This window comes from Thiocapsa marina 5811 (assembly GCF_000223985.1).
In the GTDB taxonomy this organism is placed as follows: Bacteria; Pseudomonadota; Gammaproteobacteria; order Chromatiales; family Chromatiaceae; genus Thiocapsa; species Thiocapsa marina.
This window is the reverse complement of the sequence record NZ_AFWV01000015.1, coordinates 1-56,467: the sequence shown is the minus strand read 5'-3', so window position 1 is coordinate 56,467 and position 56,467 is coordinate 1. Positions and strand designations below refer to the sequence as shown.

At 64.8% G+C, this 56,467-nt stretch carries 51 protein-coding genes and 1 tRNA gene (1 of these 52 cut by a window edge); 21 read left to right on the top strand and 31 right to left on the bottom strand.

Annotation, left to right across the window (positions count from 1 at the left end; all coding sequences use genetic code 11):
- A protein-coding gene (locus THIMADRAFT_RS24980; RefSeq protein WP_007194909.1) for a transposase crosses the window boundary here: on the top strand, positions 1-1,403 show its 3' portion. Its footprint begins 76 nt before the window's first position; only the last 1,403 of its 1,479 coding nucleotides appear in the window; the start codon falls outside the window, past its left edge; the stop codon is at positions 1,401-1,403.
- Positions 1,404-2,489: 1,086 nt separating this feature from the next.
- Complete coding sequence (locus tag THIMADRAFT_RS24975) at positions 2,490-5,315, top strand: PKD domain-containing protein (RefSeq protein WP_050799641.1); 2,826 nt, start codon at positions 2,490-2,492, stop codon at positions 5,313-5,315.
- 239 nt (positions 5,316-5,554) lie between these two features.
- Here the strand turns inward: THIMADRAFT_RS24975 and THIMADRAFT_RS25895 are convergent, their stop codons facing one another.
- From THIMADRAFT_RS25895 to THIMADRAFT_RS19890, 10 genes are all read right to left on the bottom strand, one after another.
- Positions 5,555-5,749: a DUF2256 domain-containing protein gene (locus THIMADRAFT_RS25895; RefSeq protein ID WP_007194906.1), complete on the bottom strand. Its 195-nt coding sequence runs from the start codon at positions 5,747-5,749 to the stop codon at positions 5,555-5,557.
- Positions 5,746-7,323 (bottom strand): FAD-binding domain-containing protein, encoded by a 1,578-nt coding sequence (locus tag THIMADRAFT_RS19930; protein WP_007194905.1) that lies wholly within the window; start codon positions 7,321-7,323, stop codon positions 5,746-5,748. The genes THIMADRAFT_RS25895 and THIMADRAFT_RS19930 overlap by 4 nt, the downstream gene beginning before the upstream one ends.
- Before the next feature lie 5 nt (positions 7,324-7,328).
- Positions 7,329-8,606: an FAD-binding domain-containing protein gene (locus THIMADRAFT_RS19925; RefSeq protein ID WP_007194904.1), complete on the bottom strand. Its 1,278-nt coding sequence runs from the start codon at positions 8,604-8,606 to the stop codon at positions 7,329-7,331.
- Between the two features lie 84 nt (positions 8,607-8,690).
- Entirely contained in the window at positions 8,691-9,233 is a 543-nt protein-coding gene (locus tag THIMADRAFT_RS19920; protein WP_007194903.1) for an Hsp20/alpha crystallin family protein, read from the bottom strand.
- A gap of 133 nt (positions 9,234-9,366) precedes the next feature.
- Positions 9,367-9,762 carry an Hsp20/alpha crystallin family protein gene (locus THIMADRAFT_RS19915; RefSeq protein WP_007194902.1) on the bottom strand — a complete coding sequence of 132 codons (396 nt, stop codon included), beginning with the start codon at positions 9,760-9,762 and terminating at the stop codon, positions 9,367-9,369.
- Between the two features lie 71 nt (positions 9,763-9,833).
- The gene (locus THIMADRAFT_RS24970) at positions 9,834-11,222 is read right to left on the bottom strand and encodes a sigma 54-interacting transcriptional regulator (protein ID WP_007194901.1); all 1,389 of its coding nucleotides are present in this window, start codon (positions 11,220-11,222) and stop codon (positions 9,834-9,836) included.
- A gap of 246 nt (positions 11,223-11,468) precedes the next feature.
- Entirely contained in the window at positions 11,469-12,128 is a 660-nt protein-coding gene (locus tag THIMADRAFT_RS19905; RefSeq protein ID WP_233490305.1) for a carbonic anhydrase family protein, read from the bottom strand.
- A 632-nt stretch (positions 12,129-12,760) separates the two neighbouring features.
- Complete coding sequence (groL, locus tag THIMADRAFT_RS19900; protein WP_007194899.1) at positions 12,761-14,410, bottom strand: chaperonin GroEL; 1,650 nt, start codon at positions 14,408-14,410, stop codon at positions 12,761-12,763.
- 128 nt (positions 14,411-14,538) lie between these two features.
- On the bottom strand, positions 14,539-14,829 hold the full coding sequence (groES, locus tag THIMADRAFT_RS19895) for a co-chaperone GroES (protein ID WP_007194898.1): 291 nt from the start codon (positions 14,827-14,829) through the stop codon (positions 14,539-14,541).
- A 144-nt stretch (positions 14,830-14,973) separates the two neighbouring features.
- On the bottom strand, positions 14,974-15,399 hold the full coding sequence (locus THIMADRAFT_RS19890) for an FxsA family protein (protein WP_007194897.1): 426 nt from the start codon (positions 15,397-15,399) through the stop codon (positions 14,974-14,976).
- 143 nt (positions 15,400-15,542) lie between these two features.
- Between THIMADRAFT_RS19890 and cutA the strand changes: the two genes are divergently transcribed.
- From cutA to purD, 12 genes are all read left to right on the top strand, one after another.
- A complete protein-coding gene (gene cutA, locus THIMADRAFT_RS19885) occupies positions 15,543-15,872 on the top strand; it encodes a divalent-cation tolerance protein CutA (RefSeq protein ID WP_007194896.1) in 330 nt (109 codons plus the stop codon).
- Complete coding sequence (gene dsbD, locus THIMADRAFT_RS19880) at positions 15,851-18,319, top strand: protein-disulfide reductase DsbD (RefSeq protein ID WP_007194895.1); 2,469 nt, start codon at positions 15,851-15,853, stop codon at positions 18,317-18,319. Before cutA ends, dsbD begins: the two co-directional genes overlap by 22 nt.
- Entirely contained in the window at positions 18,316-18,903 is a 588-nt protein-coding gene (locus THIMADRAFT_RS19875) for a TlpA family protein disulfide reductase (RefSeq protein ID WP_007194894.1), read from the top strand. Before dsbD ends, THIMADRAFT_RS19875 begins: the two co-directional genes overlap by 4 nt.
- 107 nt (positions 18,904-19,010) lie before the next feature.
- Positions 19,011-19,472: a type II 3-dehydroquinate dehydratase gene (gene aroQ / locus THIMADRAFT_RS19870; protein WP_007194893.1), complete on the top strand. Its 462-nt coding sequence runs from the start codon at positions 19,011-19,013 to the stop codon at positions 19,470-19,472.
- 2 nt (positions 19,473-19,474) lie between these two features.
- On the top strand, positions 19,475-19,936 hold the full coding sequence (accB, locus tag THIMADRAFT_RS19865; protein WP_007194892.1) for an acetyl-CoA carboxylase biotin carboxyl carrier protein: 462 nt from the start codon (positions 19,475-19,477) through the stop codon (positions 19,934-19,936).
- A 92-nt stretch (positions 19,937-20,028) separates the two neighbouring features.
- On the top strand, positions 20,029-21,369 hold the full coding sequence (gene accC / locus THIMADRAFT_RS19860; protein ID WP_007194891.1) for an acetyl-CoA carboxylase biotin carboxylase subunit: 1,341 nt from the start codon (positions 20,029-20,031) through the stop codon (positions 21,367-21,369).
- Positions 21,370-21,655: 286 nt separating this feature from the next.
- The gene (prmA, locus tag THIMADRAFT_RS19855; protein ID WP_007194890.1) at positions 21,656-22,558 is read left to right on the top strand and encodes a 50S ribosomal protein L11 methyltransferase; all 903 of its coding nucleotides are present in this window, start codon (positions 21,656-21,658) and stop codon (positions 22,556-22,558) included.
- A 183-nt stretch (positions 22,559-22,741) separates the two neighbouring features.
- A complete protein-coding gene (gene dusB, locus THIMADRAFT_RS19850; protein WP_007194889.1) occupies positions 22,742-23,740 on the top strand; it encodes a tRNA dihydrouridine synthase DusB in 999 nt (332 codons plus the stop codon).
- Positions 23,737-24,045 (top strand): helix-turn-helix domain-containing protein, encoded by a 309-nt coding sequence (locus tag THIMADRAFT_RS19845; RefSeq protein ID WP_007194888.1) that lies wholly within the window; start codon positions 23,737-23,739, stop codon positions 24,043-24,045. Before dusB ends, THIMADRAFT_RS19845 begins: the two co-directional genes overlap by 4 nt.
- 61 nt (positions 24,046-24,106) lie before the next feature.
- Positions 24,107-25,666: a bifunctional phosphoribosylaminoimidazolecarboxamide formyltransferase/IMP cyclohydrolase gene (purH, locus tag THIMADRAFT_RS19840; RefSeq protein ID WP_007194887.1), complete on the top strand. Its 1,560-nt coding sequence runs from the start codon at positions 24,107-24,109 to the stop codon at positions 25,664-25,666.
- 161 nt (positions 25,667-25,827) lie between these two features.
- Positions 25,828-26,601, top strand: a complete 774-nt coding sequence (gene lpxA / locus THIMADRAFT_RS19835) for an acyl-ACP--UDP-N-acetylglucosamine O-acyltransferase (RefSeq protein ID WP_007194886.1) — start codon at positions 25,828-25,830, stop codon at positions 26,599-26,601.
- A 201-nt stretch (positions 26,602-26,802) separates the two neighbouring features.
- Positions 26,803-28,092 (top strand): phosphoribosylamine--glycine ligase, encoded by a 1,290-nt coding sequence (gene purD / locus THIMADRAFT_RS19830; protein WP_007194885.1) that lies wholly within the window; start codon positions 26,803-26,805, stop codon positions 28,090-28,092.
- 19 nt (positions 28,093-28,111) lie between these two features.
- Here purD and THIMADRAFT_RS19825 read toward each other — a convergent pair whose 3' ends face one another.
- From THIMADRAFT_RS19825 to THIMADRAFT_RS19800, 6 genes are all read right to left on the bottom strand, one after another.
- Entirely contained in the window at positions 28,112-28,303 is a 192-nt protein-coding gene (locus THIMADRAFT_RS19825; RefSeq protein WP_007194884.1) for a hypothetical protein, read from the bottom strand.
- A gap of 87 nt (positions 28,304-28,390) precedes the next feature.
- A complete protein-coding gene (locus THIMADRAFT_RS19820) occupies positions 28,391-28,894 on the bottom strand; it encodes a DUF29 domain-containing protein (RefSeq protein WP_040732972.1) in 504 nt (167 codons plus the stop codon).
- A gap of 478 nt (positions 28,895-29,372) precedes the next feature.
- Complete coding sequence (gene phbB, locus THIMADRAFT_RS19815; protein WP_007194881.1) at positions 29,373-30,113, bottom strand: acetoacetyl-CoA reductase; 741 nt, start codon at positions 30,111-30,113, stop codon at positions 29,373-29,375.
- Between the two features lie 179 nt (positions 30,114-30,292).
- A complete protein-coding gene (locus THIMADRAFT_RS19810) occupies positions 30,293-30,661 on the bottom strand; it encodes a phasin family protein (RefSeq protein WP_007194880.1) in 369 nt (122 codons plus the stop codon).
- A gap of 131 nt (positions 30,662-30,792) precedes the next feature.
- Positions 30,793-31,320: a polyhydroxyalkanoate synthesis repressor PhaR gene (phaR, locus tag THIMADRAFT_RS19805; protein WP_050799639.1), complete on the bottom strand. Its 528-nt coding sequence runs from the start codon at positions 31,318-31,320 to the stop codon at positions 30,793-30,795.
- Between the two features lie 114 nt (positions 31,321-31,434).
- Positions 31,435-32,619 carry an acetyl-CoA C-acetyltransferase gene (locus tag THIMADRAFT_RS19800; RefSeq protein ID WP_007194878.1) on the bottom strand — a complete coding sequence of 395 codons (1,185 nt, stop codon included), beginning with the start codon at positions 32,617-32,619 and terminating at the stop codon, positions 31,435-31,437.
- A 194-nt stretch (positions 32,620-32,813) separates the two neighbouring features.
- Here THIMADRAFT_RS19800 and phaE point away from each other — a divergent pair, with 194 nt between their 5' ends.
- Together phaE and THIMADRAFT_RS19790 are read left to right on the top strand one after the other, a co-directional pair.
- Positions 32,814-33,887, top strand: a complete 1,074-nt coding sequence (phaE, locus tag THIMADRAFT_RS19795) for a class III poly(R)-hydroxyalkanoic acid synthase subunit PhaE (RefSeq protein WP_007194877.1) — start codon at positions 32,814-32,816, stop codon at positions 33,885-33,887.
- A gap of 98 nt (positions 33,888-33,985) precedes the next feature.
- A complete protein-coding gene (locus THIMADRAFT_RS19790) occupies positions 33,986-35,056 on the top strand; it encodes a class III poly(R)-hydroxyalkanoic acid synthase subunit PhaC (protein ID WP_007194876.1) in 1,071 nt (356 codons plus the stop codon).
- A gap of 48 nt (positions 35,057-35,104) precedes the next feature.
- On the opposite strand, the gene THIMADRAFT_RS19785 is transcribed toward THIMADRAFT_RS19790, so the two are convergent.
- Positions 35,105-36,835 carry a B12-binding domain-containing radical SAM protein gene (locus THIMADRAFT_RS19785; protein ID WP_007194875.1) on the bottom strand — a complete coding sequence of 577 codons (1,731 nt, stop codon included), beginning with the start codon at positions 36,833-36,835 and terminating at the stop codon, positions 35,105-35,107.
- Positions 36,836-37,294: 459 nt separating this feature from the next.
- On the opposite strand from THIMADRAFT_RS19785, the gene THIMADRAFT_RS19780 reads away from it, so the two are divergent.
- The 5 genes from THIMADRAFT_RS19780 to THIMADRAFT_RS19760 all read left to right on the top strand — a co-directional run bounded on the left by THIMADRAFT_RS19780 (position 37,295) and on the right by THIMADRAFT_RS19760 (position 44,179).
- The gene (locus THIMADRAFT_RS19780) at positions 37,295-39,454 is read left to right on the top strand and encodes a transglutaminase family protein (protein ID WP_007194874.1); all 2,160 of its coding nucleotides are present in this window, start codon (positions 37,295-37,297) and stop codon (positions 39,452-39,454) included.
- Entirely contained in the window at positions 39,451-40,422 is a 972-nt protein-coding gene (locus THIMADRAFT_RS19775; RefSeq protein WP_007194873.1) for an AAA family ATPase, read from the top strand. The genes THIMADRAFT_RS19780 and THIMADRAFT_RS19775 overlap by 4 nt, the downstream gene beginning before the upstream one ends.
- Before the next feature lie 278 nt (positions 40,423-40,700).
- Positions 40,701-41,987 carry a DUF58 domain-containing protein gene (locus THIMADRAFT_RS19770; protein WP_040732947.1) on the top strand — a complete coding sequence of 429 codons (1,287 nt, stop codon included), beginning with the start codon at positions 40,701-40,703 and terminating at the stop codon, positions 41,985-41,987.
- A 142-nt stretch (positions 41,988-42,129) separates the two neighbouring features.
- Positions 42,130-43,638 (top strand): hypothetical protein, encoded by a 1,509-nt coding sequence (locus THIMADRAFT_RS19765; protein WP_007194871.1) that lies wholly within the window; start codon positions 42,130-42,132, stop codon positions 43,636-43,638.
- A 16-nt stretch (positions 43,639-43,654) separates the two neighbouring features.
- Complete coding sequence (locus THIMADRAFT_RS19760; RefSeq protein WP_007194870.1) at positions 43,655-44,179, top strand: hypothetical protein; 525 nt, start codon at positions 43,655-43,657, stop codon at positions 44,177-44,179.
- 238 nt (positions 44,180-44,417) lie between these two features.
- Here the strand turns inward: THIMADRAFT_RS19760 and lipB are convergent, their stop codons facing one another.
- The 14 genes from lipB to THIMADRAFT_RS19690 all read right to left on the bottom strand — a co-directional run bounded on the left by lipB (position 44,418) and on the right by THIMADRAFT_RS19690 (position 56,276).
- Positions 44,418-45,077, bottom strand: a complete 660-nt coding sequence (gene lipB / locus THIMADRAFT_RS19755) for a lipoyl(octanoyl) transferase LipB (RefSeq protein WP_007194869.1) — start codon at positions 45,075-45,077, stop codon at positions 44,418-44,420.
- Positions 45,074-45,349: a YbeD family protein gene (locus THIMADRAFT_RS19750; protein WP_007194868.1), complete on the bottom strand. Its 276-nt coding sequence runs from the start codon at positions 45,347-45,349 to the stop codon at positions 45,074-45,076. The genes lipB and THIMADRAFT_RS19750 overlap by 4 nt, the downstream gene beginning before the upstream one ends.
- 116 nt (positions 45,350-45,465) lie before the next feature.
- A complete protein-coding gene (locus THIMADRAFT_RS19745; protein ID WP_007194867.1) occupies positions 45,466-46,605 on the bottom strand; it encodes a D-alanyl-D-alanine carboxypeptidase family protein in 1,140 nt (379 codons plus the stop codon).
- A gap of 118 nt (positions 46,606-46,723) precedes the next feature.
- Complete coding sequence (gene mltB / locus THIMADRAFT_RS19740; RefSeq protein WP_139052924.1) at positions 46,724-47,725, bottom strand: lytic murein transglycosylase B; 1,002 nt, start codon at positions 47,723-47,725, stop codon at positions 46,724-46,726.
- A 183-nt stretch (positions 47,726-47,908) separates the two neighbouring features.
- Positions 47,909-49,051, bottom strand: a complete 1,143-nt coding sequence (gene rodA / locus THIMADRAFT_RS19735) for a rod shape-determining protein RodA (RefSeq protein ID WP_007194865.1) — start codon at positions 49,049-49,051, stop codon at positions 47,909-47,911.
- Entirely contained in the window at positions 49,041-50,915 is a 1,875-nt protein-coding gene (mrdA, locus tag THIMADRAFT_RS19730; RefSeq protein ID WP_007194864.1) for a penicillin-binding protein 2, read from the bottom strand. Before mrdA ends, rodA begins: the two co-directional genes overlap by 11 nt.
- A gap of 196 nt (positions 50,916-51,111) precedes the next feature.
- Complete coding sequence (mreD, locus tag THIMADRAFT_RS19725; RefSeq protein WP_007194863.1) at positions 51,112-51,600, bottom strand: rod shape-determining protein MreD; 489 nt, start codon at positions 51,598-51,600, stop codon at positions 51,112-51,114.
- Complete coding sequence (gene mreC / locus THIMADRAFT_RS19720) at positions 51,597-52,514, bottom strand: rod shape-determining protein MreC (protein ID WP_007194862.1); 918 nt, start codon at positions 52,512-52,514, stop codon at positions 51,597-51,599. Before mreC ends, mreD begins: the two co-directional genes overlap by 4 nt.
- Entirely contained in the window at positions 52,480-53,526 is a 1,047-nt protein-coding gene (locus tag THIMADRAFT_RS19715) for a rod shape-determining protein (RefSeq protein WP_007194861.1), read from the bottom strand. The genes mreC and THIMADRAFT_RS19715 overlap by 35 nt, the downstream gene beginning before the upstream one ends.
- A 195-nt stretch (positions 53,527-53,721) precedes the next feature.
- Complete coding sequence (locus THIMADRAFT_RS19710) at positions 53,722-53,994, bottom strand: oxidative damage protection protein (RefSeq protein ID WP_007194860.1); 273 nt, start codon at positions 53,992-53,994, stop codon at positions 53,722-53,724.
- The gene (gene mutY, locus THIMADRAFT_RS19705; protein WP_007194859.1) at positions 53,991-55,097 is read right to left on the bottom strand and encodes an A/G-specific adenine glycosylase; all 1,107 of its coding nucleotides are present in this window, start codon (positions 55,095-55,097) and stop codon (positions 53,991-53,993) included. Before mutY ends, THIMADRAFT_RS19710 begins: the two co-directional genes overlap by 4 nt.
- Before the next feature lie 43 nt (positions 55,098-55,140).
- Positions 55,141-55,467 (bottom strand): putative signal transducing protein, encoded by a 327-nt coding sequence (locus THIMADRAFT_RS19700; protein ID WP_007194858.1) that lies wholly within the window; start codon positions 55,465-55,467, stop codon positions 55,141-55,143.
- Positions 55,468-55,525: 58 nt separating this feature from the next.
- Positions 55,526-55,599, bottom strand: a tRNA-Gly gene (locus THIMADRAFT_RS19695).
- Between the two features lie 257 nt (positions 55,600-55,856).
- Positions 55,857-56,276, bottom strand: coding sequence for a hypothetical protein (locus THIMADRAFT_RS19690; protein WP_007194857.1), 420 nt, complete (start codon positions 56,274-56,276; stop codon positions 55,857-55,859).
- Positions 56,277-56,467: the final 191 nt, after the last annotated feature.

Sequence of the window (56,467 nt, the reverse complement as noted above, 5' to 3'; positions counted from 1 at the left end):
TGACCAGCCCGAACGCCCCGAGCACGCGCGACGTTCTGGGTACCGCCATCCTGGCGGTGCTGTCCGGGCATCAGCGCTATGCCCACATCAGTGCCCTGCGCGGCGACGCCATCAATGCCTCGCTGCTGGGCATGGAGGCGGTGGTCAGCGAGGACTCGGTGCGCCGCAACCTCGGCAAGCTCGATGAAGCCGACGGGGTCGCCTGGCTGCGGAACCATCTGGACGCCTGCGTGGCCCCGGTGCTGGGCGTGCCCTGGATTCTCAATACCGACGTGACGGTCAAGCCGCTCTACGGGCATCAAGAGGGTGCGGTCAAGGGCTACAACCCGCACAAGCCGGGGCGCCCTTCGCACACCTACCATACCTATTTCATCGCCGGTCTGCGTCTGATCCTGGACGTGGAGGTGCTGGCCGGCAATCAAACCGCGTCCAAGCACAGCGCGCCGGGGCTGTGGGAGTTGCTCGCGCGCCTGCCGCGCACGCACTGGCCGCGGTGCATTCGCGGCGACCGCGACTGGGGCACCCAAGCCAACATGGCGCGTGCCGAGCAGGAGGGGATCCCCTATCTGTTCAAGCTGCGCATGACCTCCAAGGTCAAGCACACCGTCGAGCGCCTGATGCGCGATGCCGAGTGTCGCGAGGCCGGTCAAGGCCGGCAAGGGGCCGAGACGACCCTGCGCCTGTCGGGCTGGAGCCGCGCACGGCGCGCCGTCGTGCTGCGCCGGCGTATCAAGGGCGACCTGGCTGTCCTCGACCACGGCGATCCCGAGCAGCTGCGCCTGAGCTTCCCCGCACTCACCGACGAGACCGTCGTCTACGAGTATGCCGTGCTGGTGACCTCGTTGCCCCACGAGATCCTGAGCGTGGCACAACTCTATCGCGACCGCGCCGACGCGGAGAATCCCTTCGACGAGCTCAAGAACCATTGGGGCCGGGGCGACTTCACCACCCGCGACATCAAGCGCTGCCGCTTCATGGCGCGCATCACCGCCCTGACCTACAACTGGTGGAACCTTTTCGTGCGCCTGGCCGATCCGCACCGGCACACCGAGGCCATCACCAGCCGCCCGCTGCTGCTCAGCGCACCGGCGCACCTGACCCGTCACGGCGGGCAGACGCGCCTGATCCATCAGCCATCCCCATGCCGAAGCGGCATGGGTAGAGGCGACCTGCCGCGAGATCGCGGGATTCTTCGGTACCCTGCGCCGAACTGCGGAGCAGTTCAGTCTCCTGCAACGCTGGTACCGGATGCTCTCGCGTGCGCCGGTGCAGTACCTCGACGGCCGCCAACTGCAACCGCCGGCCGCGCTGCCGGCCCCGGCGCAGCCGCCGAACCAGCCGCTATGTGTACTTCCCCATACTCCTCCGCAGGCCGGAAACGGCCTGCGACGGGCGTCGACTGATCTTTTTAGGGTAAAGCGTTCCGAAGCACGAACGAAAGCACATTCGGGTCGCGATCGGAACTCCACTCCGAGTCATGAGGATCTCCGCGCAACTCGCCTAAAGCACGCTCGCCTTTCCGAAAATGTTCCGGAGACGCCGGACCTCCGCACGCGGAGAACGACGGACGACATGATCGTCGGCCGTCCCTCGTAGCCCGCGCGCCCGCTCGCGAGCAAACCTGCGCGAAGGCGAAGCAGATGACGGGGTGGATAAAGCCGACACCCTTCCTCTCTAGCGCCTTTCTCATTGCATCCGGTACTGCGGTTCGAGCCGGAGCCTGCGCCAGTGTGCTCGGTGGATTTGCGGCAGCTGTTCCGCCCGCGTTCCGCGTCGGGGCGTGGGGAGACGGGTGACGGACCGGCCGCAGGGCCGTAAGCGGGTTCATCCCGACCTCCACGCGGCAAATGCTTCGCACAGCGGACCGATCGAATCCGCGCGTACATAGGGTCTGGTGTGCGGACCGCCCGCAGTGGATGCACCTATTCTCAACGCCCGCAGCCTCATACATTGCTTTCGTTCTGAAACATCCTCGCTCCGCCTTCTCCCGCTCTCATTTTGTAAACCGGGTCACAGATTCGTCACACATGTCGGCAGCTCAGTTCGAAATACCCTTATCGATTTCCTTTTCAATTCCGTTCGGAAATGTGAGCTGATTCACATTTCCGCACTTGACTGCACCGGAAAACGAAGCATCCGACCGTGATGGGAATGGCGTCACGGAATGGATCGCCTTGCGTCACTAGAGTCACAGCGTACGCAAAAAGAACGCTCGCTCGGATTTCTCAATACGGGGCGTTTCGGCTTTCTCAGGTAGACAACGGCAGCAGCAAGGCCACTCGAGAGCGAGAACGCAGTCGAGATCTTCAAGATTCGGAATGCCGCCCAGCCGTGACACCTGCATTCGCCGACAACGTCGGACTCAAGGTGACGCAATGAACAGTCAGCATACAGCACGCGTAGGTACCCTCGCTCGGCCGACCCAACTTCAATTCGGGTTCAGCCTTTGGGCCGCACTTCTTATTCTGGTTTCCTTCCTCACGATCTCAATGAACGCGACAGCGGAGGATCTCACCGTCGCTTGGAACTCGGTGTCGGATTCCCGTGTCGCCGGCTATGAAGTCAATTACGGAGAGGCCAGTCGAGACTATTCGAACGCGACTCAATCGACTACCAATAGCGCAACGGTAAGCGGGCTGGAAGCAGGCAAGACCTATTACTTCGCAGTCAAGGCATTCAACGCCGACCGCTCGCTCGAAAGCGACTTCTCGAACGAGGTCAGCACCACGATTCCCTATCCGGCACCGGAAGCCGGATTCACCATGAGTACGAATGCTGGCGTGGCGCCATTGACCGTGGCCTTCAACGACACCTCGACCGGCAAGGTCGACGCCTGGCAGTGGAGCTTCGACAACGGCGCCACCAGCAGCCAAGCCTCCCCGAGCTACACCTTTACGGTCCCGGGCACCTACACCGTCAGCCTGATGGTGAGCGGACCCGGCGGCGCGGCGGCACAGCCTGCCCAAGCCGTGATCAGGGTTGCCACACCTCCCCCGATCGCCGCCTTTGCGGTGAACGCCGACAGCGGGCACGCCCCCTTCAACGTCCAGTTCAGCGATCAATCCAGCGGCACCATCGACAGCTGGCAGTGGGACTTCGGTGACGGCACCACCAGTACCGAACGGTCTCCCAGCCACCTTTACCTTACGGCGGGAAGCTACGTCGCCAAGCTGCGCGTGACGGGACCCGGTGGCGTCTCGGCGCAAGCCGCGCAGTCGTCGATCACGGTCACGATCGCCCCGCCGTCGGCCGCCTTTACCGCCAACGCCACGAGCGGTGTCGCCCCTATGGTCGTCGTGTTCAACGATGCCTCAAGCGGCGACGTCTCCGCATGTGAATGGAACTTCGGCGACGGTGGGACGAGCACCGGCGCCAGTGCGGCATGGACCTATCGCAATCCGGGCACCTATTCGGTCGTTTTGAAGGTCACGGGTGCCGGCGGGTCGGATACCGTCACAAAGACCAACCTCATCACCGTCGACGGTCCCGCGCCAGTGGCCGACTTCGCCGCGGCGGGCCGCACCGGCAACGGGCCGCTGAGCGTGTCCTTCCAAGACCTCTCGACCAACGAGATCACGGACGTGCGTTGGGACTTCGGCGACGGCTCGAGCAGCACCGAACGGGCGCCGACCCACGTCTATGAAGAGGCCGGCACGTACGACGTCAGCCTCACGGTCACCGGCCCCTACGGCACCGACACGGAGTCCAAGATCGCCTTCGTTGAGGTCACTCCCGAAGACAACGCCATGCCGATCGAAGTCGGCGAAGTGTCGGTAAATCAAGACTGGCAGTGGGTCGCCTTCGAGCGTTCCTTCACCGACCCGGTCGTGGTGGCCAACCCGGCAAGCCTCAACGGTGGTCAGGCCGCAACGGTGCGCATCTCCGGTGTGGACGCCAATGGCTTCTGGATCCGCGTCCAAGAGTGGGATTACCTCGACGGTCGGCACGCCTTCGAGACGGTGACCTACGTGGCGATGGAGAAGGGAGCGCACACGCTGCCGAACGGCGAACGCATCGAGGTAGGCACCTTCACGCACCGCGGTCGTTGGGACAAGATCATCGGCTTCGGTGAAGCCTTCCCGACAGCCCCGGTGGTGTTCGCGGCGGTGACCAGTGCCGACGACCCGACAGCGGTAACGACGCGGGTCCGTGAAGTCACGGCCGTGGGGTTCCGGGTGCGCATGAACGAGCAAGAGTCCCTAACCGATGGTCACGGTACGGAGACGATCAGCTACATCGCCTGGCAGCCTTCGGAAGGCACGCTCGAGGGGTTGCAGTTCGCGGTCGGCGTGACGGGCAGCAGCTTCACCGATCAGCCTTCGACTCTGAGCTTCGCCGCCGCCGGCTTCACCGAAACCCCGGCGTTCTTGGCCCACATGCAGACCATGAACAGCCGCGACACGGCAGTGCTGCGCTATCGCAACCTCGATGCAAGCGGTGTGGAGCTGCTGGCGCAAGAGGAACAGTCCTATGACGAGGAGACCGTGCACGAAGCCGAGAGCGTCGGCTGGGCGATCTTCCAAAATGTGGACGAGACCCCGAGGATCCTGGAAGTTGGCGAGTTGTCAGTAAATCACGAGTGGCAGTGGGTCACCTTCGGACGCGCCTTCACCGACCCGATCGTGGTGGCCAACCCCGCGAGCACCAACGACGCCGAGGCTGCGACGGTGCGCATCTCGGGCGTGGAAGCCAATGGCTTCTGGATCCGGATCCAAGAGTGGGACTACCTGGACGGCAAGCACGCCTTCGAGACGGTGACCTACGTGGCGATGGAGAAGGGCACGCATGAGCTGCCGAGCGGCGAGCGCATCGAGGCGGGGACCATCATGCAGTCCGCGTCGACGACGGCGATCGGGTTCGCGGAGACCTTCCCGACCACGCCGGTGGTGTTCGCCACGGTCGCGAGCATCGATGATACGCGGGCGGTAACGACGCGGATCAGCAACGTCAACGGCGATGGATTCAGCATGCGCATGGATCAGCAGGAAAACGACAAGGCTGGCCACGGTTCGGAGACGATCACCTACATCGCCTGGCAGCCCTCCCAAGGCTCGCTCGACGGGGTGCAGTTCGCGATCGGCGTAACGGGCAACAGCTTCAGGGATCAGCCGTCGACCCTGAGCTTCGCCGCCGGCTTCACCGAGACCCCGGTGTTCCTGGCCCACATGCAGACGGCCAACGGCGGCGATACGGCAGCCCTGCGCTATCGCAACCTGACCTCCACCGATGTCGAGGTCCAGGTGCAGGAAGAGCAGTCCAGGGACGCCGAGACCGCACATGCCGCCGAGTCCGTCGGCTGGGCGATCTTCCAATAAGCATGCGGTGAACGAGCGGGAGGGACCCGGCTTCCTGAGTCACCCCGACACGAAGACTTCCGACGAGCTTGAGCCGCTGCTCGACGACCGCATACCGGTCGCCGACAGCGGTTTTTTTTGAAGGGATTCCGTGACTGCCAGATCATACGGCGCATGAGATAGGCCGCTCTCGACGTTTTCCGTCCTTCCTGCTCAAGGGATTCTTCGGAATTCCGATGCACGACAGTTTCGCCCCCCGGTTAAGGATCCGGATGCTCCGACGAGCCTTCCCTGATCCTCGTTGCCTTGACGCTGGACACGCGACGGCGACTGCGGCACGCCTCAGAGCAATAGCGGACCGACTCCCAACAGGCCGCCCAGCGTTTGCGCCAGGTGAAGGGCCGGACGCAGGTCGCGCAGATCTTGGTCGGGAGATTCGGCTTCTTATGGCTCATGAGGTCGACTCGGGGCTCGGGGGCCGTTTTCGTCTACCGCCTGTCTCGGCGGTGCTCATGCTCGTGCGCGCCCGGCTCGCGCCACCACTGCGACGACGGCTGCCGTGCGTCTCGAAGATGGTCCGACTTTCGGTGCGGGATTCGGCACTGCGACGGATCGCGCCCATGCGGCGTCGGGCCTCGCGGGCGGCGGCTTCGTGGTCGAGGATCGGGGCCGGGTAATCGCGACCGATCAGGCATCCGCAGGCGTCTTGCTCGGCACGGGACATCTGCCATGGCGTATGGATCCGGGCGTCCGGGACATCGGCCAGCTCGGGCACCCAGCGACGGATGAAGAGGCCATCGGGATCCTGATCTCGCGACTGCTTGACCGGGTTGTAGATTCGCAGCGTGTTGATGCCGGTCGTACCGGATTGCATCTGGACCTGGGACCAGTGGATGCCGGGCTCGTAGTCGGTGAAGACGCGCGCCAAGTGCAGGCCCGGCTCGCGCCAATGCAGCCAGAGATGGTAAGCGCTGAAGGACACCAGCATGGCGCGCATCCGAAAATTGATCCAGCCGGTCTGGATCAAGGCACGCATGCAGGCGTCGACGAAGGGGAAGCCGGTTTGGCCTTGGCACCAGGCGTCGAGCCGATGCGGATCCGGTGTCGGATCGCGCAGACCGTCACAGGCGCGGTGCATGTTCTCGAATTCGATACGCGGCTCACTCTCCAGCTTCTGGATGAAATGGCAGTGCCAGTGGAGCCGGCCCTCGAAGGCCGAGAGTGCTTTGGGCCAGGTGCCGCGTTGTCCGCTGCCTTGGGCTAGCGCCGCCACCTCCTCCCGGCGATGACGCGTCGCCTGGGCCAGCTCGCGGATCGAGAGCGTTCCACAGGCGAGATGGGTGCTCAGGCGCGAGCAGGCGCCGTACGCGGTCAAGGGGCTCGACATCTCGCGGTGATAGGCTTCGCCGCGCTCGCGCAAGAAGCCTTCGAGTGTCATGACGCCGGCGCGCCGACCGCCGGGTTGGCGTTGCGGGCAGGGGTCGTCGGCAATTCCCAGCTCCCGTCCATCCGGGATGTCGCCGAGCCCGCCGATCTCGGACAGCGCCCCCAAGGGCCCCAGGAGGGGCGGCGGCTCCAATGGGGTACGCATCCGCTGCTCCCAGATCTTCGACCAGAGGTTGCGTGTTTCGAGGCGGCGGACCACGCCGTTTTGGGGCAGCTCATGCCAGGGGATGCCGCGGCTGCGCAGCAGTTCGCCGACCGCGATGTCCCGCGCGTAGGTCCAGCCGTTGCCGGTCTCCTCGTGCGACCAGACGGTCTGGATGGGCAGACGATTCAGCAGCTCGATCAGGACCGGGATGGCCTCGCCGACGCGAATCACCAAGGGTTGGCCGAGCGCGGCGAGATCCGTTCGCAGCTCGCCGAGACACTCGGCGATGAAGGCCCAATGCCGACCGGAGGCATCCGGTTGGGACCAGTATTCGGGCTCGGCGACATAGAGCGGCAGGACCGGGCCGCGCCGTGCGGCCTCGGCGAGTGCAGCATGATCGTAGACCCGGAGGTCTCGCTTGAACCAGACAAGTTGCATGTGTTTTATCCCGGTTGCGACGGCGCGATGCGCGTCAGACCATCGAGTCGGCCTTGGCGGCGGGCGTGCTCGTTGAAGGGGAAGAAGCCGCGGGTCGCTCCGGGCCAAAGACTGCTGTCCCAGATCCGGCGCACCCGGACGAGCGCGATGCCGTGCCGGGCGAGCTGCGCGTCGAGCTGCTCGAGGCGCTCGCGCCATCGGCCGACCGGTGTTTCGAGCGTGACGACTTGGCGCAGCGCAAGGCTGAGAGCCCATTCCTCGGCCGCGGCCAGCCAATCGCCCTCGTCGAGGACGTATGACGGGACTGCCAAATGCATCTCGGCCCGAGACAGGGCATCGGCGATCGCGACCCGCGAGAAGTCGACGACCGCAGTGGCCAGGTTGAGGCTGTCCCCGACCGCCTCGTCCCACCCCCCGGCCACGCCTCGAAACCGGAGCTTCCACAGGCGCGAGACCTCCGGGGAGAGATCCTCCGGCGTGAGAAGCAGTCCGCTCGGAAGGTCCGTGTCCACCTCGATCGAAGCCGGGAGCGGACTGGGCGTAAGATCGAGTGGCGGCTCGTTCAGGGGCAACGCCTGCTCGTCGAGCTCTCCTTTGGGGTCGAAGCGCCCGTCGGTATAGCGGACGATGTTCTCCGCACGGGCCAGGTAGTGCTTGCCGCGCGTGTGCAACCCCGCGACCCAGCGCCAGGAGAGTGTGTTCGAGGCTGGATCACCGTCCAAAAGGTGCCGCAGAAAGAAGGCCGCGCCGAGTGTCCAGGGCAAACGCAGGGTGAAGATCCAGATGCTCGCGAACCACATGCGGGCATGGTTATGCAGATAGCCGGTCTCGATCAGCTCGTGCGCCCAGGCATCGAGGCAGGCGATGCCGCTCCGGCCCGCGATCGCATCCGCATAGCGGGTTGACGCCGTCCCCGCGAGCCCGTCCCGGTCGCGTCGACGCTGCTCGAGATAGGCGTCCCAGACCCGGGGGCGAAGCTCGAGCCAACCTTTCCAGTACGTGCGCCACAGCACCTCGGAAACGAACTTGTCGACGGTATCCCGCGGATGGACGTCCCAAACCGCGGCGATCGCCTCGCGCTCCAGGATCAGACGACGCCGCAGGTAGGGAGAGAGCCGCGAGACTCGATCATGCGGCGGGACAACGCGACTGCGCTCGCGCGCATAGGCCGCAGCATGGGGAACGAAGGAGGCCAGACGCGCGAGGCCGTCGGCCCGACTCGGCGTCTCGGCCTGCACGCCGTCGCCGGGTAAGTCGGGTTCCTGCGTACCCGGTCGTCGCATCGCTCTCTCCGTCTTGGTCGGAGAGCACGACATGGATGACGCCGGGCGCTTTTCAAGCCGGAACCGATTCACCCGGCGCGGGTATCAATGCACGGTCACCTTGATCGGCTCTCGCCGTCTTGCCTTGTCCTTGGGCAGCTCGACACGCAGGACACCCTGCTTGTAGCTCGCCTTGGCCTTGTCGCTTTCCACCTCGTCGGGCAAGGGAATCGCGCGCTCGAAGTGGCCGTAGGCGCATTCGGTGACGTGGTAGCGGCCTTTGGACTCTTTGCGCTCGACGCGCTTTTCGCCGCGGACAACCAGGTAGCCGTCCATCACCTGAAGCTCGAAGTCGTCCTTGGCCATGCCCGGGGCTTCGAGCCGCACGACGATCTTGTCCTCGTCATCGGAAACCTCCGCGGCCAGGACGCCCCAACCGCCGCTCGGCAGGGTCGTACCCCACGCCGGAGCGCGCAGGCCACCCCAAAGGTCGAGACTCCGCCCGCCGTGCTCGCGGGTCGGTCTCGCACCTTTGTGGGTAAAGCGCGTCACGGCCCCGGCGGCTTGATCGTAGAGTCGCTCCCAGCCGTCGCGGACATGATCCCATGCCCGTGTGATGTCGTGTCTGATCTGTTGAAGTGTCGACATAGATCCCTCCGGAAATCCGGACCCCGGCGCTCGCGAACCCATCACGTCTCCGTCGCATGGATCGAACATCGGCCGCGGGCGCCGGGATTGTCGGGCGCGCGGCAACTCGCCCCGCGCCCCTCGTTTGGTCGCATCAACCCACGTTGACCTGGATCTTACGGGGCTGAAGCTCGGCGCGTTTCGGCACCTTCAGGGTCAGAACGCCGTCCTGCATCTGTGCTTCGATCTGGTCTGCCTGAAGCTCTCGGCTCAGCGTGAAGCTGCGCCGGAACCGGGTGGTGCGCAGGTCAGCGTAGAGTGCCTCCATCTCGCTCGGCATCTCGATCGCCGCCTCGCCCTCGATCAGGAGGGTGTCCTTGTCGACCTGGACGCAGAGACGCTCGCGCGAAACGCCCGGCAGATCGGCCACCAGGGTGATCCCGGCGGCGTCTTCGTAGATGTCCACCGGCGGCAGCAACGCCACCTCTTCGGCACGCGCGGCCTGCATCTCGCTCGGCTCTCGTGCCTGCATGCCTGTGTTCTCGCTCATGGTGAAAGTCCTCGCTGGTGTCGATTCGTTTGCGCTGTGACCCGGACCGGAGCAAGCCCGGCCGGTGCGGCCTACTTGATGACCGGTTCAGAGCCCCAAAAGCGGCCAGAATGGCCGGGGTCGGACGGCGGGTTTGTCGGGGCGGAGCCACACTTGGGCTCAACGATGCGGATGACATGGAGGACGGGGCACCCCCCGTTGAGCTTGCGGCGCAGGGCCCGCTCGCCGATGCCGAGGACCTTGGCGGCACGCGCTCGGTTGTGTCCGTTGTCCATGAGTGCGGCTTCGATCAGAAGCCATTCGGCATCGGCCAGTCGGGTACCCTTGGGAACGAACACCCCGTCGCCGGGCGGACGGGAATCGACCGCGGAACGCGGAAGCACGGGTTGGAGCAGCTTCGGGCCGATCTCGCGCACGCCCGGCGGGAGCCGCACGGCCAGGCGCGCCATCAGGTTGCGAAGCTCGCGAACGTTGCCCGGCCAGTGGTAGTGCTCCAGCAAGGACAGAGCCTCCGGATCCAGCATGGGTGCAGCCCCCGTCCAGCCCATGTCGCGCAGTCCGTTGGCGAGGAAACGCTCGGCCAGCAGACCGATGTCCTTCGCGCGCTCGCGCAGTGTCGGCAGGCGCAGCGGGAGGACGTTGAGTCGATAGAGGAGATCCTGACGGAATAGGCCGGACTCGACCCGATCCTCGAGCGGTCGGTGGGTCGCCGCGACCACTCGGACATCGACGGCGATGTCGCGCTCTCCGCCGAGACGTTGGACGGAGCCTGTCTCGAGGACCCGCAACAGGCTGACCTGGGAGGCGGGGGGCATCTCGCCGATCTCGTCGAGGAAGAGCGTCCCCGCGCGGGCCTGCTCGAACCGGCCGCGGTGCAGACGCGTCGCGCCCGTGAAGGCGCCCTTCTCGTGACCGAACAGCTCCGCCTCGAGCATGGTCTCCGGGATGGCTCCGCAGTTGACCGCGACGAACGGGCCTTGGGCGCGCGGGCCCAGTCCATGCAGCGCCCGCGCCACCAGCTCCTTCCCCGTGCCGGTACGACCCTCGATGAGCCCGTTCCCGCCGACCTTGGTCGTAAAGAAAGGCACGAAGACACGTGTCAGGTCATTCGGCTCGATGCCGCGCCCTCGTTCCTCGACCCGAATCCGCAGACCCTCGCGAGTGGCCGCAGCCTCGACCCGGATGACCCCGGACCCTTGGCCGCTTTGGGCCGCATTGACGAGCAGATTCAACAGGGCATCGCGAATCGCCCCGCTCTGAAGCGATGGACGCGGAAGACCTTCGGCGATTGCCAGCTCGATCCCCAGACCGTGACGCTTGACGACCGGCTCGGCGAGCCGAGCCGCATCGCGGATCAAGGCAGCGAGATCCGTGGGCCCGTAATGCTCGTCGCGGTGCCGGGTCAGATCCAGAAAGCCCGAGAGCTTTTGGTTCAGAGCGACGATGTCCCGATCGAGCACCGAAACGTCGTTGGCAGCCGTTGGATTTTATTATCCTTCAATACTTCATCCGCCGGCCGACGCGCCGAACGGTCCGGTCGAACGACCGCTCCGGCGGCATGCCGCGCGGGCTTCGGCCGGGCAAGTGCGCCCCCTACCGGGTGCTCAGCCTCGACGGCTCGGGCCGGGCCGTGTCGAGCGACGTCTTCACGCTCGCGCCCGCATCACCGCCCGGCTCGACACATCGCCTGCCGAGCCCCCCATGCGTTAGAGAAATTGGACTTCGCCGGTTCTGAGGTTGTGGATTGCCGGCACCACTTTGATGTGCCCCTCATCGACCAATGCCTTGATGATCGGACTCTGACGCAGGATCTCGGCGACCTGTAGCTTGGCATTGGCCTCGGTGACGGCCTCGACGAACTCCGCATTGCCCGCATTGCGCTGCGCATCGGCGGCGACCGGCGTTGCGTCCACGGCAGGCGTGATCTTGGCCAACAATCCGGTCAGATGGCCCAGCTCGACGCCGTCGCAGGCACCCATCACGGCGCCGCATGCGCTGTGCCCCATCACCACGATCAATTTGGAGCCCGAGACCTGCGTCGCAAACTCGAAGCTGCCGAGCATATCGTCGCTGATCACGTTGCCCGCCACGCGAGCGACGAAGAGATCGCCGACGCCCTGGTCGAAGACGATCTCCGGCGCGGAACGCGAGTCGAGGCAAGAAAGGACTACCGCAAATGGATACTGACCGGACGCCGTGCGCTGTGCCTGCGCCGAAAGGTCGCGGTTGTGCATGTTTCCTTCAACGAATCGTCGATTACCCGCCTTGAGTTTTTCGATCGCCATATCCGGCGTCATCGCATCCTGCTTCGCCTCATCAAAGGTCACATACGGTCGATCAGGCGGCAGACCCGCCGCGAGGGCCATCCCTGCAACCAAAAACAAAAGGGCCAGCGAAGTCGAAAGCAATCTGTGTGTCATCAGCAGACCTCCGAGACGATCGAGGGGAAACGCGACGCGTTGTCGAGCCGAGAGATCGATCTATACAGCACCGCGACGCGCTTCACAAACCCAATCCGAGATGACCCTGGACGGCCTGGCGATCGGCGCAAACAACGAACTGATCCCGATCGGTGCCACGCTCGACGGGGAATCATCCTAGATCCGGCAGTTGAACGCCCCCTGGAGTGCGTCCCGCGCGGTGTCCGGCAAGGCGCAACGAGGCGGCGTAGTGGTTCTACGCCAACGAGTTGCAACGCAGCCGGGCGCCGCGCGGGGCGTGCTCCAGGGGGCGTAGCGGCCGTCACCCGGCGGGTGAGCTCTCGGACGACCACGATCTTCAAGGCAGTCAAAGCCTTGCATGAAGCACGAAGCGGTCAACTGCCGGATCTAGGATCATTGGTCGGCAGCGACTGGGTGCGCGTCGTCGACGTCGTGCCGCGGAGGCGCTGATGGGTTGTTGATCGGCCCGACAAGTCGGCAAGCCCCAAAAAAAAGCCCCGCCCCGGTATCTCACCGAGGCGGGGCTTTCATCTGCGGCTAAACGCAGACGACCGGGCTTACATCATGCCCATGCCGCCCATGTCGCCCATTCCACCCATGCCGCCGCCGCCCGGCATCGGGGCGTCGTCCTTCGGCTCTTCGGCGACCATCGCCTCGGTGGTGATCATGAGGCCGGCAACCGACGCGGCGTTCTGAAGCGCCGAGCGGGTGACCTTGGTCGGATCCAGGATGCCCATGTCGACCATGTCGCCGTACTCGCCGTTGGCGGCGTTGTAACCGAAGTTACCCGAGCCTTCGACGACCTTGTGCAGGATGACGGACGGCTCGCAGCCGGCGTTGGCAACGATCTGACGCAGCGGCTCTTCCATGGCGCGACGCGCGATGGTGATACCGACGTCTTGGTCGTGGTTCGCACCGGTCAGCCCCTTGACCGCGGTCTGGGCACGGACGAGCGCAACACCGCCGCCGGGGACGATACCTTCCTCGACCGCAGCGCGGGTGGCGTGCAGCGCATCCTCGACGCGCGCCTTCTTTTCCTTCATCTCCATCTCGGTGGCGGCACCGACCTTGATGACAGCCACGCCGCCGGCCAGCTTGGCCAGACGCTCTTGGAGCTTCTCGCGGTCGTAGTCGGAGCTGGTCTCTTCGACCTGCGCGCGGATCTGCTCGCATCGCGCCTTGATGTCCATCTCCGAGCCAGCGCCGTCGATGAGGGTCGTCTCGTCCTTAGCGACCTGCACGCGCTTGGCGGTACCCAGATCGTTCAGGGTCGCCTTCTCGAGCGACAGACCGACCTCTTCGGAGATCACGGTCGCGCCGGTGAGGATGGCGATGTCCTGCAGCATGGCCTTGCGACGATCACCGAAGCCCGGGGCCTTGACCGCACAGACCTTGACGATACCGCGTAGGGTGTTGACCACCAGGGTGGCCAGCGCCTCGCCTTCGACGTCTTCGGCGACGATCAGCAGCGGACGGCCGGCCTTGGCGACCGCTTCGAGCACGGGCAGAAGCTCGCGGATGTTCGAAATCTTCTTGTCGTGCAGCAGGATGAAGGGGTCTTCCAGCTCGGCGCTCTGGCTCTGCTGATTGTTGATGAAGTAGGGCGAGAGGTAGCCACGGTCGAACTGCATGCCTTCCACGACATCCAGCTCGTTGTGCAGCGAGGTGCCGTCTTCGACGGTGATGACGCCTTCCTTACCGACCTTTTCCATCGCCTCGGCGATGATCTGGCCGATCGACTCGTCCGAGTTGGCCGAGATGGTGCCGACCTGGGCGATCGCCTTGGACTCGGTGCAGGGCTTGGAGAGGTTCTTGAGCTCTTCCACCGCAGCCTCGACCGCCTTGTCCATGCCGCGCTTCAGGTCCATCGGGTTCATGCCGGCAGCGACGGCCTTCAGACCTTCGCGGACCATGGCCTGCGCCAGAACGGTTGCGGTGGTGGTGCCGTCGCCGGCAATGTCGGAGGTGTGGGAAGCGACTTCCTTCACCATCTGAGCGCCCATGTTCTCGAACTTGTCGCTCAGCTCGATTTCCTTCGCCACGGACACGCCGTCCTTGGTGACGGTCGGGGCACCGAAGGATTTCTCGAGGACGACGTTGCGGCCCTTGGGACCCAGCGTGACCTTCACGGCGTTCGCGAGGATGTTGACACCCTCCATCATACGGGCACGGGCTTCACCGCCGAACTTGACGTCTTTTGCACTCATAGTGTTGATCCTTGATCCGATTCTTTGGGATTCGATGCTATAGGGGATGCGGATCGAGCCTGCGCGGCTCGCTCGCTGGGCTTACGGCTGGCGTGGATGCGGGCTTCCCGGAGGGGAAGCGCTCGGCATCAGCCTTCGACGACGCCCATGATGTCTTCTTCGCGCATGACCAGGAAATCGTCGCCGTCGAGCTTGACCTCGGTGCCGGAATACTTGCCGAACAGGACGCGGTCGCCGACCTTCACATCCAGCGGACGGCTCTCACCGTTGTCGAGGATCTTGCCCTTGCCCACGGCGATGATCTCGCCCTGGATCGGCTTCTCGGTGGCGGAGTCCGGGATCACGATGCCGCCGGCGGTCGTGCGCTCTTCTTCCATGCGACGGACAACGACGCGGTCGTGCAGGGGACGAATCTTCATTCTAGTGGTCTCCTCGTGCGGTTGACGGGTTCGGAGCGCGTGTGAGCAGTCCGTTTCGGTCCGCTCTGTTAGCACTCATCTCAAACGAGTGCTAATAGTAGAGCCTTCTCCTCGTCTGTCAAGCGTCGGAGGGTTCGACCTGCCTCAATCTTCGCGACGGTAGTCGCCCTCGATGACCCTCGGACCCGCGCCGCCTCCGGGGGGCGTGCCGGTCCGGACCGGGATCACGCGGACATAGCGCCCGACGATCCACTGCCGCAGGGGCGGGACAAGCAACAAAAACCCGATCGTGTCGGTCAGAAAGCCCGGAAGGAGCAGAAAGAGTCCGGCGACGAGGAGCAGCGCGCCATCCAAGACCTCCAAGGCCGGGACCTCGCCGCGGTCGGTGATCTCGCGCACCCGCGCGAGCAGACCGAAGCCTTGGTGGCGCACCAGCCAGATCCCGACGATGGCGGTGAAGATCGCCAGAGCGATGGTCGGAAACGCCCCGATCTCGGAGCCGACCTGGATCATGATGTAGATTTCGATCATCGGAATTCCGATGACGATCAGCAGAAACAAAAAAGGCACGATAATAGTCTCCTGAAGCGGCCGGTCTGTCCGAGGTCGGTCGACCGAGGGCCCTTATACCGACAAACATTGTGGTAGAAGAAGGCTCATCCGTTGCAGGATAGTGGAACCCCGAACCTTATGAAACGGCGCCGAGCCATCGCATGACGGCAGACTATCGCTTGATCTTCTGCACCTGCCCCGACGAAGCGACCGCCGGGCACATCGCCGAGTCATTGGTCGATGAGCGACTTGCCGCTTGTGCCAATCTGCTTGCGGGCATCACCTCGATTTATCGCTGGAAGGGTCAGATCCAGCGCGATCCCGAGGTCTTGCTCTTGATCAAGACGACGACCGAGCGTGTCGCCGCGCTGACCGAGCGCTTGCGCGCATTGCATCCCTACGAGATTCCGGAAATCATCGCGGTCCCCGTCACCGAGGGACTCCCCGACTATCTGAGCTGGATAACGACATGCACCGACCACAACGACTGAGCTCCTGGATCGGGACCGCTGTCGAGCGGCGCCAAGCCGTAATCGACGCCGCCGCCGAACAGCAGGGACCGAACCATCGGCCGCTGCCCGGAAGATTCGCCGCGGGACGGCTCTTGGCCGTCGCCTTGACCTGGCTGCTGGTCGCCGCGGCGGCGCCGAACGCGCTGGCGGAGGACGACTTCCTGATGCCCGATCAGGCCTTCCGCATCTCGGGCGAGGCGGACGGGCCCGACGCGGTCCGGGTGCGCTGGGAGATCGCCGACGGTTATTACATGTATCAGAGCAAGTTCGGATTCCAGACGGATACCGTCGGGATCTCGACCGGCGGACCGCAGATGCCCGCCGCGCAGACCAAGGAGGACGAGTTCTTCGGGAAGGTCCAGGTCTATCGCGACAGCGTCGAGATCCGAGTGCCGGTCACGCGTTCGACCGGCGCCGGCAACTTCCTGACCCTCGAGGCCACCTCCCAAGGCTGCGCCGATGCCGGACTCTGCTACCCGCCGCACCGCCAGCGTCTGCTGCTCGAGCTGCCGGAGATGGCTGCCGCGACGCCTGTCGCAGCCGAGACCCCATCCCCGGCCGCCCCCGAGAGGCAGTCGCCGATTCAGGGCGAGCAATCGGCGAAGGCATTGGCGGGCTTCGGCCAATCGCTTGGCTTGGGCGCGGACGACGACATCCTCCCCGCCGAGGAGGCGTTCCTCTTCTCGGCCGAGGTCGCAGGCCCGGACCGGCTGCAACTGACCTGGGACGTCGCCGAGGGGACGTATCTCTACAGCCACATGCTCGAGCTCACGCTCGAGGACGGCAGCGAGGTTGCCATCGGGCCGTTCGAACGGCCCGCCGGCGACATCAAGAAGGACTCGATCCTCCCCGACGGCAGCGTCGGCGACGTCGAGGTCTATCACGACCGGGTCGATCTGACCCTCCCCCTGCTGCGCGGGTCGAGCGAGCCGACCGAGGTGACCCTGATCGCCAAGTATCAGGGCTGCGCCGAGATCGGCATCTGCTATCCGCCCCAGACGCAACAGGTGACCCTGAGCCTGCCGGAGGCGCTGGTGACGGCAGCCCTGCCGACGGCCGCGGCTGCGGCTACGACGGCCGACGCGCCGCCGGCAAGTGCGCCATCGGATGCGGACGACACGGTCTCGGAGCAGGACCGGATTGCCTCAGTCCTTGCCAACAGCGGCGTCTGGGTGGTGATCGCGGCCTTCTTCGGGTTCGGCCTCCTGCTCGCCTTCACGCCCTGCGTCTTCCCTATGATCCCGATCCTCTCGGGCATCATCGCCGGACAGGGCCCGAACATCACCACACGCAAGGCATTCACGCTGTCGCTGGTCTATGTCCTGGCCATGGCCTTGACCTACACGGTCGTCGGCGTGCTGGCGGGGCTCTTCGGCGCGAATCTCCAGGCGGCCTTCCAGAACCCCTGGGTCTTGACCTCCTTCGCGCTCATCTTCGTGCTGCTCGCGCTGTCCATGTTCGGCTTCTATGACCTGCAGCTGCCGTCGAGCTTCCAGTCCAAGCTCGCAGAGATCAGCAACAAGCAGGAGGGCGGCACGTTGCTGGGCGTGGCCATCATGGGCCTGCTCTCGGCGCTGATCGTCGGACCCTGCGTCGCCCCGCCGCTCTTCGGGGCGCTCATCTACATCAGTCAGACCGGAGACGCGGTGCTCGGCGGTATCGCACTGTTCGCCCTGAGTATGGGCATGGGCGCGCCTCTGATCGCCATCGGCACCTCGGCCGGCAAGCTGCTGCCGCGCGCCGGCGGTTGGATGGATGCGGTCAAGGCGGTATTCGGCGTCGCCCTGCTCGGCGTGGCCATCTTCATGCTGGAGCGGATCCTGCCGGCGGCCGTCGCGATGCTGCTGTGGGGGCTATTGCTGATCTGCTCGGCGGTCTACATGGGCGCACTGACCCAGCTGCCGCAGGGCGCAAGCGGTTGGAGCAAACTCTGGAAGGGCCTGGGTGTCTTCCTGCTCATCTACGGCGCGCTCATGCTGCTCGGCGCCGCGGCCGGCGGCAAGGATACGATCCAGCCGCTGCGCGGGCTCGCCGTGGGTGGCGGCGGTGGCGCCGCAGCGGAGGCGGTCTTTACACCCGTGAAGACGCTCGAGGATCTCGAGCGCGAGGTCGGAAAGGCGGGCGCGCTCGGCAAACCGGTCATGCTGGACTTCTACGCCGACTGGTGCGTGACCTGCAAGGAGCTGGAACGCTATACCTTCAGCGACCCGGCCGTGATCGCGGAGATGGGCCGCTTCGTCCTGCTCAAAGCGGATGTCACGGCCAACGACGCGGACGATCAGGCCCTGATGAAGCACTTCGGGATCATCGGGCCGCCCGCCATTCTTTACTTCGACACCGCGGGGCAAGAGCTCAAGAACTATCGCTTGGTCGGCTTCAAGCCCGCCGACGCCTTCGTCGAGCACCTGCGTCGGGCCGCGCCATGAGTGCCATTCGCACGGGGATGGTCATTCTGCTCGCGGGCGGGATCAGCGTCGGGGTCGCCGTCGTGAGCCAACGCTGGATCGAAGCGCCGAAACCGAAAACGGGCTTGGCGATCCGTCAATCCGCACCGCTTCAGACCTTGCCCGACTTCGGCCTGACCGACCTCGCCGGAGCGAAGATCAGCAGCGATGCCTGGGCGGGCAAGGTCGTGGTCGTCAACTACTGGGCGAGCTGGTGCCCTCCCTGCGTTCGCGAGATGCCGCTCTTTATCGAAACGCAGCAGGCACTCGGCGAAGCCGGCGTGCAGGTGGTGGGCATCGCCGTGGATCGCCTCGAAGACGTCGAGGCGTTCGTCGCACAGTACCCGGTCAACTACCCCATCCTGATGGCCAACCCGGAGGCTGTCGCCCTCTCGAAACGACTCGGAAACCGGGTCGAAGGTCTGCCCTTCACGGTGATCTTCGACCGCAGCGGACGCCGTGTCTTCAGCCGTACCGGCGAGGTCGCCGCGGCCGAGCTCAAGGCCGAGCTCGGCGCCTTGGTCGGGACGGAGCATCCTGCAGGAGCCGACAAGGACGCGTCTTAGCTGGACAACATCGCGTAAAATCCGCACAATTCGCGCCGATTTCCCGCCGATCCAAAGCAGACCGGCGGGTACACTGAGACTCGGACGCGTTGGAGCACATTGACCGGATGGCCGCGATCTTGGTCCTGAATGGACCGAACCTCAACCTGCTCGGAACCCGCGAGCCTGAGCATTACGGCCGCGCCACGCTGGCGCAGATCCACCAGGGCTTGGAGGATGCGGCACGGGCTGAAGGCTTCACGCTGGAGTGCATCCAGAGCAACGCCGAGCATGTCCTGATCGAGGCGGTCCATCGTGCCGGACTCGAGGGGGTTCGCTTTATCATCCTGAATCCCGCCGCCTTCACCCACACCAGCGTCGCCCTGCGCGATGCGCTGCTCGGGGTCGGGATTCCCTTTATCGAGGTGCACCTGTCCAACGTGCACGCCCGGGAGCCGTTTCGGGCCCACTCCTATTTCTCCGACATCGCCGTCGGCGTCATCAGCGGGCTCGGGGCCGAGGGCTACTTTTCAGCATTGCGCGCCGCGGCCGGGCGCCTCGCGCCTGACCTTTCCAACGAGAACCACTGACCATGGATATCCGCAAGGTAAAGAAGCTGATCGAGCTGTTGGAGCAATCCGACGTCGCGGAGATCGAGATCCACGAGGGCGAGGAATCGGTCCGCATCAGCCGACACGGCAGCGGCGCAATGCCGATGTACATGCCTCAGCCCATGCCGATGACCACAGGCGCGGTCGCGGCCAGCCCAGCACAAGCCGGCAGGGACGAAGACGGCGAGGACGATTTCGGCGAGATGGAAGGCGAGGTCGTACGCTCGCCCATGGTCGGAACCTTTTATCGCGCCCCCTCGCCGGGCTCCAAGCCGTTCGTGGAGGAAGGCCAGAGCGTGAAGGCAGGCGAGACGCTCTGCATCATCGAGGCGATGAAGATCCTCAACCAGATCGAGTGCGAGCAAGGCGGTAAGATCAGACGTATCCTGGTCGAGAACGGTCAGCCGGTCGAGTACAACCAGCCGCTGTTCGTCATCGAATAAGGGCGGAGGGTAAAGCCCCCGTCGTCAAGCGCCGGCGCCCTCCCCCGACGCGCCTCGCCTCATCCAGCAAAGACATCGCCACCATGCCTGCAATGATCGAGAAGGTCCTGATCGCCAACCGGGGCGAGATCGCGCTCCGGATCCTGCGCGCCTGTCGCGAGCTGGGCATCAAGACGGTCGCGGTGCATTCCGAAGCGGACCGCGACCTCAAGCACGTCCTCTTGGCCGACGAGTCGGTCTGCATCGGCCCGGCCGCCTCGCTGCACAGCTATCTCAACGTGCCGGCGATCATCAGCGCAGCCGAGGTGACCGACACGGTCGCCATCCACCCGGGCTACGGCTTTTTGTCCGAGAATGCCGATTTCGCCGAGCGCGTGGAGCGCTCCGGATTCATCTTCATCGGTCCGCGGCCCGAGACCATTCGCCTGATGGGCGACAAGGTCTCGGCGATCGCCGCCATGAACAAGGCCGGCGTGCCGTGCGTACCCGGCTCCGATGGCCCGCTCGACGACGACAAAAAACGCACGTTGGAGATCGCCCGTCAGATTGGCTACCCGGTGATCATCAAGGCGTCCGGCGGCGGCGGCGGACGCGGGATGCGGGTGGTGCATTCCGAGGCGACCTTGTTGAACGCCATTTCCCTGACCAAGGCGGAGGCCGCCGCGGCCTTCAACAACGACATGGTCTACATGGAGAAGTACCTGGAGAACCCGCGTCACATCGAGTTCCAGGTGCTCTCGGACCAGCACGGCAACGCGATCCACCTCGGCGAGCGCGACTGCTCCATGCAACGCCGCCACCAGAAGGTGGTCGAGGAGGCGCCCGCGCCCGGCATCACCGAGGCGCAACGCAGAGAGATCGGCGAGCGCTGTGCGGAGGCCTGCCGCACCATCGGCTATCGCGGCGCCGGCACTTTCGAATTCCTTTTCGAGAACGGCTGCTTCTATTTCATCGAGATGAACACGCGCGTGCAGGTCGAGCACCCGGTCACCGAGATGGTCACGGGCGTGGACATCGTCAAAGAGCAGATCCTGATCGCCGCCGGCGAGCCGCTGCGCTATACGCAGGACGACATCGTAATCCGCGGCCATGCCGTGGAGTGCCGTCTCAACGCCGAGGACTCCGAGACCTTCATGCCGAGTCCCGGCAAGATCACCGAATTCCATGCCCCCGGCGGTCCGGGCGTGCGACTCGAAACGCACATCTATACCGGCTACACGGTGCCGCGCTATTACGACTCCATGATCGGCAAGCTGATCACCCACGGGGAAGACCGCGAGGCCGCGATCGCGCGGATGTGCAATGCGCTGCGCGAGACGGTGATCGACGGCATCAACACCAATATCAAGCTGCAGCGATCGATCCTCAGGGACGGGGCATTCCTGGCGGGCGGGGCGAACATCCACTATCTGGAAAAGAAGCTCGGCATGTGATGCTGAACCGCGTTTCGAGCGACATGAAACGTTCGAGAGGGCGTCGATGTCGGCGCGATTGGATGACTCGGCGCGACGCGGTTCAGGACGTTAAGACTAACGAATGACTCGGACCGGCTTCGAGGCAGGTAGGCACTCGGGGCTGGATCGGACTCGCCGATGCCCTCGCGCAACGCAATCAATCCGATCTTTTAGTCACTTAAATCGCGTCGACTCCGGCGCTTACGAACCGCTGCGAGATCGAGACCGCATGAACACTGCGCATATTGTGCCGGACGCGATTTAAATGGGTTGGCTGCAGCTTTCGATCGAGGTGCCGAAACCGGACGCCGAGGGAATCGCCGCCGTCCTGGAAGACGCCGGCGCACTCTCCGTAACGCTCGCCGATGCCGCCGACGAACCCCAGCTCGAGCCGGGCCCGGGCGAGACGCCGCTCTGGTCGCAGGTCAAGGTCTCGGCACTGTTCGATGCGGATCCCGAGGGCGAGGCAGTGGTCGGCCGTTTGGTCGATCAACTGGTGCGCGAGCCGCGCTCCGCAGGTGCTTGCGGGCCTCGCGTCGAACGGATCGAGGATCAGGTCTGGGAGCGGGTCTGGCTCGACACCTTCAAGCCGACCCGCTTCGGTCGGCGTCTTTGGGTCTGTCCGCACGGGCAGGATCCGGATGATCCGGAGTCCGTCGCCGAGGCCGTGGTCGTCGCGCTTGATCCGGGGCTGGCCTTCGGGACCGGGCATCATCCGACCACCGCGCTCTGTTTGGAGTGGCTCGACGGTACCGCGCTCGACGGCAAAACGGTTCTGGATTACGGCTGCGGCTCGGGGATCTTGGCGATCGCGGCGCTGCGCTTGGGCGCTGCACGAGCGATCGCCGTCGACCATGATCCCCAAGCCTTAGAAGCAACGCGGGACAACGCCCTTGCAAACGGGATCGCAGACCGGCTCGAGATCTACGGGCCTGACGAGATGCCCGAGCTGAAGGTCGATGTCACCATCGCCAACATCCTCGCCGGGCCGCTGATCTCGCTGGCCCCTCGGCTTGTCCGGTCGCTGCGACCGGGCGGCGCGCTGGCCGTCTCGGGCGTGCTTGCCGAGCAGGTCGCGACAGTCCGCGCGGCCTATGACGAGCGGATCGAGCTCGCACCGACACGCCTGCGCGAGGATTGGGCACTCATCTGCGGGACGCGCCGGTAGGGTGGACAAGCGTAGCGCAGTCCACCGGCGCCGGATCAGGGATCGGTGGACTGCACTCTCGCATGTCCGCCCGATCCTACATGTCGACCCGACCGCTCCGATCGGCGACGTGGCCGGGCGGGCGAGTCAGGCTCGTTTCGAAACATGATTGCTTCAATCGCGCCTACTGTATCGAGTCCGTCCATGAATCGCTCATTCGCCATCGGCCCCCACCGCTTCGAAAACAATCTCATCCTTGCCCCGATGGCCGGGGTGAGCGATCGTCCGTTCCGTGCGCTTTGTCGGCGTCTGGGTGCAGGGCTCGCGGTTGCCGAGATGGTCTCCTCGAACACCGCGCTTTGGGGCACTCGCAAATCGGTGCGACGTCTGGACTACGCGGGCGAGGCCGGTCCGGTGTCGGCGCAGATCGTCGGCGCGGATCCGCTCGACATGGCCGAAGCGGCCCGGATCAATGTCGACCTGGGCGCCGACATCGTCGACATCAATATGGGCTGTCCCGCAAAGAAGGTCTGCAAACGCGCGGCGGGCTCTGCGCTGCTGCGCGACGAGGTCCTGGTCGGGCGCATCCTCGAGTCCGTGGTGGCTGCGGTCGCGGTCCCGGTCACCTTGAAGATCCGCACAGGCTGGTCGCCCGAGACCCGCAATGCCGTGCGGGTTGCGCAGATCGCGCAGGAGTCCGGGATCGCCGCCTTGACCGTCCACGGGCGTACGCGTGCCTGCAGCTACGGCGTACCCGCCGAATACGACACGCTCCGTGCCGTCCGCGCGGCCGTGACGATACCGCTTATCGCCAACGGCGACATCACGAGCCCCGAACGCGCGAAACAGGTTCTGGACTGCACCGGCGCCGATGCTATCATGATCGGACGCGCGGCCCGGGGGCGTCCCTGGATCTTCCGCGACGTCGCGGCTTACCTGACCTCGGGCACCCTGCCGGTCGAGCCGCCCGGGCACTGGATCCATGCGCTCCTGCGCGAGCATCTCGATGCCCTGTATCGCTTTTACGGCGCCCATGCCGGCGTGCGGATCGCACGCAAACACATCTCCTGGTACTGCCGTTACTTACCGGGTGCAGCGGCCTTCAGAGACATCGTCAACGGGACAGAAACCCCGGCGGAGCAGTTGTCGCGGGTCGCCGCGTTCTTCGAGCAATGCCCCGAAACGGAGAATCAAGCAGCATGAATTCAGTCGCCTTGGACAGTGTATCCGAACCGACATCGACGGGGCTGCAGGTGGTGGAGGCGGATCGCACCGACCCCTTGAGCAAATGCGTGCAGGATGCGCTGCGCTTCTACCTGGAGAACATGGCGGGACACGACGTGGCCAACCTCTACGCCCTGGTGCTCGAGGAAGTCGAGCGCCCCATGTTCGACACCGTTCTGGACCACACCAACGGCAACCTGAGCCACGCCGCGAAGATCCTCGGCTTGACGCGCGCCACCCTGCGCAAGCGCCTCGCCGCGTACGGGATCGAGCGCGCGCGCTGACCCCGAATCCCCGGCCGCACCGCGCGCCCTCATTCAGATCATCAGACCCGGATCGACCTCCATGCACTCCATTCATCGCGCCCTGATCAGCGTGTCCGACAAGACCGGCTTGGCCGCCTTCGCCCGCGAGCTTGCCGCCAAAGGCGTGGAGATCCTCTCCACCGGCGGGACTGCCCGGCTCCTCACCGAGCAGGGCATCCCGGTGACGGAGGTCTCCGACTACACCGGCTTCCCCGAGATGATGGACGGTCGGGTCAAAACCCTGCACCCGCGCATCCACGGCGGGATCCTCGGCCGTCGCGGCGTGGACGACCGGGTCATGCGGGAGAACGAGATCAAGCCGATCGACCTGGTCGTCGTGAATCTCTACCCCTTCGAGCAGACCGTGGCCGATCCGGCCTGCGATCTGGCCACGGCCATCGAGAACATCGATATCGGCGGACCGACCCTGCTGCGCGCCGCGGCCAAGAACCACGCGTCCGTTTCCGTGGTCGTCGACTCGGCCGACTACCCCCGTATCACCGCGGAGATCGCCGCCCACGGCGGGGTGAGCGAGGCCACGCGCTTCGATCTGGCGGTCAAGGCCTTCGAGCATACCGCCCGCTACGACGGCGCCATCGCCAATTATCTCGGCGCAAGGCTCGCGACCGACACCCCCGGCGCCTTCCCGCGCACACTGAGCCTGCAGCTCGCTCGCAAGCAATCCATGCGCTATGGCGAGAATCCGCATCAGAACGCGGCCTTCTACATCGAGCACGGCGCCCTGGAAACCAGCATCGCCACGGCAAACCAGATCCAAGGCAAGGAGCTGTCCTACAACAACATCGCCGATACCGATGCGGCGCTCGAGTGCGTGAAGCAGTTTTCCGAGGGCCCCGCTTGCGTCATCGTCAAGCACGCCAACCCCTGCGGTGTCGCCCTGGGCGCCAACCTGTTGGATGCCTACGAGCGCGCCTACAGCACCGACCCGGAATCGGCCTTCGGCGGCATCATCGCCTTCAACGGCGAGCTCGACGGCGAGACGGCCCGAACCATCGTCGAGCGTCAGTTCGTCGAGGTCATCATCGCGCCTCGAGTGACCGCCGAGGCAAGCGAGGCGGTCGCCGCCAAAAAGAACGTCCGGTTGCTCGAATGCGGCGAGTGGGACAGCGAGCTGGTCCACCGGCTCGACTACAAGCGCGTGAACGGCGGTCTGCTGGTCCAGGATGCCGACTTGCGCCTGACCGAGTCGCTGAAGACCGTCACCGAGCGCGCGCCGAGCGAGCAGGAGCTTGCCGACCTGCTCTTCGCCTGGCGGGTGGCCAAGTTCGTCAAATCCAACGCCATCGTCTACGGCCGCGACGCCATGACGATCGGTGTGGGCGCCGGCCAGATGAGCCGAGTGAACTCCGCACGCATCGCCTCCATCAAGGCCGAGCAGGCGGGCCTCGTGGTCGCCGGTGCCGTCATGGCCTCGGACGCCTTCTTCCCGTTCCGCGACGGGATCGACCAGGCCGCGGCGGCAGGCATCACGGCCGTCATCCAGCCCGGCGGCTCCATGCGCGACGAGGAGACCATCGCCGCCGCGAACGAGCACGGAATCGCGATGATCTTCACGGGCATGCGTCATTTCAGGCATTAAATCGCGTCCGGTCCGACAGGCACTGTTTTCGTTTCGGCGTGGCCTTGGAGCCACCAACCACGCCGGAGTCAACGCGATTTAAGTTTATATTTTCAATTATTTGAAGCGCGCCGACCTCGATCGACGCCATCACCTCCTTGACTCACACAGGACGCGGTTCAATGGGCATCCACCCGACGGCCATCATCGAAGACGGCGCCGACCTGCATCCCTCGGTCAGTGTCGGCCCCTATTCGATCATCGAGTCCGGGGCCGTCCTCGGCGAAGGCTGTCGGATCGAGTCCTGCGTGCGCATCTTCGGCTCGACCCGGATGGGCGCGCACAACCGGGTCTGTCACGGGGCGACGCTCGGCTCGGAGCCTCAGGACCTCGGCTTCAAGCCTGAGCTGGCGCGGCCGCTGGTGATCGGCGATCACAACCACTTCAAGGAAGGGGTGAACATCAGCTGCGGCATCAAGTCCGAGGCGGGCACCCGCATCGGCAGTCACAATTATTGGATGGCCTTCTCGCATGCGGGCCATGACTGCATCGTCGGCGACCACAACATCTTCGCCAACACGGCCACGCTCGCCGGTCATTGCGAGGTGGCGGATCGGACCTTCCTCTCGGGGCAGGTCGCCGTGCATCAGTTCTGTCGGATCGGCGCCTATGCGATGGTCGCCGGGGTCACGGGTGTCGCGCAGGACGTGCCGCCGTTCGCCTTGGTCGACGGTCATCGGGCGCGCATCGTGGGGCTCAACGTGGTCGGCTTGCGCCGCGGCGGTTTCTCGCAGGAGCAGCGCACGCGCATCAAGGCCGTCTATCGGCTGGTCTTCCGCTCCGGCCTGCGCTCGGGCGAGGCACTCGCCCGAGCCGAGCAGGAGTATCCGGGCCCGGAGACTCGATCCATCGTCGAATTCATTCAGTCAAGCCGGCGCGGCGTCGTCTCGTTTTGAACCGCGTCCGGAGCGAAATGCTGATTCGTGAGTGAGATCGACGTTGGCTGCATCCACGACCCTTAGCCGGGACGCGGTTTAAAATAATCTATTTTTTAATCGTTTAAACCGCGCCGGCTCCAGCGCTCGTCAAATCTGCCGGAGCCGATCCCATCCCAAAACATCGCATACCGCGCTGAGCGCGGTTTAAAGGTGACAGGTATGAAGATCCTGATCGTCGGCAATGGCGGGCGCGAGCACGCCCTTGCGTGGAAGGCCGCACAATCGCCGCTGGCCGAGCGCGTTTACGTTGCGCCCGGCAACGGCGGCACCGCGCATGAGCCCAAGGTGGAGAATCTGCCGATCACGGCGGACGACATTCCCGCACTGGTGCGTTTTGCCACCGAGCAGTCAATCGACCTGACGATCATCGGCCCGGAGGCACCCCTGGTCGCGGGCGTCGTCGATGCCTTCAAGGCGGCCGGTCTGCGCTGTTTCGGACCGACCCGCGACGCCGCGCAGCTCGAGGGCTCGAAGGCCTTCACCAAGGATTTCCTCGCGCACCATCGCATCCCGACGGCGGCCTACGGCGTCTTTACCGAGACCGAGCCTGCGCTCGCCTATCTGCGTCGCGTCGGCGCACCCATCGTCATCAAGGCCGACGGTCTCGCCGCGGGCAAGGGTGTCATCCTGGCCGAGGATCTCGCGACCGCCGAGGCGGCGGTGCAGGACATGCTCGGCGCCGGGCGCTTCGGCAGTGCGGGCAATCGCGTGGTCATCGAGGAATTTCTGACCGGCGAGGAGGCGAGCTTCATCGTCATGGTCGACGGTGCGCACATCCTGCCGCTTGCCACCTCGCAGGATCACAAAGCCCGCGACGACGGCGACCGCGGACCCAACACCGGCGGCATGGGCGCCTATTCCCCCGCCCCGATCGTCACCCCGGAGATCCACGATCGCGTCATGCGCGAGGTGATCGAGCCGACCGTCGCCGGGCTCGCCGCCGAGGGTATCCATTATGTCGGTTTCCTTTACGCCGGCCTCATGATCGCCGCCGACGGGACACCCAAGGTGCTCGAGTACAACTGCCGGCTCGGCGATCCGGAGACCCAGCCGCTGCTGATGCGTCTGGAATCCGACCTGGTCGAGCTGTGCCTGGCCGCGATCGAAGGTCGTCTCGATCAGGTCAGAGCCGCCTGGGATCCGCGGCCCGCACTGGGGGTGGTCATGGCGGCCGGCGGTTATCCGGACAGCTACGAGACCGGCCACCCGATCAGCGGGTTGAACGCCGGGTTGCCCTCGGACGTCAAGGTCTTCCAGGCCGGCACAACGGCGGATGGAACGGCGATTCGGACCAACGGCGGACGTGTCCTCTGCGTCACCGCACTCGGAAACAGCGTTTCCGAGGCCCAGTCCCGGGCCTACCAAGCCATCGAGAATATTCGGTGGGAAGGCTGCCAGTTCCGACGCGATATCGGTTATCGGGCGATCGCCCGCGAGCGGTCGAGCTGAAGGTTGCCGAGGGTAGGCATCAGGAAAAGACCTTCCAGAGAATCGCCATCGTGAAGGCGAGATTGAACCCGACCATCCATTTCAACAGAGCCAGGTTCGATCTCAGTTCCGAAATATCGCGGTTGTATTCGGCGATTGCCTTCGCCGCCGCGCGAGCCTTCTCGTCATCGGCCCCCGCGCTCAGAAGGGCGTCATACACCTCTGCAATCATCGTGGTTATCAACGGGCCTCGTTCTCGGTCGTGTTGAATTCGGGGCTTGCCTGGTCGCGAGGCGTTGTTCCGGTACTTGCCGACCGATCAGGGTTCAGCGTGTCCCGCCTCGGCCTGACCCTCGGGCTGCGCCGGGTAGAAGGTCTTATCAAACAGTTGCTCGGCGCTGTAGGGGCATCGGTCCGGAAAGGTGCTCGACGGCAGACCGCTTTCATCGCTGGCCAACCCGACTGCGTCGGTATACGCCTCGCCGATGGTTGAAGGCAATCGCGCCTTGAGACCAGGGGCCTGTTTGAGCAATTTGTCCAACCGGTTGCGCTGCTCGATGAGGGTCGCGCGCCAGCTGTCGCCTTTGAATTCACGCCAGCGCTCGGACAGGGTGCGATACTGATACTCCCACTTCAGCAGATGAGCCAGCAGGACGGTCAATCTGTTTTCGAGCTCGCGCTGCTCGCTCTTGCCCATGTCGCTCAGTTCTTCCACGAGATGCTCGACGTCCAGCTCCGAGTAGCGCCCGGCACGCAGCAATTGGACGTGGCGCTCCGCCCAAGCCGAATAATCAATCTTATAGAGTGTTGCGAGGTCGGTCATATCCTGGTCCAGCGCCTGCCGAGTCTGCATCGAGAGTCGGTGAAGTCGCGAGTCGTCTGCACTCGGAACTGCCCATGCCCATGCCCATGCCCATGCCCATGCCCATGCCCATGCCCATGCCCATGCCCATGCGTATGCGTATGCGTATGCGTATGCGTATGCGTATGCCGACAGGGTAGCGGATTTAGACGGATTTTTTCCAGAGCCGATCCGGGCAGAGCTTCCCGAGGGCAAAAAAAAGCCCGGCGGGGAGCCGGGCTGGAAACGTCTCATGATGAGAGAGACGAGGAGGACACTGGTATCGATCTTTAAGGTCTCGGGCTCCGCCGGTCGCCGACAGGCCCGAGACATCGATGTTCTGATTTCCGATCTTCGATCTCTAAACCGCGTCTTGCCGAGATGGTTGTCTGCAGCGAGGCCGATCTCACCTCGTACCGATTTTAACGATAACGGACGCGGTTTAGATGTGACGAGCCCCTCAGTGCATGAACAGACCGCCGTTGACCGGCAGGTTCGCGCCGGTGATGTAGGCGCTCTCGTCGCCGGCCAGGAAGGCGATCGCCGCGGCGATCTCCGCCGGCTGTGCCATCCGACGCATCGGGACACCCGAGATAATGCTGTTGCGCACGGTGTCGTCCATCGCCAGGGTCATGGCGGTCTCGACATAACCGGGCGAGACGGTGTTGACGGTGACGCCCTTGGATGCGCCCTCTTGGGCCAAGGCCATCGTGAAGCCGTGCATACCGGCCTTGGCAGCCGAATAGTTGGCTTGACCGAACTGACCGCGCTGTCCGTTGACCGAAGAGATGTTGATGATCCGACCGAAGCCGCGCTCGAGCATCCCTTCCCAGACATTGCGCGTCACGTTGAAGACGCTGTCCAGGTTGACCCGCATCACCGCATCCCACTGCGCGTGTTCCATCTTTTTGAAGGTCTTGTCGCGGGTGATACCGGCACAGTTGATGAGGACGTCGACCGGCCCGTGCTTCTCGGTGATCTCCTTGATCATGCGCGCGCTGTCTTCGAAGGAGGACACGTCGGCGGCGATGGTGTCGATGGCGAAGCCCTCGGCCTCGCGATCTTTCTTCCAGGTTTCCGCAACAGCGGCCTCGGAAGGATGATGATTGGCGATGACCGTGCAGCCGTCCTTCGCCAGACGGGTGCAAATCGAGGTGCCGATTCCGCCGATGCCGCCGGTCACGAGTGCGATACGAGCCATGTCTCTTTCCTCCGGGATTTTATTGGTGTCTTTCGTTCATCAAGGTCCGGAGCGATCAACACGCGATCCGCTCACGGAGGCCCGGGATCTTCCGATCACGAACCATTCGCAAGCCCCCGCGCAGGGCGCTTGCGAATGGCGGCCCATCCTTGGGCTGCCGAGTCTAACCAACTGCCGAATTAAGCAGCCGGAACACTCTTGCGCAGGTCGGCGGACACGTCGGCCATGCTCTTCTCGATCCAGCTGCGATAGTCGTCACGGACTTCGGTAACGGCCTGCATGCTGGTCTTGCCTTCGGCCAGAACGCGCTCGCTCAGCTCCTTGGTGGCCTCGACCTGGCCCTTGAAGAACTCATTGTAGCCCTTGGACTCGGTCGCGAGCTTCATCACACGCATGGCGTGCTCCATGTAGAGGCTCATGGCATCCATCTGGCGTGCAGACATCTTCTCGAACATGCGGACGTTCAGCTCGCCGAGGCTGGACATGCGCTCGACGGTCTTGGTGGTGAGCTCGTTGACGGTGTTCAGGGTGTCGTTGGTGTTGGTCATGAGTTGTTGCTCCGATGTGTTGTGCAGTGCAGCAATTGTTGCAGTGCACAATAGTCGTCTGATCAGCCTCTGTCAACACCGTTTCCTTCAATCCAAAGCATTCAGGATGCAGCACCCCGATCCTCTTACGCCTAGGCAGATGCGTCACCGCCGTCGTCTTTGTCTTTGCCTTCGGCGGGCGATGGTGTCTTGCGATCGGTCTTGCTCCGACGATCGCCGCCGAGATCAAAACCCGCCGCGCGCATCAGCTCGCCTTGAATCTCCGACCACAGCTCGACATTTTTTTGGGTCATCCGGGTCATGGCATCGAACGGGGTCTCGCCCAAGGAGCGGACCAGCTCGTGATGTTGTTTGGAGAAGAGATCGAGCGAGCCTTCGAGATAGCGCGCGAACATGCCTTGGAGGGTGCCGCCGTAGAAGCGGATGATTTGAGACAACATGGTCGCGCTGAACAGCGGCTCTCCGCCGCTTTCCTCCTCGAGCATGATCTGCAGCAGGATGGAACGCGTAATGTCGTTGTCATTCGCCGTGTCGACCACCTTGAAGGCGGTGCAGTGCATGACGAGGTCACGCACGTCGGCGAGCGTGATGTAGCGACTGACTTCGGTGTCGTAGAGCCGCCGATTCGGGTACTTCTTGATAATGCGCTCGTCGTTCATTGGCATCTAGGCCGTGTCGTCCTTCAATCCGAAGAAGTGTACCCCAGTCGAGACGGGGTACGACCTGCAGGGCCCGGCGATCCCTCGCCGGGGGACTCCCCGCCCGTGTTCGGATCAGACCCGCTCGACGGCCAGCGCCACACCTTGCCCGCCGCCGATGCAAAGGGTCGCGAGACCCTTCTTGGCATCGCGCTTCTGCATCTCGTAGAGCAGGGTCACCAGCACGCGAGCACCGGACGCGCCGATCGGGTGACCGATGGAGATGGCGCCGCCGTTGACGTTGACCTTACTCAGATCCCAGCCCATCTCGTGATTGACCGACATCGCCTGCGCGGCGAAGGCCTCGTTGGCCTCGATCAGGTCGAGGTCCTTGGGTGTCCAGCCGGCCTTTTCCAGGCACTTGGTCGAAGCCGGGATCGGGCCGGTGCCCATGATAGCAGGATCCACACCGGCGCTCGCGAAGGCGACCAGTCGGGCCATTGGCTTCAGACCGAGCTCCTTGGCCTTGGACTCCTTCATGACCACGACCATCGCCGCACCGTCATTGATGCCCGAGGCGTTGCCGGCGGTAACCGTGCCGGCCTTGTCGAAGGCCGGACGCAGCTTGCCGAGCGTCTCGGCCGTGGTGCCGGGGCGCGGAAACTCGTCCGTGGCGAAGACGACTGGGTCGCCTTTGCGCTGCGGAATGCTGACCGGAACGATCTCGTCGGCGAAGCGGCCCGACTTGATCGCCGCCTCGGCCTTCTGCTGCGACGCGGCCGCAAACGCGTCCTGGGCGTCGCGGGTGAACGCGTATTTCTTGGCGATGTTCTCTGCCGTCACGCCCATGTGATACTGATTGAAGGCGTCCCAAAGGCCATCGACGATCATGGTGTCCTTCATCGACCAATCGCCCATGCGCTGGCCTTCGCGCGAGCGCGGCAGGACATGCGCGGATTGACTCATGCTCTCTTGGCCGCCGGCGATCACGATGTCGGCGTCGCCGCAGGCCACCGCCTGCATCGCCAGATGAACCGCCTTCAGCCCGCTGCCGCAGACCTTGTTGATGGTCATGGCCGGTACGGAGTGCGGGAGCCCCGCGTTCAGCGTCGTCTGACGCGCCGGATTCTGGCCTACGCCGGCGGTGAGGACCTGGCCGAGGATGACCTCGTCGACCTGATCCGGAGAGATCCCGGTGCGCTCCATCAACGCCTTGAGCACGGCGGCCCCGATGTCGGTTGCCGGGAGTGAAGAGAGGCTGCCGCCGAAGGTGCCGACTGCGGTACGGCCCGCATCGACGATGACGATGTTGTCGCTCATGGTGTGAATGCCTTATGAATTTTGGAGTGGACGTCTATTCGGAGATGGCGGGTCGTCACGCGAGGACCCGGCCGCGGGATCTAAAATGCCCCGCTCGCGCCGATAGAGCAACCCCGATCTTACGCCGCTTTGTTGCAGTGCACAAATCGACGTGCTAACGTGTGCTGCAAAGTGACCCAAAGGAGGGCAAAACCATGAGTAACGAAACCTTTTTCAACGACAGCTGGCTGGATCTGCAACGTAAGTACTGGGACAGCTGGACCGAGATGAGCCGCAAGGCGATGGGCACGCAGGGCGGCATGGGCGAGCTCACCAACCCGTGGGAAAGTGCGCTCGACAATTGGTGGAAGGCGATCGCGCCGGCCGCACCGGATGCCTCCAAGGCGTTCATGGAAAAGATGATGGAGCAGGGCAAGGTCTTCTTCCGCTTCGGCGAGACATTTGCCTCCGGGAAGCCGGGCGACGCGTCCTCTCCGGCCGACGGCATGGCGTTCTGGACCAAGGCGCTGGAAGACATCCAGAAGAGCTTCAGCGGTTCGATGGACGACGGCGGCAACGTCATGCAGCGCATGATGTCCTTCTGGGAAATGCCTCTGGACAACTGGCAGCGCATGATGTCCTCGATGTCGCCGATGCCCGGCGATGCCCTGCGCTACATGCCGCATGACCAGGTCAAGGACGGCCTCAACCGCGTGCTGTCCGCGCCCGGGCTGGGCTACACCCGCGAGGAGCAGGGCCAGTATCAAGAGTTGATCCGCGCCTCCATGGACTATCAGAAGGCGCTGCAGGAATACAACGGCTTCTATGCCCAGCTCGGCGTTAAATCCGTCCAGCGGATGGGTGGCTACATCCAAGAGGTCATCGACAGCGGCAAGAGCATCGATTCGGCCCGCGCCCTCTACGATCACTGGGTCATGTCCTGCGAGTCCGTTTACGCCGAAGAGGTCGCGACGCCGGAATACGCTCAGATCCATGGCCATCTCGTCAACGCCCAGATGGCGCTGAAGAAGCGCATGGCAGTGTTGGTCGACGAGAACCTCGGCGCCATGAACATGCCCAGCCGCAACGAGCTGCGCACCCTTCAGGATCGTCTGCAGGAGACCCGGCGCGAGAACAAGAAGCTCAGCCAGAGCCTGCGCGCACTCGAACGCCAAGTTGCGGCCCTTGCCGGCACCCCGATCGAGTCGCCCGCGACGGCCATCAAGTCCGTCGCGCCCGCCGCCAAGGCGCCGGTGCGTAAGAAGGCCGTAACCAAGAGTACCGACTAAGTCGGGCCGTCACCACAGACTTCACGCGCCCTGCGGCCCCCGACACACCGGGCACCGCGGACGCGTATCCAACGATTACCGCGAGGAACCGAACCGTGATGCTCCCGATCGATATCCGGCCCGACAAGCTCACCCAAGAAATGCTGGACTATTCCCGCAAGCTCGGCCAAGGCATGGAAAACCTGCTCAACGCCGAGAAGATCGACACCGGCGTGAGCCCGAAGCAAGCGGTCTACACCGAAGACAAGCTGGTGCTCTACCGCTACGACACGCCCGAAGGCGTGACCCCCGATCCGGTCCCGCTGCTGATCGTCTACGCCTTGGTGAATCGGCCCTACATGACCGACATCCAGGAAGACCGTTCGACGATCAAGGGTCTCTTGGCGACCGGGCAGGACGTCTATCTGATCGACTGGGGTTACCCGGACCAGGCCGACCGCGCCATCACGCTCGACGACTACATCAACGGCTACATCGACCGCTGCGTCGACCATATCCGCGAGGCGCACGGGGTCGAGAAGATCAACATCCTCGGCATCTGTCAGGGCGGTGCCTTCAGTCTGATGTACACCTCGATGCATCAAGACAAGGTCAACAGCCTCGTGACCATGGTCACCCCGGTGGACTTCAAGACCCCGGACAACCTGCTGTCGGCTTGGGTGCAGAACGTCGACATCGACCTCGCGGTCGACACCATGGGCAACATCCCCGGTGAGCTGTTGAACTGGACCTTCCTCTCGCTCAAGCCGTTCAGCCTGACCGGTCAGAAATACGTCAACATGGTCGACGTGCTCGACGACCCGGACAAGGTGAAGAATTTCCTGCGCATGGAGAAGTGGATCTTCGACAGCCCGGATCAGGCCGGCGAGACCTTCCGTCAGTTCATCAAGGACTTCTATCAGCGCAACGGCTTCATCAACGGCGGCGTCATGCTGGCAGGCCAGGAAGTCGACCTGAAGAACGTTACCTGCCCGGTCCTGAACATCTATGCGATGCAGGACCACCTGGTGCCGCCGGATGCCTCCAAGGCGCTGAAGGGCTTGACCGGCAGCAAAGACTATACCGAGCTGGCCTTCCCCGGCGGGCACATCGGCATCTATGTCAGCGGCAAGGCGCAGAAAGAGGTCACCCCCGCCATCGGGAAGTGGCTGAACGCGCACTCGGCTTAAACCGCGTCCGGAGCGAGATGCTCACTTTCGAGTCACGGGCTGCCGCGTTTACGCGGCAGCCGACCTCGTAGCCGGACGTGCCTCCGAGCCTTCATCGATCGTCTCGTCGATCGGCTGCATCGCCTGATCGACGTAGCGGTACCCCGGCCGCCGCGTATCCTCCCTCACCCGCCGATAAAGCCGCCACACCCGCCAGGCGTAAGCGAGCAAACCGCCGTAGGTGGTCGCGACCTCCCGAACGCGGCGTGGGTAGAAGACCCATACAGGTTCGATAGGAAGCTCCGAGCGCCGCTCCGTGCGGATCTTGCGACGCAGAAACCCGCCCTGAAGCGGATGCACCCGCTCGAACCTGAAGCAGCCGTAAAACTCCAGCGCGATCTCCATGATGCGTTTCGGATTGCGTCTGAAGGCCGCGGCCCGCCGCATCAGGGTTTCCAGGTGCTCCAGCGAATAGTAGCTGTCCCACGCGCGACGATAGACACCCTGCCACTCCTGCGCGCTCATCCGCGGATGGGTCGTACAGACATGCTCGAGGTCGTAGCGGTTCAGATCCGGGTCGAGCGGCGCCCCCTTCGCATGCAGCGCCTGGTGGTCGGCGGAGCCGGGAAGCGGCGTCAGACAGAAGAACTCGAGGATGTCGAGCGGCAGCTCGCGCTTGATCGTCTCGATGTCGTTCAGGATGCGTTCCGGCGTGTCGTCCGGAAAACCCAGGATGTAGCCGCAATAGGTCGTCACGCGCTGCTGCTGCCAGGCGAGCAGCATGTTGCGATAGTTGGCGATCTTGTTTTGCTTCTTGTGCGCGGATTTGAGGTTGTCCGCGTTCACGCTCTCCAGTCCGATGAACACCCGCGAGACACCCGCCGCCCGCGCCTTGGTCACGAACCCCGGCAGGGTGTGACACATGGTATCGACCTGGATGGTGAAGTTGAGCTTCACACCGAGCTCGCGGCGCAACGCCGCGATGCGCTCGAAGATCGGCTCCCAGTTGCGATTGCGCGCAAAGTTGTCGTCGGTGATGAAGTAATGGCGGATCCCGTGGACCAGGTTGGCGCGCAGCAGCTGCTCGATGTCGTCCGGGTCGCGGAAGCGGGATTTGCGGCCCTGGACGTTGATGATGGTGCAGAAGCTACAGAGAAAAGGACAGCCGCGCCCGGCGTCGAACGTGCCGGGCATCGGGGCGTAGCGCCGCGCCACCTCGGGCGGGAGATAGGGCATGGTCTTGCCCTGCAGGTCCGGGAGCTCCGCCATGTGGTTGTAGAGCGGCTCCAGGCGCCCTTCATCGGCCGCACGGAGCAGGTCGGTGAAATGCTCCTCGGCCTCGCCGGCAAAGAGGGTGACCCCCAGATCCATGGCCTCCTGCAGCTCCGGAGGGACGCCCGGCAGCATCGCCAGAGAGCCGCTGACATGGAAGCCGCCCATGACGACCTGCAGCCCTGCCGCCCGAAAACGTCGCGCCAGGTCCATGGCACGGGGGAACTGGTTGGATTGGACGCCCACCAGACAGACCAGCCCCCGACCGCCGTTGTCTCGGATGCGGCGGATGATCCGTTTCACCGGAACCACCGTGTTGGTCTCGTCGTAGGCGTTGACCTCGATGCGCACGCCCTCGCCCAAGACGCCGGATTGATCCGCAGCACGGGTCAGCCCATAGAGGCTCGCGAGCGAGTTGGACGGGATCCATGCCTTGACCCACTGGATGACGTAGCCCTCGTCGTCATAGTGCGACGGCTTGATCAACTCCACATGAAAACGGGTCGTGGTCGCGCTGCTCGGAAGCATGATGGCCCCTCGTCGACGGAGAAACGGATGACCGGCGCGGACTGGAGCCTGTACGGCTCCCGACACCGAACACCTCGGTTCTGCGGACACACAGACGGCTAGGATTCGGTCATCCAAGGCGGATTGTGCGGTCGATGCTAAACCGCGTCCACAGCGAAACGCCAACTTTCGAGCGGGCGGCCCGCATGAAATACGCATCGGCGGCGCCCGCTCGATGTCGCGGGGCTGTCGCCCTCGACGCGACCCGTGGCATGATCCGGCGCTGACCCACCGGAGATCATTCCGACACTTCGGCCTTGCAAGGTTGCCGGGTATGCACCTCGAACACGCACAAACTGCACACGACGTTGATTCCCGTCGGATCACCGCGGCTCTCGCCGCCTCACGAATCGAGCTCGAGGGCGCGCCGCCCGAGTATGACCGCGGTGCGGGCCAAGGCCCGCGCCCGGAGGCGTTGCGATGAGCGAGCAGGAGCAGGACACGACGGACTTCGAGCGCGCCGTGCGCGCACATGACGAGGCCGTCGCGGCAATGGGGCTGGCCATCTGGGTCGGCACCGAGCCGACCTTCACCGACCGCTTCTCGGAGGCGCCCGAGTGGCTGAGTACGGCGTTGGGCGAGGATAAGGCCACCCGCGCAGAGCAACTGCTGTGCGCACTGCAAGGCCGCATGGGCGGACTGGTCTTGCGCACCCAAGGCCGGCAGTATCCCGGGGAAGACCAACCGCGCTGGTGCCTCGGCCTCTATGCCCGGCGCGACGGCACACCCGTCTGGCACGGGCCGCCCGACCCCGCATTCGCGACGACATGTGCGAGCGACTGCGATCTCGGTGTCCTGAGCAACGCGCTCTGCACGCGTCTGCGTGAGATCGGCTGCGGTGTCCGATCGCTCGCCGCGGACGAGGGTTGTCTCCACGTCTTCGCCCGCTTTCCGTGCACCGATCACATGACTCTCGAGGACGACCCGCGTGCCCGCCGGTTCGAGCCGATGCCTGTCGACCCGGGGCACGAGGAGATCCCGACGACGGATGGACTGCCCTGTTTCGTGATCGACCGCATAGCCTGGCAGGACGCAACGGTAGCCCGGATCGCGCTTCCCGATTGCGAATCGGTCGATCAGTTCGGGCGTTGTCTCGCCGCGATCGGCACCGCGGCGACCAACGCGGGCCTGCCCGCACTCATCCTCACCGGCCACCCTCCACCCGTCGATGCAAGCGTCGCCTGGACCACCATCACGCCGGATCCGGCGGTGATCGAGATCAACATGGCGCCCTATCCCGACGTGACCGGGTTGCTCGCCGCCACACGCGCACTCTATGCCGCAAGCGCCGAGCTCGGACTCGCCCCCTATCGTCTCTACTACAACGGCGCGGTCGCCGACTCCGGCGGGGGCGGGCAGATCACCTTCGGCGGGCCCAGTCCGCAGGAGAGCCCCTTCTTCGTCGCAACGCGCGTCTTGCCGCGCCTGGTGCGTTATCTGAACCGACATCCCGCACTCTCCTATCTTTTCGCCCACGACCATATCGGCGGCTCGGGTCAAGCGGTGCGGGCCGACGAGCGCGGGCGCGACGCCTTCCGCGAGCTGCGTCTCGCGCTCGCGTTGCTGGAGCGCGGGCCGCCCCCGGATGCGGAGACGCTGTGGTCGGGACTGTCGCATCTTCTGACCGATGCCGTCGGGAACAGCCACCGCGCCGAGCTCAACATCGAGAAACTCTGGAACCCCTATATACCGGGACGCGGAAAGCTCGGACTGGTCGAGCTCCGCGCGCTGCGCATGCAGCACACACCCGAACGCGCCGCGGCGCTCGCCGCACTGCTGCGGGCCATCATCGCGATGCTCTCCGCCCAAGACTTCGACGCCCCGCTGTGCGATCACGGCGACGACCTACACGACCGCTATGCCCTGCCCTACTACCTCGAACGCGACCTCGAGGAGGTGCTTGCCGATCTGAGCACGGCGGGCCTCGGCCTCGCGGCGCCCTTGACCGAGCTGCTGAGGCGCAACAGCGTGCGTCTGATCGCCCGGGTGCCGCATCGAGACTGCGAGCTGACGATCCGTCGCGCGGTGGAATTCTGGCCCTTGATCGGCGACGTGGGCCGCCAGGATCAGGAGACCTCCCGCCTCGTGGATGCGAGCACGACGCGCGTGGAGGTCTGCCTGCGCACGGTGGAGGGGACGACCGCCGAGGACTTCGACGACTGGCGGCTTTCCGTCGACCAGGTTCGACTGCCCTGGCGTGCCGAGCAGGACCTGCGGGGACCGGCGAAGGTCTTCGGACTGCGCTATCGCAGCTTCGTGCCTTGGCAGGGTCTGCACCCCGCCTTGCCCGCCCGGGGCCCGCTGTCTCTGACGCTCTGGCATCCCGCGCACGCCGACGCCCTGCACCTGACCCTGCACGACTGGCGACCGAGCGGTGGCGGCTACGACGGTCTGCCCGCCGACCTCGCCGAAGCAGCCGCGCGACGGGCCGAACGCTGCGTCGTCGAACCCGCATCGAACCCCGCGCCGGAGACGCTGCATACGCCGCCGCCCGAGGCTGTCACGCCCTACGCACTGGACATGCGCTGGCTTGCACTTGGGCTCGACAAACAAGACCCGGCATGGAACAACGGGGCATGAGCCTGTCTGCCGAGGTCCAACGCTGCGCCGATGCGCTCGCCGCCCTCGAAGCAGCCATCGGCTGTGCCCTCGTGGGCCAACCGCGGGTCGTGCGCGAGTCCGTGGTCGCCCTGGCCGCGGCCGGTCATGTCCTGCTGGAAGGCGTGCCCGGTGTCGGCAAGACCCTCTTGGTGCGCGCGCTCGCTGCCGCCGTCGGCGGGCGCTTCTCGCGGATCCAGTTCACGCCCGACCTGATGCCGAGCGATGTCACCGGGCATGCCGTCTTCGACATGAAGAGCGAGGCCTTCCGGATCCGGCGCGGCCCGATCTTCTGCAACCTGCTGCTCGGCGACGAGATCAACCGCGCACCCGCGAAGACACAAGCGGCGTTGCTCGAGGCCATGCAGGAGCAACAGGTCACGATCGAGGGCACCGCTCTGGCACTGAGCCCACCCTTCCTGGTCTTTGCGACCCAGAACCCGATCGAGCACGAGGGGACCTATCCGCTGCCCAAGGCGCAGCTCGATCGTTTCCTGCTCAAGGTCATCGTCGATCACCCCGATGCGGCCGAAGAGCTGGCCATGGTCCGCCAGGTGACGCACGATCGGGTCGGCGACCGACTCGACGTCTCGGGCGTGCGCGAGGTCCTGAGCGCAACCGATCTACTCGAGGTGCAGCAGGTGACCGCACGGCTGCAGGTCGACGACACTGTCCTCGCCTATGCGGTGCGCTTGGTCCGCTCGGCGCGTGATTGGCCCGGTGTGGAGACCGGCCCCGGCCCCCGCGCCGGTATCGCGCTGGTGCGCGCCGCGCGCGGACATGCGCTCGCCGACGCTCGCGACTACGTCACACCCGACGACATCAAGGCGATGGCCCCCGCCGTGCTGCGCCACCGTCTCGCGCTGGGGGCCGATCTGGAGATCGAGGGTCTCGGCCCCGAGGATGTCCTGCGCGATCTTCTCGCCGGCGTGCCTGCTCCGCGCAGCTAAGCCGCGCCCGGTACGGTATGCGTCATGTGTTGGAGTGGCTTGGCCGCGCCGGTTCCGACGACTGTCGGAGCCGGCGCGGTTTAACCGATTCAAAAATATTCAATTCCAGCCCGTGTCTCACCGGGATCAAGGACATCTCCGAAGCCAAACGCACAATGAAGACGACGCATATCGCTTTGGACGCGGTTTAGAAGCGCATGCAGGCCGAGCACTTCAGTCGCGCTCGACACGCCCGCGGATCACGGGAGAGGCGGCTCGGCACGAGGCCGCGCACCCCGTTGGTCTGGGCTCTCGCCGGCTGGACCATCGTGGGTCTGGCCGCCGTCTGGATCCCGGAGGCCCGCCTCGCCTGGCAAGGCATCGGCATCCTCCTCGGGGTGATCGCCGCGGCCGACCTGCTGGCGCTCCTCGGGCTTCCCTCGCCCGAGCTGCGTCGCCAGATGCAGGGGATCCTCTCGCTCGGCGCCCCGGGCCGGGTCGGACTCACGCTGACCAACCCTTCGACTCGACGTCTTCGGCTCCGCCTCCATGATCTGTATCCGAGCGCCTTCGCCGTTCAGGGCCTGCCGCGCGAGATCGCGCTCGGCGCCGGCACGAGCGCAACGATCGACTATCGCTTGACCCCCTCGCAGCGCGGAAACTTCACCATCCCGGGCTGCGAGATCGCCCTGTGCTCACCCCTCCGGTTCTGGGTCGAGAGGCGCGCGTTGACCCTGTCGACACGCTTGCGCGTCTACCCGAATCTCGCCCGACTCGGTCGCGATATCCTGCCCGCGATGCAGGATCGGCGCGCTGCTGCCGGGGAGCGCGTCCGACCGAGACGGGGCGAAGGGGCGGAGTTCCATCAACTGCGTGATTACCATCGGGGTGATGGCCTGCGGCGGATCGACTGGAAGGCGACGGCGCGGATGCGTAAGCTTATCGCCCGAGAGTACGAGGACGAGCACGACCGACACCTCGTCTTTCTGCTCGACACGGGCCGACGGATGCGCCATCGCGATGCCGGGCACTCGCACCTCGACGAGGCATTGGGTGCGGTGCTCGCCGTCGCCTTCGTTGCCCTCGCCCACGGGGACGCCGTGGGACTGATGACCTATGGCGGTCCTCGACGCTGGTGCGCGCCGCGCAAAGAGCCGCAAACCATGCCCCGGCTGCTCGAGCGGGTCTACGACCTCGAGCCGAGCCTGGATGCCTCCGATCCGCTGCTGGCGGCACGCGAGCTGCTGCACCGGATGCCGAGACGGGCCTTGGTGGTGATGATCACCAACAGTCGGGACGAGGATCAGTCCGGGCTGGAGCGGGCGGCACGGCTGCTGCGACGGCGGCACCTGCTCATGATCGCGGACCTGCGCGAGTCGGCACTCGACCGAAGCCTGGAGGCCCGGATCAGGGATCTGCCGGGCGCGCTGCGGTTCCACGCCGTACAAGGTTGGCTCGCCACGCGGCGACGGCATGGGGAGCGTTTGCGTCATCTCGGCATCGAGAGCCTCGATCTCCTGCCGGCGCAGTTGTCGGGCGCTTTGGTGGGCCGATATCTCGCCATCAAGCGAGCCGGTCGGCTTTGATTTTAATATCTTGAATCGCGCAGGCTCCAGCGGCCTTCAAGTCTGCCGGGGCCGATCCCATGCAAAAACATCGCATGCCCCGCTGGGCGCGGTTCAAGTGCGAACACCCGCACGCCAATCCATCCGTCTCAGGAGCCAAAGAATGCGTTATCTGCTCGGCGCCCTTGCGCTCGCCGCATCCATCCCCGTTCAGGCGGCCATCCCGGCGACCCCGGTCATGACCGTCTACAAGTTCAACGGTCCGATGGAGGTGCCTTACTACAACGCCGACAGCTTCGCGCGCTCGGGCGCGAAATCCTCGGCCGGAACCCTGACGCAGGGAACCTCCGTGATCCCCTGCCTGATGATCCGAAACGGCAAACCCTTGACGGACAGCTCGGGGACGCCTTACGTCGGGTTCGAGGTGCTCGTCGACCCGAGGAAGGCAAGCCGCGGCGACACCGATCGCTTCAAGAGCACCGTCGCCGCGCGCAAGTCAAAAAAGGTTCAAAATCATCACTGCCCCTCAAGCGTGAAGAACGTCATCAATGTCCGCAACCTCTACGCGCTCGAGAAGGCGCCCTTCTTCGATCCGCCGTCGAGCGGTCGTGCCGGCAATCCGGGCGGTGCGAGCGAGCTCGACCGCATCGTGCGCAGCTTCCACGCATCGAGCCAGTGCGAGAGTGCCAATCGCAGCCTGACCGGCCGCCGCGCGGCTCTGGATCGGGCCTGGAGCGACTTCATCCGCAGCAACGGGCGGCTCGGCTCCGAGACCACGCTCGCGCGTGCGAAGCATCTCGACTACGCCATGCGCACGGCCATCTACGAGGGCCATCTCGAACGCGGCTGCAACGCCTACGGGGCCTGCGAGCGCAACATCATCGTGCTCTCGATCCGCAACCGCGCGGTCGGCCAGTGTCTGAGCCGTCAGGGGTGCAAGTTCCCGGGCGACTTCCAGGGTGTCTCCTCCTCGGTGTCCCAGTACAACATCTGGGACGAATACCTGACCCAGATCTCCGGCCTCACGGCCTGCTACCTGCGCCCCGATCTCGCGGACAACGACCGCTATGCCAAGCTCCAAGCCATGTACACCCAGTCGGTCGGGGATGCCGAGCGGATCCTCTTCGGCAGCGAGCGTGATCTGCAGGCGGTCTTTCCGGAGAATCGACTTTCGGATCTGACATCGATGCGCCATTACTATCATGCCCCCGCGATGGGCAAGTGCTTCCCGAACCACGACCGCGTCGAGTACATGACAGGTGCGGTCGCGCGCAACGGGGACGATTTCGCCCTGATCGCCAATACTCGAATCAAGGTCGGACCGGCGAGCGGCGACGGCTATCGCTTCGAGGAGTTCCGCTTCGACGAGACCCCGGAGCGCGATGTCGTCCGGACTGAAAACAATTATCCGGGCTTCATCGTCGACGGCCGCAAGGTGTCGCTTCGCAAGCCCAAGTCATGCCCGCCCTACGGGATCCCGAGCGGCTGCCGCTCGGGCAACGTCGGACGCTATCGCACGACCCCGAGCTGGCTCTCCTCCGGCAAACCGGTGGAGATCACCTGCAGCATCCAGGACCGGGGCGAGGCCTGCCGCGGCAACGCCACGACACGCACGGCCGCCGTCGGCGGTGTGTGCGACAAGGAGATGCGCCCGGTCGCCGGCGTACATTGATGCGAGGTCATATCCCATGAGCGCACTTCCGGTCACCTACCTCGAGATCGTCGGCCCCCTGATCGACACGGCCAGGGAGATCCTCGAACGCGGCGAGAGTCTGAGCCCCTTCGCGTTCGTCGGAAATCTGACGACCGGAGAAACCTTTCCGGTCCTGCTGAGCACCGCCACGGACGAGGAGAAGGACGGGGCGGCGGCCATGATTCGCCGGCTCGCCGAGCTGCACGAGGCGGACTTCATCTTCATGATCATGGAAGCCTGGTCCTTGCCGCCGAGCAAGGTCGGGCAATTCCGGGAGATCATCGAGGAATACGGATCGATCGGCGCCTCGCCCTATCGGATCGACGTCGCCTCCTTCGCGCTCGAAACCCGCCATGGGCTCTGGGTGACCCAGATCCCGATCGAGCCCAAGGACGCTTCGGAGACGCAGCGTACCTTCGGCCGACCGCAGTTCCAGCATTTCACCGATGCCAAGGGGCGATTCGTCGATCTATTGCCCGTGAAGGACGGCGAGCGGGCGGCTCACCGAACGCTGCATTAAACCTAGATCCGGCAGTTGACCGCTTCGTGCTTCATGCAAGGCTTTGACTGCCTTGAAGATCGTGGTCGTCCGAGGGATCACCCGCCGAGTGACGGCCGCTACGCCCCCTGGAGCACGCCCCGCGCGGCGCCCGGCTGCGTTGCAACGCGTTGGCGTAGAACCACTACGCCGCCTCGTTGCGCCTTGCCGGACACCGCGCGGAACGCACTCCAGGGGGCGTTCAACTGCCGGATCTAGGTTAAACCGCGCAAGGCGTCGCGGTCATTCCAAGCGACGCGGCGAGCAGCCGGACCATGCCGGACTCGATCTCGGGCATCGACACGCCCGGGACCAGGTCCGACAGCCGGGTCACGGCAAGACCGGGATAACCGCAGGGGTTGATTCGCCCGAATGGCTCCGGATCCAGGTTCACGTTCAGGGCGAGACCGTGGTAACTGCAGCCGTTGCGGATGCGCAGACCGAGCGAGGCGATCTTGGCACCGGCGACATAGACACCGGGCGCATCCGCGCGACGCTCGGCCGCTACATCCAGGGTTGCGAGCAGATCGATGACGACCTGCTCCAAGAGACTCACCAGCCGCTTGACCCCGAGCCCGGCCCGACGCAGATCGAGCAAGACGTAGACGACCAACTGTCCGGGGCCGTGATAGGTGACCTGCCCGCCGCGGTCCACCTTGACGACCGGGATTCGGCCCGGATCCAGCAAGTGCTCCTCGCGGCCGGCCTGGCCGAGCGTGAACACGGGCGGGTGCTCGAGCAACCAGAGCTCATCGGGGGTGTCGGGGCCGCGCAGATCGGTGAACCCGCGCATCGCCTCCAAGGTGGGCAGATACTCCCGATACCCCGGGAGACGACGCACCAGGAGCAGCGGGCGCGTATCGGCCGCATCCAGGCTCATATCACCCAAACGATCGACTGGTGGGCCGTGAGATCGCAATAGATGGCGTCGAGCTGCGCGCGGCTTTCCGCCTGGACGGTCAGGGTCACGGAGACCCATTTGCCGCCGCTGCTCAAACGGGCGCTCACGTCCGCCGCCACGGGTCGTTCTGCATGCCGGCTCACGATCTCGACGACCAACGCCTCGATGTCGCCGTCGGCAAGGCCCATCGCCTTGATCGGAAAGCGGCAGGGAAAGACCAGAAGGGGCTCGGACGGGTTTTCGTCGGACATATCGGCCTCGGATGTTGTCGGCCTCGAAGCCGACGCCCTGGACGGAATCGGTTTCCACGGAGGCTTAGATTCGGCCATCACGCACCTAGGATGTTCGGTTGCGGGCCTGATCCGGATCAGAACATTCGCAGAACACTGTCCTTGGCCTTCTGCCAGAGACTCCCTTCGCCGATGTCCTCGAGGGCCACCAGCGGCACGCGATTGAGCTCTTCCTCGCCGAGCATGACCACGATCTCGCCGACTTGCGAACCGCGCGCGATCGGGGCGGTCAAGCCATCCTCGGACTTTTCCAGACGCGCGGCGAGCTCGGCGTAGCGCCCGCGCTGGAATGTCGCAAAGACATCCGCCTCGGGACCGACCGGCAGCATGTCCTTGTCGCCCATCCAGACGCGCAGGGTCTCGACCGGCTCGTCGGCGGGATACAGGCGATGGCTCTCGTAGACGCGAAAACCGTAGTTCATCAAGGCAAGGCTGGCCTCGGCGCGCGCATTGGGTGTGGGCGAGCCCATCACCACCGAGACGAGCCGCATGTCGTCGCGCTTGGACGAGGACACCAGACAGTACCCGGCGGCCTGGGTGTAGCCGGTCTTGACACCGTCGGCGGACTCGTCGCGGCGCAGCATGGGATTGCGGTTTTGCTGCGTGATCCCGTTGAAGGTGAACTCACGCGTGCTGTACCAGGCGTAAAACTCGGGAAACTCGCGGATGATCGCCATGGCGACCGTGGCGATGTCGCGCGCAGTGATATAGAGATCCGGATCCGGCAAGCCGTGAGGATTGGTGAAATGACTTCCGGTCATCCCGAGCCGTTTTGCATGGACGTTCATGAGGTCCGCAAAGGCATCGACGCTTCCCCCGACATGCTCGGCCAAGGCCACGCTGGCGTCGTTGCCCGACTGAACGATCATACCCATCAGCAGGTCCTGGATGCTGACCTGTTTGCCCACCTCGATGAACATCTTGGAACCGCCGGTACGCCAGGCCCGCTCGCTGACGAGGGCCGTATCGGTCAGGGCGACCTTGCCCGCCGCGATCTCGCGGAACACGACGTAGCCGGTCATGATCTTGGTCAGGCTTGCCGGCTCGAGTCGCTCGTCCGCATTCATCTCGGCGAGAATCTGCCCGCTGTTGAAGTCGAGCAGCAGATAGCCCTTGGCCGCGACCTGGGGCGGATCCGGGACGGGTTGCCGAGTTTGCGCCGCCACCGGAAGCGCAAAGACACAGACCAGCAACAACAGCTTGGAGGCTAACTTCATGAGGGATATCCGCAGGTCGGAAGGGTAGGCGAGTGTTCGGGTGCATTCTAACCGCCGCCCGGCGCATTTGGCATCCGCATCGGCGGGAACCCGGACGCATCCGCGGGGCGCTAGCGTCTTACGGCTGAACCAAGGCCGCCTGCTCGGCGCCGCGGATCGCTTCGCTGAGCTGGTAGACGGCCATCGCGTAGAGGTTGCTGTGGTTATAGCGGGTGATGGCGTAGAAATTCTCCAACCCGATCCAGTATTCGTCCTCGACGCCGTCGAGCCGGATCAAGCTCGCGGACGCCTCGGCCGGCAGCGGCTCGTTCCATTCCACGCCCGCGGCGCGCAGTGCACCTGCGGTTGTCTCGGGCGGGGCGGGAGTCTTCTCGATCGGCGTGATCCCGACCGGAACCCCGGAGGTCAGCCGCGCCCCGAAGGCGACCGGCTCGCCCGCACGCCAGCCATGCTCCTTGAAATAGTTGGCGACGCTCCCGACGACATCCGCGTTGCTGTCCCATAAGTCGCGCCGACCGTCCCCGTCGAAGTCCACCGCATAACGGCGATAGCTCGACGAGATGAACTGGGGCTTGCCCATCGCGCCGGCGTAGGAGCCGACGACTCGGAGCGGATCCAGCTGCTCTTGGCGACCGAGCAAGAGAAACGCCTCGAGCTCGCGGCGGAAGAATTCCGCCCGCCTGGGATAGGCGAACCCGAGCGTCGTCAGCGCATCGATCACCCGATGCTTGCCCATGTTGGCACCGTAGTTGGTTTCGACCCCGATAATGGCGACGATGATCTGCGGGGGAACGCCGTAATCGGCCTCTGCACGCGCGAGCAAAACCCGATTGCTGCGCAGGAAGGTCACACCGCCGGCGATCCGCTCGGGCGTGACGAAGAGCGCCCGATAGTCGCGCCAGGGCTTGGCCTCGTAGGGCCGATCCATAGCGTCGACGATGGCCTGACTGTAGCGTGCATCGGAAAGCACACCCTGCAGCGCGGCGGGATCGAATCCATGCCGCTCGACCATCTCGCGCGCGAAGATCTCGGCCTCGGCCGCGTATCCGGCCGGCTCGGCATGCGGATGCGACGCGGCGAGCAGTACCCCTGCGGCGAAGAGAAAGCGGTGGGCAATCATCATGGGCCAAACCTCGTTGGTTGTTCCGAAGCCCGACGCGGCGCGAGGCGATTGCGCCGCGGCTTCGGTCATCGACGCCTCGAAACATCCGCCGTGCTGCGCTAAACCGCGTCACGACGAAGGTCGGAAAAATCCTCGAGCCCGACACGACATGACGATGACGCATTTCACTCCGGACGCGGTTTAGGACGCTGCGCGCGAGCGGATCCGATGGGTATGTATGCCCATGATGATGCCGAATCCGGCCATCAGGGTCACCATCGAGGTCCCTCCGTAGCTGATCAGCGGCAGCGGAACACCGACGACCGGCAGCAAACCCGTGACCATGCCGGTGTTGACGAAGACATAGACGAAAAACACCAGGGTCAGAGCGCCGGCCAGCAAACGCCCGAAGCGATCCTGCGCCCGCGCCGTAATCACCAAACCGCGCAGGATGATGAAGAGATAGAGCGCGAACAGGGCCAAGATCCCGGTGAACCCGAACTCCTCGCCGATCACGGCGAAGATGAAATCGGTATTGCGCTCCGGCAGGAACTCCAGGTGCGACTGAGTACCGTTGAGCCAACCCTTCCCGTCGATCCCGCCCGAGCCGATCGCGATCTTGGACTGAATGATGTGATAGCCCGATCCAAGCGGGTCGGACTCCGGATTCAGGAAGGTCAGGACGCGCTCGCGCTGATAGTCATGCAGGCCGATCCAGACGAGCGGGGTCACGGCGGCAACCACGCCTGCAAGCGAAAGGATCATGACCCAGCCCATGCCGGCCACGAAGAGCACCATGACACCGGCACTGGCGACCAACAGCGAGGTTCCCAGATCCGGCTGCTTGGCGATCAATACGACCGGAATCAAAGTCGCCACGGCCGCGAGCACTACCCATAGGAGCTTTGGCGGCAAGGCGCGAGCGCTGAGCATCCAGGCCAGCATCATGGGCACCGCGAGCTTGAGGATCTCCGAAGGCTGAAAGCGAACGATGCCGAAATCCAGCCAACGCTGCGCCCCCTTGCCGACATCCCCGACCAGGAGCACCGCGATCAGCATCGTGACGCCGACCCCGTAGAGCAGCGGAGACCAGCTGCGCAACCGCGCCGGGGAGACCTGCGCAACCGCGATCATCAGGCCGAATGCCACCCCGAGCCGAACCAACTGCCGCTCGACCGCGGCTGGATCCTGGTCGCTCGCACTGAAGAGCACCATCAGACCAAAACCGCACAGGGCCAGGAGACCCGCCAACAACGGGGCGTCCAGGTGGATCCGTTGCCAAAAACCCGGGCGCCCCTGGTCGAGTGGATCCTCGGAAAAATAGCTGCTCGACCTAATCGCCACGCTCGCCTCCGGTATCGCTCTGCGCACTCGGCTCGCTCGCGCCGCCGAGGTAAGCATCGATGATGCGACGCGCGACCGGTGCCGCGGTGGCGCCGCCCCCGCCGCCGTTCTCGACGATGACCGCTAGGGCGATGCGCGGATCCTCGACCGGGGCGAAGGCGACAAACAGTGCGTGGTCTTTGAGATGCTTGGGGAGCGTCGCCGCGTTGTAGCGCTGGTTCTGGCCGAGGCTGAAAACCTGCGATGTCCCCGTCTTGCCGGCGATGCGGTAGTCGGTGCTGCGGATGCGCCGAGCGGTACCGGATTCAACGACCTTGGCCATTGCGTCGATGATCAGCCCCCATTGATGTTCGTCGGCGAGATTGATCGTATGCGAGACCAGCGGCAACTGCTCGGCAGCAGAAGCGCCGGGAGCCTGTGCGGCGCGCGCGACCTGCGGGCGAATCACCTTGCCGTGATTGGCGATGGCCGCCGTGGCGACGGCCAACTGCAGCGGAGTCGCCAGGAAAGAGCCCTGCCCGATGCCCACGATCAGGGTCTCGCCGGGATACCACGCCTGTTTGCGGACCCGTTGCTTCCATTCACGCGTCGGCATCAGTCCGCCCAGCTCCCCGGCGACATCGATCCCGGTCGGGGCGCCGAAGCCGAAGTCCGAGAGAAAGCCCGAGAGTCGATCGATCCCCAGCCGGTTGGCCAGATCATAGAAATAGACGTCGCAGGACTGCACCAGCGCTTGCTCCAGGCTCAAGGCACCATGACCGCCGCGACGCCAGCAACGAAACCGATGGGAGTGTCCCGGCAGACTGAACGCCCCGGAGCAATAGGTCGCACGTCGCGAGGTCGTGACCCCCGCAGCGAGCCCGGCGAGTGCGACGAACTGCTTGATGGTCGAGCCCGGCGGATACTGTCCGCGTACCGCTCGGTTGAACAAGGGTTTGTCGGGCGAGCTCAGCAGGGCTTGGTAATCGGTCTGACTGATCCCCTCCACGAACAGATTGGGGTCGAAGCTCGGGTTGCTCACGAGCGCCAAGATGCCGCCGTTGCGCGGATCCAGGGCGACCACCGCACCGCGCTCCTCGCCGAGTGCCTCCTTCGCCACCTGCTGCAGACCGATATCCAGGTACAGATGCAGATCCTTCCCGGATACCGGCGGCTGGCTCTCGAGCGTGCGGATCACCCGACCGCGGGCGTTGACCTCCACCTGCTGGTAGCCGACCTGACCGTGCAGCAGGGCCTCGTGCGCCTTCTCCAGGCCGCCCTTGCCGATGAAGTGGCTGCCGGCGTAATTGCTTTTGTCGATCCGGGCGAGCTCCTGCTCGTTGATCCGTCCGACATAGCCGAGCACGTGCGCGGTGTGCTCCCCGAGCGGATAGGTGCGGACCAGCTCCGCGCGGATGTCGACACCGGCGAAGCGATGCCCGTCGACCGCGAAGCGCGCGACCTCGGCCGGCGTAAGATTCAGCCGGATCGGCACGCCCTGAAACCGCATCCGCTGTTGTTTCTGGCGCTCGAAGCGGGCGCGATCCCGGGGCTCGATCCGGATGACTCGGGACAGCTCCTCGATGGTGGCATCCAGGTCGTCCACCTTCTCGATCGTGATCTCCAACGAAAAAGACGGGTGGTTGTCCGCAAGCAAGATCCCGTTGGCGTCGTAGACGAGCCCACGTGCCGGCGGCAAGGGCTGGACCTTGACCCGGTTGTCGCGGGACAACACCGAGAAATGATCGTGCTGATCGACTTGGAGGTGCATCAGTCGCACCACGACGAGCGAGAGCGCGGCGATCACCAGCGCTGCGGCAATCCAAGCGCGGCTCGCGACCAAGCGGGCCTCGCGTTTGCGGTCTTCCAGATTCGCTTCGAGCATTAAACCGCGCTCGGTGATGCAGCACCAAACGTCGGGAGGTGCCCCGTGGCTTTGCGGTTTCGGTGAACCTTGGCGTCGGCACGGTTTAAGTCAAAAAGATTCAAAATTTTAGACCGCGTTTGCTGAAACGGGCATTGGTGCGACGACGCTATGGCCGAGACGAGATGGGGGCATGTCACGTTGAACGCGGTCTAGTCTAGACCAAACCGGCGCGGCGACCGAGGTCGTTGAGGATCACGAAGAGCCAGGGCCAGAGCAGAAGGCCGAGCAGGGTCGGCACCCAGTAGATCAGGAAGGGCAAAGGCTGGCCCGTCGCAGCCAGGACCCATAGATTGAGCAGCCGCTCCACCAGAAGCAACACCCACACGAAAAGGGCCTGCTGCCACAGGGGGAAGAGACGGATGCGTTGGTGAAGCTCGACGGCTGCGTAGGCGATGAGCGAGAGCCCCAAGGCATGCTGACCGAACAAGGAGCCGGTGACCAGATCGACGGCCAAACCCGCGGCGAAGGCGGCGAAGACCCCGAAACGCTCCGGCACCGTCAGACACCAGTACAGGGCAACGAGCACGACCCACTGCGGCCGGAAGGCATCCGTCGCGGCAGGCATCGGCAAGACCGTGAGAAAGAGGGCGACCAGAAGACTGACGAAGATCAGCCAGCCGCCGCGCGGTGCTGCATCCGTCATGGCGTGGCGTCTTCGCTCGACTCTGCGCCGGTCAGCGCCTTCTGCTGCATCTGCGGATCAAGGGTCCAGACCAAAAGGACCTCGCGGCTACGATCGAGCCGTGCGGTCGGCTCGGCCAACACGGTCGTGAAGGGATTGTCCGGATCCTGGCGCACCGTGGTCACCCGTGCGACCGGATAACCCCGGGGGAAACGCTCGCCCATTCCGGAGGTCACCAACAAATCGCCCTCTCGGACGTCTGCATTCTTGGGGATGAAGAGCAGCTCCAGGCCCTGGCCGACACCGGAACCCGCCGCGATCGCGCGCAAACCGTTGCGGTTGACCTCCACCGGGAGCGAGTGATCCGAGTCGGTGATCAGGAGTACGACGGACGAGAAGGGGTTGGTCCGGATCACCTGCCCCATCACGGCATTGGCATCCAAGACCGGTTGTCCGACGAAGACGCCCGAGCTCGCGCCCTTGTTCACCATCACCTGTTGCCGCGAAGGCGTGAGATCCACGGCCAGGATCTCGGCGATCAGGACCCGCTCGCCGATGTTGAACGACGAACCGAGCAGGTCGCGCAAACGCATATTCTCGGCTTCCAATGACTCGAACTGCTGCAGACGGGCCTTCAACAAGAGGTTCTCGCGGCCCAGCGCCGTGGTCATCGCGCGCAACTGCGCGGCGTCCGTGAGGCGATCGCGGGTGGCGCGCACGAGTGCGGCCGGCACATTCACGGCCAAATGCAGCGGGTAGGCCAGGACGGACAGCAGCGAGCGCACGCGCTCGAGGTGGTCGAACCGATGGTCGGCGATAATGAGGCCCAGCGCGCACACCACCGCCAGGATCACCCGGAGGGTGGGCGACGGCCCGCGAAGGAAGAGCGGTTTGATGGGATCACTCGGTCGTGAAGAGATCGACCCCCCGCGCATCGAGCATCTCCAGCGCCTTGCCGCCGCCGCGCGCCACGCAGGTCAAGGGATCTTCGGCCACGACCACCGGCAGACCCGTTTCCTCTTCGACCAGACGGTCGAAATCGCGCAACAGGGATCCGCCGCCGGTCAGCACGATGCCGCGCTCGGCCACGTCGGAGCCGAGCTCGGGCGGGGTCTGCTCCAAAGCCATCTTCACCGAGCCGACGATCGCCGCCAGCGGCTCCTGCAGGGCTTCGAGGATCTCGTTGCTGTTGAGCGTGAAGCTGCGCGGGATACCCTCGGCGAGGTTGCGCCCGCGCACCTCGATCTCCAGCACCTCGTTGCCCGGGAAGGCCGATCCGATACTGTGTTTGATGCGCTCGGCCGTCGCCTCGCCGATGAGCGTGCCGTAGTTGCGCCGGACGTAGTTGATGATGGCATCGTCGAAGGTGTCGCCGCCGACCCGGATCGATGCCGAATAGACGATGCCGTTGAGCGAGATGATGGCTACCTCGGAGGTGCCGCCGCCGATGTCGATCACCATGCAGCCGCGCGGCTCGTGCACCGCAAGACCCGCCCCGATCGCCGCCGACATGGGCTCTTCGATCAAGAAGACCTCGCGCGCCCCGGCACCGGCCGCCGACTCCTTGATGGCACGTCGCTCCACCTGGGTCGAGCCGCAAGGCACACAGATGAGCACGCGCGGGCTGGGGCGAATCAGGCGCGACTCGTGCACCTTGTGGATAAAGTACTGGAGCATCTTCTCGGTGATGGTGAAATCGGCGATCACACCATCCTTGAGCGGACGAATCGCCGTGATGCTCTGCGGCGTGCGCCCGAGCATCATTTTGGCCTCTTCGCCGACGGCGACCACCGTTTTGCCCCCGCCTTTGCGCTCGTGACGGATCGCGACCACCGACGGCTCGTTGAGGACGATCCCCTGGTCACGCGCAAAGATGAGCGTGTTGGCCGTACCCAAATCGATCGAAAGATCGTTCGAGAAGATTCCACGAAGACTTCTGAAGAACATCAGGTGCGTACCTTGCGGGAGATAGAGGAGATCGCCGGCTCTCCCGCGGGCATCCTGGACAAGGATCCGCCGGGAAATCCATCGGAAAACGGCGAGCTAATCTAACAACGCAAGGGAGGATCGGCAAGGCGGGTGTTCACGCCGCGCATCCCGGCGACACGCTGCACGTTTGGCCGGGACGACAAGACCGCGCCGCTAGCTTTTCGGCGGGACGTAACCCTCGGGCATCTCCGCGCCTTCGCCGAAGAAATACTTGTCCATCTGCTCCTCGAGAAATTTGCGCGACTTGGGATCCATCGGGCTCAATCGATTCTCGTTGATCAGCATGGTCTGGTGGCGAAGCCAGTCCTGCCACGCCTGCTTGGACACGTTGGCGTGGATGCGCTTGCCGAGCTCGCCCGGATAGGGCGCCCGATCCAGGCCCTCGGCCTCGCGGCCGAGCTTGACGCAGTGAACCATGTGAGTCATGAGACGTCTCCGTGTGGTTGCGCACGAACGGGCGATTGCGCTCGGCCGGCTTGAAAACGGTCCAGGATGTCTTTTACAGGCGCAGGTAAGCCGAGAGCATCGAGGTCGGCCCGATTCAGCCAGCGCCGACCCGCGTCGTCGGCAACCTGGCCGGGCATCGTGTCGAGCTGCACGAGCGCGATTCGGATATCCAGGTTGAAGTGGGAGAAGGAGTGACGGCGCGCCCCGATCATTTCAACCCGGGCGGGTACAACACCGAGCCCGGCGAGACACCAGTCGCGCGGATCCGCGCCGGGCGCGATCTCGGGCAGACTCCAGAGCCCGCCCCAGATCCCGCTCTTGGGCCGACGCTCGAGCAGGATGTCGCCGGTCGGATCGACGAGGAGCAGCATCAAGGTCTCGCGCTCCGCTGGACTCCGGCGCGGGCGGGGTGTCGGGAGCTCGGCCTGGCGGCCCGAGCGGCGCGCGACACACCGCTCGGACAGCGGACAACGCGCGCAGGCCGGGGCACGACGGGTGCAGAGCGTTGCGCCCAGATCCATCATGCCCTGGTTGTAGGCGCCGACGCGGTTCTCCGGCGTGAGCCGTTCGGCCAGCGTCCAGAGACGCGCGAGCACGGGAGCTTGGCCGGGCCAACCCTCGACGCCGAAGGCCCGCGCCAGCACTCGCTTGACGTTGCCGTCGAGGATCGGATGGGGTTGGTCCAAGGCGAGCGAGAGCACCGCACCGGCCGTGGAGCGGCCGATGCCGGGGAGCGCGAGCAAGGGTTCGATCGCCGTCGGAAACACCCCGCCGTGCAGATCGCGAATCAGACCGGCGGCGCGATGGAGATTGCGGGCACGGGCGTAGTAGCCGAGCCCGGACCAGATGGCCATCAGGCGATCCTCCGACGTCTCGGCAAGATCCGCCACCGTCGGGAACTGCGCGAGAAAACGCTCGAAGTAGGGGATCACGACCGCGACCTGCGTCTGCTGGAGCATGATCTCGGAGACCCAGACCCGGTAGGGACTCGGGTCGCGTTGCCAGGGAAGATCCTTGCGCCCGTGACGATCGAACCAACCGAGCACGGCCTCGCTGAACCACTCCGACGTGTCTGCGGTCATGGGCTCATGCTCTCCTCGGTGCGACGAGACCGGCGCGCCGGCATCACGATCCGACCTCCGCGCGCGCCTGTCCGCAATTCCAGCAGAGGTCGAAATCACCGTCCACGGATTCGCCGCAACCGGTGCAGGACCAGGTCGCGGCATTGCTCGGACGCCGGGCATCGGCCTGAAACCGACCGAGGAGCTCGCGGCCGCGCTCGAGGTGGGCGTCGTCCACGACCCAGAGCGTCGGACCGATGTCGGCAGGCAGACCGCCCGCCGCGCCCGAGAGATAGTCACCCAGGATGACGGCCTCGACGAGATGCCGGTCCAGAAAGTCCAACAGGAGCTGAGCCTCGATGCGATCTCGAGCCTGATAGAGACGTTGCATGAGGGGCCTACCGACAGGCCACGACGGTCGCGGCAGGGGAATGCGAAGCGGGGGAAGATGGAGCGGGTGATGGGAATCGAACCCACGCTATCAGCTTGGGAAGCTGAAGTTCTACCATTGAACTACACCCGCTTTGATCGCTTAGTTTAGGCGCTGCCCGCCGCGCAATCAAGATCGCGACCGAATTCGCCCGGTTAAACCGCGCCCGGCGCAGTCTGCGCTGTTTTCGGATGGGATCGGTCCAGGCAGATTAGAGGGCCGCCGCAGACCCCGCGGTTGAGTAAATTAGACATTCGATCACTTCAAATCGTGCCCCCGGGAGGGGCCGCCGATGCGCCAAACGCCGAGCTCACTCGAACGTCGGCATCTCGCTCCGGACGCGGTGTAGATCAGGCATCCATCCCGTACATCTCTTCGATCTCCTCCCGATATCGAGTGACGACCATGGCCCGCTTCACCTTCATGGTCGGCGTCAGCAGACCGTTGTCGATGGACCAGGGCTCGAGCGTCGGGGTCGCGCGTCGAATCTTGGCATAGCCCGGAAAATCGTGCAGCGCGGATCGGATCCGTTTGAGGATCAGTTTGTTGAGCTGAGGATCTCGCAGGCTTTCCGGGCGCTCCGGATCCAGCCCATGCTCACGCGCCAGACCGGGCCAAAGATCCGCGTTCAAGACCAACAAGGCCGTGAGGTAGGAGTGACCCTCGCCGAGCACAACCACCTGATCGAACAGAGGATCCATTGCGATCGCCATCTCGAGATCCGCGGGCGGAACCTTCTCGCCGTTGGACAGGACCAGAATGTCCTTCAATCGCCCGGTAATGTAGTGCCTGAACAGAAACCACGTTTTCTATTTCCGAACAGTGGGTTATAATATGTCCCCATGATCGAAGATCATGCCGATTTTCGATCGAGAGGGGCAGAGAAAACGCTAACCTATTGATTTCCTGATGACTCGAAGGCGATTTCGGCCGATTTTCGCCGGGGCATGCCATGAGTCTT

What these genes read in the sequence shown, in the direction of transcription:
- dusB (WP_007194889.1), top strand. Translation starts at nt 22,742, where the DNA reads ATGAATCGCTCATTCGCCATCGGCCCCCACCGCTTCGAAAACAATCTC.
- mltB (WP_139052924.1), bottom strand. Translation starts at nt 47,725, where the DNA reads ATGATTGCCCACCGCTTTCTCTTCGCCGCAGGGGTACTGCTCGCCGCG.
- THIMADRAFT_RS19920 (WP_007194903.1), bottom strand. Translation starts at nt 9,233, where the DNA reads ATGTCGACACTTCAACAGATCAGACACGACATCACACGGGCATGGGAT.
- dsbD (WP_007194895.1), top strand. Translation starts at nt 15,851, where the DNA reads ATGCACCGACCACAACGACTGAGCTCCTGGATCGGGACCGCTGTCGAG.
- lipB (WP_007194869.1), bottom strand. Translation starts at nt 45,077, where the DNA reads ATGAGCCTGGATGCGGCCGATACGCGCCCGCTGCTCCTGGTGCGTCGT.
- THIMADRAFT_RS19915 (WP_007194902.1), bottom strand. Translation starts at nt 9,762, where the DNA reads ATGAGCGAGAACACAGGCATGCAGGCACGAGAGCCGAGCGAGATGCAG.
- THIMADRAFT_RS19810 (WP_007194880.1), bottom strand. Translation starts at nt 30,661, where the DNA reads ATGACCAACACCAACGACACCCTGAACACCGTCAACGAGCTCACCACC.
- accB (WP_007194892.1), top strand. Translation starts at nt 19,475, where the DNA reads ATGGATATCCGCAAGGTAAAGAAGCTGATCGAGCTGTTGGAGCAATCC.
- THIMADRAFT_RS25895 (WP_007194906.1), bottom strand. Translation starts at nt 5,749, where the DNA reads ATGAGCCATAAGAAGCCGAATCTCCCGACCAAGATCTGCGCGACCTGC.
- THIMADRAFT_RS19930 (WP_007194905.1), bottom strand. Translation starts at nt 7,323, where the DNA reads ATGCAACTTGTCTGGTTCAAGCGAGACCTCCGGGTCTACGATCATGCT.
- mreD (WP_007194863.1), bottom strand. Translation starts at nt 51,600, where the DNA reads ATGACGGATGCAGCACCGCGCGGCGGCTGGCTGATCTTCGTCAGTCTT.
- phaR (WP_050799639.1), bottom strand. Translation starts at nt 31,320, where the DNA reads ATGAACGACGAGCGCATTATCAAGAAGTACCCGAATCGGCGGCTCTAC.
- prmA (WP_007194890.1), top strand. Translation starts at nt 21,656, where the DNA reads ATGGGTTGGCTGCAGCTTTCGATCGAGGTGCCGAAACCGGACGCCGAG.
- THIMADRAFT_RS19905 (WP_233490305.1), bottom strand. Translation starts at nt 12,128, where the DNA reads ATGGCCCTCGCGGCGGGTCTGCCGCCTGATCGACCGTATGTGACCTTT.
- aroQ (WP_007194893.1), top strand. Translation starts at nt 19,011, where the DNA reads ATGGCCGCGATCTTGGTCCTGAATGGACCGAACCTCAACCTGCTCGGA.
- THIMADRAFT_RS19710 (WP_007194860.1), bottom strand. Translation starts at nt 53,994, where the DNA reads ATGACTCACATGGTTCACTGCGTCAAGCTCGGCCGCGAGGCCGAGGGC.
- mrdA (WP_007194864.1), bottom strand. Translation starts at nt 50,915, where the DNA reads ATGCTCGAAGCGAATCTGGAAGACCGCAAACGCGAGGCCCGCTTGGTC.
- THIMADRAFT_RS19750 (WP_007194868.1), bottom strand. Translation starts at nt 45,349, where the DNA reads ATGTCCGACGAAAACCCGTCCGAGCCCCTTCTGGTCTTTCCCTGCCGC.
- THIMADRAFT_RS19700 (WP_007194858.1), bottom strand. Translation starts at nt 55,467, where the DNA reads ATGCAACGTCTCTATCAGGCTCGAGATCGCATCGAGGCTCAGCTCCTG.
- THIMADRAFT_RS19790 (WP_007194876.1), top strand. Translation starts at nt 33,986, where the DNA reads ATGCTCCCGATCGATATCCGGCCCGACAAGCTCACCCAAGAAATGCTG.
- THIMADRAFT_RS19785 (WP_007194875.1), bottom strand. Translation starts at nt 36,835, where the DNA reads ATGCTTCCGAGCAGCGCGACCACGACCCGTTTTCATGTGGAGTTGATC.
- THIMADRAFT_RS19925 (WP_007194904.1), bottom strand. Translation starts at nt 8,606, where the DNA reads ATGCGACGACCGGGTACGCAGGAACCCGACTTACCCGGCGACGGCGTG.
- cutA (WP_007194896.1), top strand. Translation starts at nt 15,543, where the DNA reads ATGACGGCAGACTATCGCTTGATCTTCTGCACCTGCCCCGACGAAGCG.
- mutY (WP_007194859.1), bottom strand. Translation starts at nt 55,097, where the DNA reads ATGACCGCAGACACGTCGGAGTGGTTCAGCGAGGCCGTGCTCGGTTGG.
- purH (WP_007194887.1), top strand. Translation starts at nt 24,107, where the DNA reads ATGCACTCCATTCATCGCGCCCTGATCAGCGTGTCCGACAAGACCGGC.
- THIMADRAFT_RS19800 (WP_007194878.1), bottom strand. Translation starts at nt 32,619, where the DNA reads ATGAGCGACAACATCGTCATCGTCGATGCGGGCCGTACCGCAGTCGGC.
- THIMADRAFT_RS19875 (WP_007194894.1), top strand. Translation starts at nt 18,316, where the DNA reads ATGAGTGCCATTCGCACGGGGATGGTCATTCTGCTCGCGGGCGGGATC.
- THIMADRAFT_RS19760 (WP_007194870.1), top strand. Translation starts at nt 43,655, where the DNA reads ATGAGCGCACTTCCGGTCACCTACCTCGAGATCGTCGGCCCCCTGATC.
- THIMADRAFT_RS19845 (WP_007194888.1), top strand. Translation starts at nt 23,737, where the DNA reads ATGAATTCAGTCGCCTTGGACAGTGTATCCGAACCGACATCGACGGGG.
- groL (WP_007194899.1), bottom strand. Translation starts at nt 14,410, where the DNA reads ATGAGTGCAAAAGACGTCAAGTTCGGCGGTGAAGCCCGTGCCCGTATG.
- THIMADRAFT_RS24975 (WP_050799641.1), top strand. Translation starts at nt 2,490, where the DNA reads ATGAACGCGACAGCGGAGGATCTCACCGTCGCTTGGAACTCGGTGTCG.
- THIMADRAFT_RS19745 (WP_007194867.1), bottom strand. Translation starts at nt 46,605, where the DNA reads ATGAAGTTAGCCTCCAAGCTGTTGTTGCTGGTCTGTGTCTTTGCGCTT.
- groES (WP_007194898.1), bottom strand. Translation starts at nt 14,829, where the DNA reads ATGAAGATTCGTCCCCTGCACGACCGCGTCGTTGTCCGTCGCATGGAA.
- THIMADRAFT_RS19780 (WP_007194874.1), top strand. Translation starts at nt 37,295, where the DNA reads ATGAGCGAGCAGGAGCAGGACACGACGGACTTCGAGCGCGCCGTGCGC.
- phaE (WP_007194877.1), top strand. Translation starts at nt 32,814, where the DNA reads ATGAGTAACGAAACCTTTTTCAACGACAGCTGGCTGGATCTGCAACGT.
- purD (WP_007194885.1), top strand. Translation starts at nt 26,803, where the DNA reads ATGAAGATCCTGATCGTCGGCAATGGCGGGCGCGAGCACGCCCTTGCG.
- THIMADRAFT_RS19825 (WP_007194884.1), bottom strand. Translation starts at nt 28,303, where the DNA reads ATGATTGCAGAGGTGTATGACGCCCTTCTGAGCGCGGGGGCCGATGAC.
- THIMADRAFT_RS19820 (WP_040732972.1), bottom strand. Translation starts at nt 28,894, where the DNA reads ATGACCGACCTCGCAACACTCTATAAGATTGATTATTCGGCTTGGGCG.
- accC (WP_007194891.1), top strand. Translation starts at nt 20,029, where the DNA reads ATGATCGAGAAGGTCCTGATCGCCAACCGGGGCGAGATCGCGCTCCGG.
- THIMADRAFT_RS19775 (WP_007194873.1), top strand. Translation starts at nt 39,451, where the DNA reads ATGAGCCTGTCTGCCGAGGTCCAACGCTGCGCCGATGCGCTCGCCGCC.
- phbB (WP_007194881.1), bottom strand. Translation starts at nt 30,113, where the DNA reads ATGGCTCGTATCGCACTCGTGACCGGCGGCATCGGCGGAATCGGCACC.
- THIMADRAFT_RS19715 (WP_007194861.1), bottom strand. Translation starts at nt 53,526, where the DNA reads ATGTTCTTCAGAAGTCTTCGTGGAATCTTCTCGAACGATCTTTCGATC.
- lpxA (WP_007194886.1), top strand. Translation starts at nt 25,828, where the DNA reads ATGGGCATCCACCCGACGGCCATCATCGAAGACGGCGCCGACCTGCAT.
- THIMADRAFT_RS19765 (WP_007194871.1), top strand. Translation starts at nt 42,130, where the DNA reads ATGCGTTATCTGCTCGGCGCCCTTGCGCTCGCCGCATCCATCCCCGTT.
- mreC (WP_007194862.1), bottom strand. Translation starts at nt 52,514, where the DNA reads ATGCGCGGGGGGTCGATCTCTTCACGACCGAGTGATCCCATCAAACCG.